Genomic DNA, 54,128 nt, shown 5'->3' on the forward strand with positions numbered 1-54,128 from the left:
CTATGTCTCCGGTCTAAACAGCGCCCAAGAAAGGAGGCAAAGAAACCGCCCCGAATGCCTGGCCCCTGCGGGGTCCGCTGTGGTGCTCGAATTCGCCGGCCCGCGCCGAACTCACTTCGCTACGCTCCGTTCAAACATGCGGCGCGAGCTAGAACTTGAAGGCGCTGCGCGCTGCCCGGCGAATTCTGCGCTCCTCGCCCAGGCAACACGGGGAATGCGAACTCCACTCGGCTCGCTACGCGTCGCCTCGATAGCGCGGCAGCTGCCGCTGCATGCGCTTGTCGCATGCAGCCCCTCAAGCCGATGCGCAGCGAGGCGTGACGGTATTCAGATCCCGTTGAGACTGGGTGAGGAGCGGAAGCTTCGCTGGGCGTCGCGAAGCGACTTCGTGAACTGACTTCGCGCCCCTTGTCTGAACGGAGCGTAGCGTAGTGAGTTGGGCGCGGCCCAGTGAAGCTGAGCACCGCAACGGACCCCGCAGGGGCCAGGCGTCGGGTCGCCTTTTTTGCCTACTTTTTTGGCGAAGCAAAAAAGTAGGTCGCCCGCGGGGGCGAACTCCCCGCTGGGCCTTGGCAAAGGGTGATGCAAGCAAGCTGCGAAGCCATGCTCCACTTCAGTCAAGAACCCAACGCCCTCTCACTCCCCCACACCGCTGCCTGCACCCTCGAACTCACCCCCAGCTTGCGCAGAATGTGCTGCACATGGATCTTCACCGTCGTCTCGGCGATGTTCAGCGTGCGGGCGATCTCTTTGTTGCTGGCCCCGCGAGTCAGCTCGCGCAGAATCTCCAGCTCACGCGGCGACAAGGGCACCGTGTCCCCTCGGTCGACCGAGGCGGGCTCAACACCCGTGGGTGAGCCCTTGCGCAAGGCATTCAAGAGCTTGTGGCTCATCTCGGGGCTGACCACCGATTCCCCTCGCATCGTGCGTATCAAGGCAGCAGCCAGATCCTCGCCGTCCACCGTCTTGAGCAGATAGCCCTGGGCGCCATTGCGCAAGGCATCGCTGAGGTCTTGCTCGTCCTCGCTGACGGTCAACATCAGCACCCGCGTGGCGGGCACGCTTTGGCGCAGCTCGGGTAGCAGGTCCACGCCGCGCATGCCGGGCATATGGTTGTCCAGCAAGATGAGGTCGGGTTGTAGCTTCACGGCGGCACGCAAGGCCTCGCCGGCATCGGCCGCTTCGCCCAAGACCTCGACGCCTTCTTCCTGGCTCAGCAAGGCGATCAGGCCGCGGCGGAACAAGGTGTGGTCATCGACAACCAGGACGGTGATGGGTTTCTTCATATCAAGGGGCGGGGCTGGGCAAGGTGTCGGGGGTGCTAGGGGCGGCGACCGCGCCTTGGCTGCTGGTGAAGGCGCTTTGCGCGGGCAGCAGCAGGCGCACCCGGGTGCCGCCTTCGGGCGGGGCATCGATGCTCAGCTGCGCGCCTATGCGTTGTGCGCGTTCGCGCATGATTTGCAGACCCACATGGGTGTGTTGGTCTTCCGGTGCCAGGGGCTGGAAGCCGCGGCCGTTGTCCTGTACCTCAAAGCTCCAGCGCGGCAGCTGCTCCACCCGCAGCGAGACATGGTCGGCCTGGGCATGCTTGCGCACATTGGACAAGGCTTCCTGCACGATGTGTAGCACCTGGATCTGGTGATCGGGTGGCAGGGGCAGGCCGTCGCCCTGCAGGCTCAGATGGGTGCTCAGGCCGCTTTGCTGCTCGAACTTGCTCAAGGTGCTGCGCAAAGCATGTTCGATGTCTTCATGCCCAGGCCGGGTGCGGAAGTGAAGCAGCAGCTCGCGCACATTGGCATAGCACTCTTTCACCCCGGCATCGATCTCGTCCACCGCGCGCTCGACCTGCTCGGGTCGGCTCTTGGCCATGGCGCTGCGCAGCAGCTGCACCTGGATCTTCAAAAAAGCCAGCACCTGGGCGATGGAGTCGTGCAGCTCTTGCGCAAGCAGATTGCGTTCTTCTGAGACCGCCATCTCGCGGTCGCGCGAGACCAGGCGCAGATTGTCGACCTGTACGCCGAACTGGCCCACCAGGGCGTCCAGCAGCACGCTCTCCGATTCATTCATACGCCGTTCGGAGTAGAAAAACAGCTCCACCTCACCGACCTGGCGCGTGCCGGCCCGCATGGGAATGGAGATCGCGGTTTGAAAGCCCGCCTGTTCGCAATGCCCCAGCTTTGGCGAGGGCAGGGCCTGGATGGCGATTACTCTTGGGCTTGCCGGCGTTGTTGCGGGCAGGGCCGGGGCGCCACAAGCGCATTCGCCTTTGCGCAGGCAACGCTCGGCATCGATCATGGCTTGGGGCAGGCAGGCCTGGCCCAGCAGCAGCAGGCGCTCGCCGTCCTCGGCGGCCAGGCGCACGGCGCTGGCGTCGGCTCGCGCGATGCGTGCCAGCTTGGTGGCAAAGGAGTGGGCCAGGGTTTCCAGGCTCAGGTCCCCCTGACCCGACATCTGCGCCACGTCGTACAAGGCCTCCAGGCGTTCGTTTTGTTCGGCCAAGTGGGCGGTCTTCTCCCTGACCTTGCCCTCCAGGCCCGCATAAGCTTGTTGCAAAGCCGTGGCCATCTGGTTAAAGCCCATGGCCAGGCTGGTGAACTCCTCCACCGAGGCTTGCTCATCCACCCGCACGGCCAGATTGCCGCCCGCCATCTGGCCCAGGCCCTCGCGCAAGCGTTGCAGGGGTTGGATGATCCAGACAAAGGTGCCCGAGACAAACACCACCGAGGCCGCCACCACCAGCACCACCAGGCCAAAGCACAGCCCGCCCAGGATGGCGGTGCGCGCGGCAATCGTGTGTTCGATGGCGCCGACCAAGGCGTCCACCGTGGCCACAAAGGCATCGGCCTGGCCGCGCAACTCGCTGCTGCCGGTGTCGCTCAACAAGCTGGCGCGGAACTTGGGCCATTGGGCTGACACCAGGCTCAGCCCCTCGCGGCAGGCGGCCGTGTCGGGCACGAACAAAGGTCTTTGGGCGTCGCCCTTGCGCAGGCGCTCCACCATTTCGTCGAAGCCGAGCACATCGCGCTGCACGTCCTGCATCTGCCCTTGCGCATGCGAGAGCGTCATGCGGTAGCTGAGCATGCGCATGCGGCCGGCCTCGTTGATCGCGCCCGCGCCGCCCTCCAACTGCCAAGACACCCACAGGGTGAAGGCGATAGAGGCCAGGGCCACCAGCAGAAAGCTGGTTTGAATCAGGGCCAGTTTGCCAACCAGGCTGCGCACACGACGAAACATGGAAGCACCTTAGTGGCCTTGCGGCCTTTGCTGCTTGAGCTGAATCAAGGCCTGGCGGGACGCCGCGCAGGCTTTTGGGGGCTTGTCAGTTCGCGGCTTCGCCCAGGCGCAGGGGCTGGCCGGCCAGATCAAAGGGGATCAACCCCCCGACCTGGCCTTGTTTGATGGCCTCCACCATGCGCTGCAGGGCCGCATTGGTCTGGGCCTCCGTGGGGGCTTGGCCGCCGCTGCCAGAGAGTGCGGCGGCGAACACGATCTGCCAGTCGGCGCCCAGGCTCTGGGCCTCGGCCAGCAGGGCGGCAAAGCTGCTCAATTCATCGGGGGTTTTGTCCACGCAGATCTGCGGCGTCAGCACACCGCCTCGGCCGGCCTGGAACTGCTGGCGCTGCTCGGCTGTGGGCTGGTCCGGCAGCTCGGCCTGGGTGAAGACCAGCAAAAGACGTTGCGGCTGGGGCTGCGCACGCGCGGCCACCAGCAAATCGTTGAAGCTTTCAATTCTCATGCATCCGCTCCCAGTGCCGGCGGTCCTTCGTCTGCCTCTGCTTGCCTGGGGCTGTGGCCGGCTGCAGGGGCTGAATCCGCGGTCTTGCGGCGCATCTTAAGCCGCGCGGGTGTCGGTCCTGCACCGAAAGACCCGCGGCGGCTGGGGCGGGCCTGGCGCCCTCAGGCGCTTATTTGCAACTAAAGCTCTTGGCGTTGACTTCCTTGACCAGGCCGGCGCCGCAGACCAGGATGGCTTGCTCGCCCATCTTGGCGATCTCGGCCGGGTCGGCGACGCGCACGCTACTCGGCGGGGCGATCACGCAGGCGCTGCACAGGGCGGCGGCCAGCAAGGCCAGGGACAAAGAACTAATGCGTTGGATCATGGGTACTCCCGATCAAAAGGGTTGTTGGTTTTTTGCCGTGCTGAACAGCAAGCGCTGCGCAATGTAGCCCGCGCCTCAAGACCCGGCGAGCCGCGGGCGATGGGCGGGTGTTTCAAGGGCTCAGACCGCGCCAACAGCGGATGGAATGGCGCCGGCGCGGCAAGGCGCCAGACGCTTGCCGCCGAGGACTGAGTCGGGGATGCCACAGCCTTGTCCCGGCTTGTGGTGATGTCACCCCAAGTAACCCGACATCTGTCAGCTTCTGCTTTGCCGGCTTCTTTGGTGGGATGCGTCAGACGGGGCCACATCAGCAGCGATGTTTGCTTGACTGCTTTGTTCCGCCGGTGCTGCGTCTGGCATCGAGGGCGGGGATGGGCCAGAGGCTTGGGGGTGGTGTGATGAATTTGCAGAGTACGTACGCGGAGGCCGGATGAATACCGCGCAGGTAACTCTTTGGCACGGCGTCTCCAGGCGCCTGTTCGGTGGCGCGGTCTTTCGCGGCTTGCGCCTGCTTTTGCGGCAACGCCTGCCGGCCTGGTTTTCCTCGGTCCGCGAGGCCTATCTGGCCTTGCTGCCCTTGACGGCCATGGGAGCCCTGGCCCTCAGCCTGGCCGAGATTCCCTATCCCCCCTTGGTGAACTGGATGTTGCAGCATCTGGGCAGTGGCTGGCAGAGCTGGGCCTACGCCCTCAGCGCGGCCACCTTGGGGGTGATGGGCTTTCTGGGCACTTGCGCCATCAGCTACAAGGTCAGTGGCCGCCTGCAAGCGGTGCAAAGAGTGGATCAGTATGGCCAGCTCACCACGGCCGCGGTGGCGGGCGCCGCCTTTCTGGTGGTGGTGTTCAAAGGCCAGCCCGATTTGAAGGCTTTTGGCTATGCCAATGTGTTCCACAGCATCTGGGTGGGCATTGCCTGCTCGGAGCTGATGCACGGCCTGGCCCGGGTCTGGCCCAACCAGATGGATGCCTCGGAGATGGAGGCGGGCCTGCCCTTGCGCAGTGCCATCGAGCTGTCGGTGGCGGCCGCGCTGAGCATGCTGGTGATCAGCCTGGTGTACGGGCTCTTGGGTTCTGGCTTCAATTGGCTGACGCAGTCAGCGCCGGTGGCCGCGGGCGTGGCGGCCTTGCAGCAGCTGCCGGGCTTTGCCTTGAACCTGTTCTTTGTGCTGATCAACCAGTTGTTCTGGATTATGGGCATCAATGCCGGCCAGGTGTTCCTGAGCTGGGCGGGCAATCCCGGGGCCTTGTTGGCGCCGTCCTCGGTGGCCTATGACGCGGTCTTGGCCACGCCCATGTTCATGAACGCGTTTGCGCATTTGGGCGGAGCGGGGGCGACCTGGGGCGTGATTGTGTTCTGCATTTTTCTCAGCAAGGACCGAGGCCTGCGTCGCCTGGCCTGGCTGTCCATCGTGCCGGCCATCTTGAACGTCAACGAGCCGATTCTGTTTGGCCTGCCCATGGTCCTGGGTTTCCGTATGGCCTTGCCCTTTGTGCTGGCGCCCTTGTGCTGCTGCGGCATCGCCATTGTGGCCATGCAACTCGGCCTGATGCAGCTGGGCGGTCAGCTGGTGAGCTGGTCCACGCCTATCCTGGTGTCGGGCTATGTGATGAGTGGTGGCTGGGCCGGGCCTGCCGTGCAAATGCTGGGTGTGCTGGCGGCCACCACGATTTATGCGCCCTTTTTGCGCCGGCTGGAGCAGCGCCGCGAGGAGCAAAGGCGCAGCACCTTTGCGCGCACCATCAACGGCTTCATGCTGCCCATCGAACTGGCCGGGCCCCGCCATCTGGACCGGGACGATGTGTCTGGTGCCCTGGCGCGCAGCCTGGTGCGCGACTGCGAGGCCGATCTGGGCAGCAGCCGCATGAGCCTGTTCTACCAACCACAGCACGACAGCCTGGGCCATGTGGTGGGTCTGGAAGCCTTGCTGCGCTGGACCCACCCCAAGCATGGCCCGGTGCCTGCGCAAGCCATCGTCAATCTGGCCGAGGAGTGCGAGCTGATCCATCGCATCGGCGTCTGGGTCTTGAACCAGGCTTGCCGGGACATCGCCCGCTGGCGCGCCCAAGGCCTGCAGGGCTTCACCGTCTCCATCAATATGTCATCGCTGCAGCTGGAGTCCTCGGAGTGGACCCGCCAAGTGCGCCTAGCCATGCGCGAGCATGGGGTGAGCCCGCATGAGCTGGACATCGAGATCACCGAGGGCCGCAACGTCTCCACCACCGAGCGGGCCAATCAGACCTTGACCGAGCTGCAGGCCCTGGGCGTGTCCTTGTCCATGGACGACTTCGGCATGGGCTGCACCTCCTTGCTCTATATGCACCGCTTCAGCATGAATATCCTCAAGCTGGACGGCGTGCTGACCCGCCATGTGCTCAGCAGCCCGGTGGATCAGGACATCATCCGCTGCGTCTGCGAGCTGGCCCGGGCCCAGGGCATGAAGGTGGTGGCCGAGTATGTGGAAACCGAGGCGCAGAAAGAGCTGTTGATGAAGCTGGGCTGCAATATCTTCCAGGGCTGGTTGTTCAGCCCGGCCCTGCCTTTTGAGGCCATCGCGCCCTACGTCAAAAACTGCGGTGTGCATATGCACGAGGGGGAGCTCTGAGCCGCTGCGTCTGGTCCTTGGTTTAATATATTTGCCTTATACGAACGCAGGGGCTGGGGGCTTTCGATATGTGCACCGTCATTGCCGTCGGCCGGCTGGCCAGCGCGGAGGGCTCGACCCTGATCAGTCATTCCGATACCGGCCTCGATTCCCGTGTCCGCAAGGTGGCCGCGCAAGACCATACGCCCGGCAGCATGGCCGCCGTGCACTGGGGTTTGCAAGAGATCCGCGGCGCTGATCTGAATGATTTCGGCGAAGTCTTGGGTGAGATCCCGCAGGTCGCGCACAGCTACGCCTACTTCCACTCGGCCTACTCCCATGTCAACGAGCATGGCCTGGCGATCGCCGAGAGCACCACCGCCCAGCGCCCCGAACTGCAATGCCAGCGCGGCGAGGGCGAGCAGATCATGAGCATCGAGCAGGCCATGGTTTTTGCCCTGCAGCGCTGCCGCCATCCGCGCGAGGCCATCGCCTTGATTGGCGAGTTGATGGAGCGCTACGGTTTCCTGATTTCCTGCGGCGAGGGCAGCGAGTTGCTGTGTATTGCCGACGCGCGCGAGGTTTGGATCATGGAGGTGCTGGGCGTGGGCAAGGGCTGGACCCGCGCCAGCGGCCAGCCCGGCGCTATCTGGGCCGCGCGCCGCATGCCGGACGACCATGCCCTGGTGGTGGGCAACTGGAGTGTCTTGCGTGAGATCGACCCCAGCGACGAGCAGCAATACCTGGCTTGCGCTCATTTTAAAAGTTATGCCATCGAGCGCGGCTGGTTTGACCCCACCCAAGGCCGACGCTTTGACTGGCAAGAGGCCTATATCCCGCTGCCGCGCGAATGGGCGGTCTCGCGCCTGTGGTTGTTCTATTCGACGGTGGCACCCTCGCTGCGCGCCTGGCCCGACCGCAAGCTGGGCGCCGACCGCCACAAGACCCTGGACGGCTACACCCAGGTCCTCGAACCCATGGCCATCTATCCTTTTTCGGTCAAGCCGGAGCGCCCGCTGGCGCTGCAGGATTTGATGGACTTTCACCGCTCCACCTTTGAGGGCACGGTGTACGACATCACCGAGCAGCCGCAGTGGTGGGTGGCCGATGCCCAGGGCCAGCTGCAAAAAAGCCCTTTGGCCACGCCCTTTCCCACGCCCGATTTGCGCCGCCTGCTCAAGCTGACCCATCGCCGGCCGGTGGCCCGGCATTTCGGCCACTACGCCATGATCTGCCAGCTGCGCGGCGAGCTGCCCGCCGACATCGCCGGCGTCTACTGGCTGGCCCTGGCCAACCCCCTGGTCAGCACCTGGGTGCCCATGCATCTGGGCATCACGGACACCCACCCCAGCTTCCGCGAGTACCTGCCCGAGCAGTACAGCGACAGCTCGGCCCGCTGGTGCATCGAGTTTGTGGATAACTTGATGCAGCTGGGCTTTCAGCAGGCCTTGCCCTTGCTGAAAGAGGCGCATGAGCCCTTCGAGGCCGACTTGCATGCGCGCTGGCGTGAGCTGGACGCCCGCTTGGCCCAAGAGCCCGATGTGGCCCGCCGCCTGGTGCAGGCGACCGAGTTTTCGCAAGCCGCCATGGCCGCGATTGCGCCCTTCTATATCGAGCTGCGGGGGCGCATGCTTGTCGCGCTTACGCACAGACGCAATATTTGATGGCCGCGCCGGGCTGCCGACTTGATGCTGATCAAGTTCGCAGTTTGTTCACCCGTCTACATTGAGCCGCTTCAACCTGGGTCAACACATGCCGATCGAACTGTTCAACAAGGACGGACACCTTTGCCTGATGTTCACCGACCTCTGCCGCGAGGGCGGCGAGGCGGTGCAATCGAACCAGTTCTTGTTGATCGACAACAAGACCGGGGTCATCGTTGACCCCGGTGGCAATCTGGCCTATGGCGAGCTGTATCTGGGCATGACCCAGCACTTCGCGCCGCACCAGCTCTCGGCCATCATCGCCTCCCATGCCGACCCGGACATCATCGCCTCGCTGGATCGCTGGATGACGGCCACCGCCACGGCCAAGGTCTATATCTCGCGCATCTGGGAGCGCTTCGTGCCGCACTTCTGCAAGTCCGGCAAGACGACGGGCCGCATCGTGGGCATCCCCGATCCGGGCATGCGCATCCCCCTGGGGCGCGGTCATCTGCTGGCGCTGCCGGCACACTTTTTGCACTCCGAAGGCAATTTCCAGTTCTACGACCCGGTCAGCCGCATCCTGTTCTCGGGCGATCTTGGCGCCTCACTGGGCCATGGCCTGGATGCGCAAACCCCCGTCACCTCGCTGGCCGAGCACCTGCCCTATATGGAAGGGTTTCACCGCCGCTATATGGTGGCCAACAAGGTCTTGCGGCATTGGGCGCAGATGGTGCGCAAGCTGCCGATAGACATGATCGTGCCCCAGCACGGCGCGCCCATGAAGGGTCCGGCCGTGCAGGAGTTCATCGATTGGGTCGAAACGCTGAGCTGTGGCATCGACCTGATGACGGACCGCGACTACGCCATCCCTGGCTGAGCCTGGGGCGCCTCTATGGATCAACGAAGCTTAAAGACCGAGACGTTCTCCACCAATTGCTGCGCCTGATTGCGCAAGCTCTCGGCGGCGGCCGCGCTTTCCTCGACCAAGGCGGCGTTCTGCTGGGTGGCTTGGTCCATGGAGGTGACGGCCTCGCCGACTTGGGCTACGCCTGAGCTTTGCTCGACGCTGGCGCTGCTGATCTCACCCATGATGTCGGTGACGCGGCGGATGGCGACGACCACCTCCTGCATGGTGGCCCCGGCCTTGTCCACCAAGGCCGTGCCGCTTTCCACCCGCTCCACGCTGGCGGAGATCAGGCCCTTGATTTCCTTGGCCGCATCGGCCGAGCGCTGGGCCAGGCTGCGCACCTCGCTGGCCACGACGGCAAAGCCGCGCCCCTGTTCGCCCGCACGGGCGGCTTCCACCGCTGCATTCAAGGCCAGGATATTGGTCTGAAACGCGATGCCGTCGATCACACTGATGATGTCGACGATGCGCTTGGAGCTGTCGTTGATGCCCTTCATGGTCTCCACCACCTGGCCCACCACCTCGCCGCCCTGCACGGCGATGCCTGAGGCGTTTTGGGCCAGCTGATTGCCCTGGCGCGCGTTGTCGGCGTTTTGCTTCACCGTGGAGCTGAGCTGCTCCATCGAGGCCGCGGTTTCTTCCAGCGCGCTGGCCTGCTGCTCGGTGCGGCCGCTCAGGTCGTGATTGCCCTGGGCGATCTGAGCGCTGGCGGTGGCCACGCTGTCGGCATTGCGGCGCACATTGCCGACGATGTCGGCCAGTTTCAGGCGCATGCTGTCCAGGGCGTTGAGCAGTTCGGCGGTTTCGTCGCGCCCCTCGGTACGCAGGTCATTCGTCATATCGCCGTCGGCGAACTGCCGCGCAGCTTTCACGGCGGTGGCCAGGGGCAGGGTGATCTGGCGGGTGACCCAGAAGGCCAAGCCGGCCGCCAGGGCGACCGAGATGATCAGGCTCACCGTGTCCATCAGCTTGGCATTGCTAAAGGTCTCCTTGGCCTTGCGCGTGGCGGCCTCGGCCCCCTTGTCGTTGACTTCAATCAGCTTGGCGATGGCGTCGTTCATGCGATTGAAGTCAACATAGCCTTGCTCGCGGTAAAAGGCCTGCGCCTTCTCGGTCATGGCTTCGCCACCGCGCGACAACGGTAGCAACTTTTTGTGCGTCTCGAAGAACACCGGGACGGTGGGCTCGAACTCTTTGTAGGCGCTGCGCTCGGCGCCTTCCGAGATCAGGCCGGCATAGGTCTTGAGCAGCTCGTCAAAATGCTGTTTGGTGGTCTCGAACTTTTTGTCCAACTCGTCCATGGCCTTGTCGTCCGCCGCCATCACATGCAGGGCCTGCAGCTTGCGCAGGTCGTTGGCCGTGTCCTGGATCTCGCCCAGGATCTTGATGCTGGGCAACCAGTTGCCGCCGATCTCCTCGACGTTGTCATTGATACGAGACAACTGCGCGACGGAGAAAATCCCCACCAGCAAATTGATGGTGACGACCAGGGCGAAGGCGAAGCCCAGCTTGGCTCCAATCTTGAAATTGCTAAGGTTCATCGACATTCCTTTCCAGGAAAACAAGGCCGTGCGATCTCGACCCGGTGTGGGTTGCTGCAGAACTTGTGCGTTAGCTGCTCAGTCTATGGTCGAACAGCGCCCGTTTGTGCGCGAGAAGCGTGGTGTATTTGGCGCAAATCAAGGGACGGCGCGGGAGCGTCGGCCGGTTCGGGCGTTCGTTGCGATCGACTCGCATCGCCTCATCCTGCGCTCCATCACGCGCTTTTTACGCCTCGTCGCAGCCGGGCTGCGGCCACCGATTGCCAGCGCAATCATGGGCTCAGGCCTTGCTTCGAGGCCGCCACAACAGCGACGGGAGTTCATCATGGCGATTTCTTTTTCCTCCAAGCAAGCAGCGCAATCTCGGGCACTTCGGCCGCGCGGCCTGGCCTGTGCACTGGCCGTGGCCGTGTTGGCCACCCTGGGGGCTGCTTCGGCCCATGCTCAGGCGGCAGGGCCTGCACCGGGTGCCCAGCTGTCCGCCGAACAATTGGCGCGCGTCATCGCCGCGGCCGAACAAGAGGCCGCCGCTCAACGCCTGGTGGCGCAGGCGGCTCAGGGCGACTACAAGCTCAGAGACGGCCGCAGCCTGGCCGTGGCCGGCACGGCCAAACGGCTGCGGGTGGTGGTGGATGCGCGCCGCAGCCTGGTCTTGATGCCGGTAGGCCCGCTGACCTGGGCCACGGCCGATGGGCGGGTGCAGCTGAGTTTCGAGCCCAGCGCCAACGGCCTGGTGACGGATCTGCGCTTCAGCGAGTTGAGTTGAGATGGGCTGAGCCAGCCAGGCGGGCGGCTCGCCGACTATCATGGCGGCCGCTGTTTGCCCAGGCGCGCTGGCGTGCGCTTTGGGCTTGTTCAATCATTCATTCACTCACTTCATTTGAGAGGCGCCCGCCCATGTCTTCCACTTTGCACACCCTGGCCCTGAGCTTTCTTCTGCTGGGTGGGGCTGGCGCGGCGCAGGCGGAGCTGGTCGAGATCCGCTGGAATGAAAACGCCAAGTTTGCGCACAGCAGCGAGATCGCGCCGGGCAAGTTTCTGGAGGTCTGCGGCAAGCTGGGTCCGAGCGCACCCGTGCAATGGAGCTTCAAGGCCCAGCAGGCGCTGAACTTCAACATCCACTTCCACGAGGGCGAGAAGGTGGGCTATCCGGCCAAGGCCGATGGCTTGCTGGCGGCTGCCGGTGTCTTGAAGCCTAGCGCCGAGCAAGACTTTTGCTGGATGTGGTCCAACAAGAGCGACAAGGCGGTGGCTGTGGCGGTCGAGTTGGCGCGCTAAGCCTTGCTTAGGGTTTGCCGTCCTCGCTGGCGGCGCCGGCATCCTTGTCTTGCGGCTTGGGCCCCAAGCCCACCATTTTGCGCGCGCCTTCGGCCGAGGCGCTGAAGGCCCGGCCCAGCTGCTGACCAACCTTGCGGACCTGCCCGCCCGCCGCATTGGCGCCGCTGCTGACCGAGTTCATCACATTCTGCGTGGTGGCCGATGCCGCGCCGCTGAGCGCCCCGCCCGCGCCCTTGAACACGGCCTTGACCACACGTGCGCCGCTATCCCGGCTGACCACGGCCAGCAGGGCGAGGGCCGCCAGGCTGGCGCTCTTGCGCAAGGGCACGGGGTCGGGCCGCACCAGGGCCTGGCAATACTGCTTGGTCAGCATGGCCACGCGCAGGGTCAGAAAGGCATTGGCCGCGCCATTGGCCAGGCTATTGCCCAGCAGCCGTGAGAGCCCACCGAGGCCCGGCATGTTCTCGGCCAGCGACGGTGCGGCCGCGCTCAGCAAGGGCGTGGTGATTTCGGCAAAGTCCACATCCTCGATGCTGCTGGCCACCAGCAGGGCGCCGCCCACATTGGCGTAGATGTAGAGGGCCTGGCGGGGTGAGGGCCGCAGCTGGTAGATGCACATCAGCCGCCACACCAAGCGCAGCTGCAAGGCCAGCACGATCAAGCCGTCCAGCCGCCCGTTCTGCATCAGAGCGGTGCTGACAAAGGTCCCACTGGCCGCCTTCAAGGCGGCCTCATCGGCCAGCTTGCCCAAGTGCTCCAGGGCCGGGGCGATGTCGTGGGCATCGCGCAAGACCTGACCCTGCAGCAGCGGGTTGCGCTGCAGCGAGGCCAGCACCCGCTGCAGATAAAGGCCATAGGCCGGCTCTTGCTGGCTGGCCGGCGGGATCAGCGGCTTGGGCAGGCGAAAGTACAGCAGCAGCGGCGTGGCGGCCAGACCGGCAAACAGGGCCAGCAGGCTCCAGAACACATACTGCCCGGCGCCCATGGCCACCCGGTCCGCCGCATTGGCCAACTGGCTGAGGGTGGCCAGCACCGAGGCGCCGGCATAGAACAAGACCAGCAGGGCCAGGGCGATCAGCAGTCGGCGCAGGGATGTGCTCATGGGGCGGGTTCTTGGGGCAAAGCTGTTTGGGGTGATCTCATCGGATCTTCAGCTTAGCCCCTCAGCAAACAGGTACTCCAACTCTTCGTCCCCGTATTTGTCCTGCTTTCCCGTGGCGCGCCAGCCCAGGCTGCGGTAAAAGCCGTGCGAGCGCACCCGCGGGTCGCTGGCGCAGCCCAGAAAGAGGCGTTGGTGACCCTGGGCTTGCAGCTGGGCCATCATGTCTTGCAACAGGCGGCGGCCCAGGCCCTGGCCTTCAAATGCGGGCAGCAGGGCCAACACGATGATCTCGCCGGTCTTGAGTTCGGCGAAGCAGTAGCCCACGATCTGGCCCTCGTGGGTGCAGACCTCGCCGGGCAGTTCGCCCGAGGCAACTTGGCCGGCCCAGGAGGCTTCGGTGATGCCCAGTTCGGCCAGGCGGGTGGCGGAGATGGCGTTCTCGCGAGTCTTGCCGCGTATGTCTATGCAGGCCGCGATATCGCTGGGCCGGGCAGGGCGGAATTCAAATGGCATGGGCGGCTCGTCTCTTCGGGTTTGGGGCCGCAGCGCGGCGATGCAGAGGGAATTTATCAGGCCGCCAGCACGCGCACCCGGGGCCAGCGCTCGGCATAGCGTTTCTGGCTCACCCGCTGGTGGTAGGTCTCGACGCTGACCCGGATGGGGTTGCGCCGCACGGTGCATGAGAAAAGATCGCTCAAGCCATGTGGGGCTAGCACATGCAGGCGATCGGCCTCGTCCAGCCAGACGGCCACGGCGGTGGCGTACTCCGGCCAGGAGGCGACGGCTTCGTGGAGCGAAGTCAGCGGTGGCACCGCATGGCCGAAGCAAGACTCAAACCACAGATGGACCCTGGCCTGGTTGCTCACCTCCCAGGGCAGCGTGGGCATGCACTGGCTCAGCCGGGCTTGCAGCGCGGCCTCGCGTTCGGGGCTCAGGTCGCTGGCGTCGAAAAAGACCACATCCACATCGCTCATGACGTGGGCGCTGCTGTCGGCCGGGCTCTTGCCGTGCAAGGCGTCCCAGACCAGGTTGCGCAAGACGCCCGCGCCTATGCACCAGGAGGCCAGTCCCAGGCCGCGCACGGCCCGCAGGGCCTCCATCAGCCAAGGGCTTTGCTGCACCAGGGCGATCAGGTGGTCGGCGTGCTCGGGCGCCTCGGCCTGCGGGTCTTCACACAGCGAGATCAGCGAGTCGTCAGGAAGCATCGGGTGTATTCATCATGGCCGCAAAGCGCTGGGCCATCTCTTCGTAGGACAGGTTCTTCATTTTGCTGGCAAAAAGCCTGCGGCTGCGGCGGGGCGCCAAGGAACTGAAAGGGCAAAGCCTTTGGCACAGCGCCCAAACACGGTGCGTGGGCTAGGCTCAGTTGTTGCGATTTGCGCATTCGCCACGGGAATTCGTGCATTCCTGCCTCTGCGGCGTTTGCATGAGTTGCCAGGGGCGCCAAAGCTCGCTAGTCTGAGTTGGTCTACGCGCTGCTGCGTTAGTTACTGGGAGTCAAACTGTGGGTCATTTGCTCTCGCGACTGTCTATCTCCGCCAAGTTTGGTCTTTTGGCGCTGCTGAGTCTCTTGATTCTTCTGGTCCCGACGCTGAGCTTGATCAATAACAAGCTGGAACAGGTCCAGGTGGCAAGGCTTGAGTTTGATGGCGTTGAACCGGCCAGGCAGGCGGTGCAGCTGATCAAGCTGCTGCAGGTGCATCGCGGCATGACGGCGGCCTGGCTGGGCGGCAACAAGGCCATGGAGGCCAAGCGAAAGGAGCAGCAGGCCGCGGTGGATGCCCAGTACGCACGCCTCAAGGCCGCGCTGGCGCAGGCGCCGGAGCCCAAGCTGAACAGCCGTTTGCAAACCCTGGATGAACGCTGGCGGGCGCTGGCGGGCAAGGTTTCCGCCGCGGGCCTGAAGCCGCCGGAGAGCTTTTCATTGCACACCGACTTGATCGTCGAGCAGGTCGATCTGCTCGACGATGTGGCGATTGCCTACGGCATCGTTCTGGACCCCGAGGCCACCACCTACTATTTGCAATCCGCCGCCTTTTCCAAGCTGCCCTTGCTGACCGAGGCTCTGGGTCAGATGCGGGCCCGCGGTGCGGCCTTGTTGGCCCAGGGCGTGCCCAATGCGCAGGAGAAGGCCTTGATCCTGGGCCTGATCAGCCAGGCCCGGCAGCACGGCCATGACACCTTCAAGCTGCTGGAATTAGCCGGTAGCTCCAACCCCCCGCTGACCCAGGCCCTGAGCGGCGAGGTCAAAAAGACCCAGACTGGATTTGATGAGGCGCTTGAGCTGATCCGCCAGCAAATCCTCAGCCCTGAGACGCCGACCGGTGATTCCTCGGCCTACTTCGCGACCATGACCCGGGTGATCGATCAGCACTTTGCCTTGCTGAACCCGGCCATCAAGCAGTTCTCCGACGCGCTGGAAAAAAGGGTGCAGGACAGCCAGCGCGAGTTGCTGTTTGTGCTGGCCATCTCGGGCCTGATGCTGGCGCTGTCGGCCTGGATGATGTGGACGGTGGCCAGCCAGATCCGCTCGGCCGTGGCGGTCGCGCTGGAGACGGCGCAGGCGGTGGCGCGGGGCGAGCTCAACCACCAGGCCAAGCTGGAAGGGCGGGACGAAATCACCACCTTGCTGGAGGCCTTGGGCGAGATGAGCACCAGCCTTTCAGCAATCGTGGCCTCGGTGCGGGGGCGGGCGGAAAACGTCTCCACCGCCTGCACCGAGATCGCACAGGGCAATCTGGACCTGTCCGGCCGCACCGAGCAGCAGGCCAGCGCCCTGCAGCAAACCGCGGCCACCATGGAAGAGCTGGGCGGCACCGTCAAACACAATGCCGAGAACGCCCAGCTGGCCGATCAGCTGGCCCAGAGCGCCAGCCATGTGGCGGCGCGCGGTGGCGAGGTGATGGGCGAGGTGGTCAGCACCATGAGCGAGATCAATAGCAGCTCCAAGCGCATCTCGGACATCATCGGCGTCATCGATGGCATCGCCTTTCAGACCAATATCCTGGCCTTGAACGCGGCCGTCGAGGCCGCGCGGGCGGGTGAGCAAGGGCGCGGTTTCGCGGTGGTGGCGACCGAGGTGCGCACCCTGGCCGGGCGCAGCGCCGAGGCGGCGCGCGAGATCAAGGGCTTGATCGCGGCCAGTGTGGAGCGGGTGGAACGCGGCACCGTGCTGGTGGCACAAGCCGGCTCCACCATGGACGAGTTGGTGGCCAGCATCCGCAAGGTCACCGACATCGTGGGCGAGATCAGCAGCAGCAGCCGCGATCAAAGCGTGGGCATCGAGCAGGTGGGCATGACCGTCCGCACCATGGACCAGGCCACCCAGCAAAACGCCGCCTTGGTGGAAGAAACCGCCTCGGCGGCCGAGAGCCTGAAGAGCCAGGCCGAGCAGCTGGTGGGCTCGGTGGCGGCCTTCAAGCTGCGCTGAGGGCTTGCCGCCGCATCAAGGCGTGCTGCGGCGACGCTTCAACAGGGCCAAGGCGCTCATCCCCAAAAGCATCAGCGCGTAGCTGGCGGGCTCGGGCACGGCTTGGGTGGGAATTAGCTGGACCGCATGGATTTGGCCGTTCAGACTCGCCGTGCCAATGATGATGCCGTTGTCGCTGATGGCAGAGGCCGCGCCGGAGGAGTCGTTAAAAGTCCAGCCCGCCGCTTGCGCTTGTGCCGATAGCAGGGTCTGCAAATCGTAGGTCTGCTTCCCGTCATAGAGGAATGAGTTGCCGAAGATGGTGCCGACCGCCCAGCCCTGGCTATTGACGCCGCGGGCCTGCATAAAGCTGGCATCTGGGCCCAGGGGTGTGATTTGCTTCATGCCCGTGGCCTCGCTCCAGATGAAAGAGCCAATCGAGCCTTGATTGAGGGTCAGGACGCCGGTCACAAAGCCATTGCTGCTGATGGCCATGGGCATCACGCCGTTGGCGCCATCTATGGTGGGGGTCAGCACCTGGGTGAAGGTTTGGCCTTGCCGGAGGTAGGAGACGAGGCCCACGTTGAGACTGGCATTGCTGGGGTCGACCCCCAGGCCGACGATGGTGGCTTCGCCCTTGGGTCCGGCGCCGCTGATGCCAGTGGCTGAGGTCATGAAGCTGCCATTGCTGCTGGCGCTGATACCGATGGACTGGCCGCTGGCATCCCAGAGTTGCGCGCGCCCGAGACCATCGCTGGAACTCGCGTCACCGACCACCATGCCCGCGTTATTGATGGCGTTGGCATGGCCCATGCCGCCAGCCCATGCGGGCACGGACAGCAGCTGGGCCTGACCATTGACCCATTTCACCGCTTGTGGGTCTTGGCCCCAGGCCGTTGTGCCCAGGGTGCCGACCGCAATGCCTGAGTTGTTGACGCCGCGGGCAATGGCGAAGCTATTGCTCGGTAAATTGGGCAAGGCAGTGGCGCCGCCATTGCCCCAGAGCATGGCATTGGAGTCGCCGCAGTACCAGCAGGGGCCCTGGTTGACTGTGGTGCCGACGGCGTAGCTGCCATTGGATGAAACCCCCAGGCCTTGAGCCACTGCTGAGCTGCTGCTCGGCCCCAGATCGACCAGGGTGTAGCTCGGTGCGCCGGCCAAGGCGACTTGCATGGCAGCACCGCTCATGAGTGCTGCCATCAGGACTTTTTTGAATTGCATGAGAACCTCTGCGATTGGGAGTGGTTGGAGATGCCATTCTTTGAAAGTCGGCTGCAAAAATTTGTCAAAGCTTCGACACAAACGGGTTTTCCTCTCCCCCCTAGTTCATGGGCAAGAGCGAAAGGCTTGCTTGAAGACTTGCTGCGGCGCGGCCAGAGGGGCGCGCGAGCTCAGAGCGTGTGCTCGTTGGCGTAACGGAGCAGGCCCTTCATGTCCAAGACGGTGAGGGTCGAGTAGCGCGTGGCGATCAGCCCGGCCTCTTTGAGCTCGCGCAAGGCGAAGTTCACCCGCTGCCGGCTGACGCCGAGGATGCCGGAGAGTTCGTTTTGAGAGAACTTCTCTTTGATGACCACGGTATCGCCGCGCTCCAGCCCAAAGCGCTGCGCCCAAGCCAGCAGGGTGTAGGCCAGACGAACGTTGATGGTTTGCCCGGCCTCGTGGTTCATCCTTTCATAGGTCCTGCGCAGGCGGAAGGCCAACTGCAGCTCAATGGTGCGGCCCAGGCCCGGGTCTAGGGGGCGCAGCTGCCGAATCAGATCGCCGGGCATGATGAGAATCACCGTGCCACTGCTGCGGGCGAAGGTGTCGAAGGGGTAGAGCGAGCCGTCCGCCATGGGCACATAGCCTATGGTGTCGCCTGCACACTGCATGCTTTGCCGCAGGCTTTGTCCATCGGGCCGGCTCTGGCTGAAGCTCAGCGAACCCTCCACCACCAAGGCCAGCATATCGAAGGGTTCGCCTTGACGAACCAGGTGCTCGTCTTTGCTGAGCGTGCGCAGATGCCCCTGCTCGACCAGCGCATCCAAGGTGCTGGGCAGACAGTCGGCAAAGCCCAGCGTTTTTTGCAGAAAGGCTTTGGCAATCGCGCGCGCAGACTGGCGAGACTTGGCGGTGCTGACTCCGGCAGGAGTCTCGGGACAAGGCTGAGGCATGAGGGACCCGGGTAAGAGCGGTGTAGTTCCAGCAGGTTCGCATCTTGCGGGCAGCCCGCTTGGGAGGGGCTCACAAGGCGCGACGGGCTGCGACAAGTCCAAGCTCGCAACTATTTTTGCACGCGAGGGCCGGCGATAGCCCCCCAAATTCAGCGCAACAGGCCTGGCTTGTACCGCCTTGCGGGCACGGCACGGCGCTCAAGTCCTGGGCGTGCTGGACTTGATGACTTGGCCCTCGCTGTCCAGCACCGTCAGGCGGATGTCTATGCCCTGGCCCACGCTCTGGGTCACGGTGCAATAGGCCTCGAATGTGTCCAGCACTCTTTGCAGATGCTCCAGCCGGGCCGCGGGCACGCCCAGATGCAGGGTGGCATGCATCTGCACTACGCGCATACGCCCCTGCTCGTTGCGGCCCAGCTCGGCCTGCACCGTGCAGTGCAGCGGTTCGGGCGCTTGCTTGAATTTGCGCAGCGCAAACAGCAGCGAGTCGCTCAGGCAGTTGCCCACCGCCGCGCACAGCAGTTGCACCGGCGTGGGACCCAAGCCGGTGCCCAGGGGCGCGGGCTCATCGCTGAGGACGCCGACCTTGCCGGGGCCGAAGTCGATGTCAAAGCGGTAGTCTTGCTGCTGGCGCAGCGTCACGCTGACGAGGGGCTCACTCATGCGGGTTCTCCTTCTTCGGGGTGCCGCTCACAGGCGGCGGATGGGGCGTTGCAGCTGCAGGGCCAGGGCGCCAGCAGCGCCGCCGTTGACTGCGGCTTGATAGCCCATGGCCTGCAGGGCGCGCAAGGCCATGCCCGAGCGCATGCCCGATGCGCAGCACAGCAGGATGGCCTGGCCTTTGTCGGGCGCCAGGGCCGGCAGATCGGCTTCTATGCGGTCCAGCGGCACGTTGAGCGCGCCGTCCACATGGCCGGACGCATACTCGCCCGGTGAGCGCACATCGATCACCAAGGTGTTGGCGTCGGCGCAGTCCGCATTCCCTGTCGGGCCGGCCGCAGCCTGGCCCATCAAGCTCTTCAACATCAGCATCACTCCTTGCGGCGCCAGCCTTGGCGCCTTGCCATGATTGATTATTTCATAATTTGCGTACGTATGCAAATATGCATGTTTTGGGTGGGCTGAGTTGAAGCAGCGGAAGGCTTGAACCCGGCGCATGGCCAGCCAATCCACCGAAGATGTGCCGCCGGAAAAATGCCTGTGCGAGTCGCGGTTTCGATCATGCCGCGCATCGGTTCCAATTCCGGTGACGCAACACCTTTTTCCATTTCTTGCCCCGCTTCCTTTCCGCCATGTCAAAGCCAGCCAGCCCTTCCATCATCCGTTTGTCGCCAGCCTCCAAGCGCCGGCTGTTGCGACCCTTGCTGGCGGCCGGGCTGATGCTTTTGTTGGCCCTGGGCTTCGCGCATCTGGGGCATGAGGTGGGCGGTGGTGAGGCCTATGGATTCGATCAGCGCCTGCTCTTGGCGGCGCAAAGCCTGCGCGCGGCCCACCCCGGTCTGACCGAGATGATGCGCGACATCACCGCCCTGGGCAGCACGGCGGTGTTGGTGCTGATCAGCAGCTTGACGGTGGTCTATCTGGTGCTCAGCGGCCACCGGGGCCGGGCCGGCTTGCTGGCGCTCTCGGCCATCAGCGGCACGGGTCTGCTGTACTTTTTCAAGAGCTTGTTCGCGCGCGCCCGGCCGGATGCAGCCTTCGCCGATGCGGTGGTCAGCGGTTGGAGCTTCCCCAGCGGCCACACCAGCATGTCGGCCATCGTCTTCCTGACCCTGGGCAGTTTGTTGGCCGCCATGCGGGTGCGTCAGCGCGAGCGCATCTTCATCTTGAGCACCGCCGTCTTGCTGACGGTGCTGGTGGGCATCAGCCGCGTCATGCTGGGTGCGCACTGGGCCAGCGATGTGCTGGGTGGCTGGTCTTTCGGCGCGGCCTGGGCCTTGCTGTGCTTGATGCTCGCCAGGCTCTTGCAGCGCTGGCGTCTTGCCGAGTAGGCCTCAGGCCGCTTCGCTCAAGCCCAGCCGGGCCTCATCCACCGCCGCACGGCTCAGCGGCGCGGCAAAGGTGGAGATAAAGGCGTAGATGTAGTCGCGCAGATAGGCGTCGCGGCGTACCGCCAAGCGGGTCATATTGTCGGCAAACAGATGGCGAGCATCGATGGCGCTGAGGTGGCGGTCGCGCTCATCGTCGTAGGCGATGGCCGCGACGATGCCAACGCCCAGGCCTAGGTCCACATAGGTCTTGATCACGTCGGCGTCCATGGCGGCCAGCACCACATTCAAGTCCAGGCCGGCGGCGCGGAAAGCTTCGTCGATATGGGAGCGACCGGTGTAGCCGCTCTCGTAAGTGATGATGGGGAACTGGGCCAGTCGCTCCAGTGGCAAGACCTGACCCTGTGCGGCCAGATCGGCTGCTTCCTGGGCCAGCGGGTGATCCAGCGGGGTGATGATGGTATGGGTCCAGCGGTAGCAGGGCAGGGCGACCAGATCCTCGTACTGGGCCAGGGCCTCGGTGGCGATGCCCACATCGGCCTCGCCGTCCAGTAAGAGCTTGGCCACCTGCTGGGGCGAGCCCTGCTGCAGATGCAGGATCACATCGGGATGCGCGGCGCGGAAGTCGCGCACCACCGGGGGCAAGGCATAGCGGGCCTGGCTGTGGGTGGCGGCGATGCGCAGGGTGCCGCTGTCGGCGCGGGCAAAGTCGTCGCCGGCGCGTTTGAGGTTATCGGCCTCATGCAGCAGGCGTTCGACGATGGGCATCACATTGCGGCCGGGTTCGGTCAGGCCGGTCAGGCGCTTGCCGGCGCGCACAAAGATTTCAATGCCGAGTTCGTCTTCCAACTCACGGATCTGCCGGCTCACGCCAGGCTGCGAGGTGTGCAAGGCCAGGGCCACTTCGGTCAGGTTGAAGCCGCGGCGCTGAGCTTCTCGGACGGAACGCAATTGTTGGAAATTCACGGCAAACCCTTTTCGTTATTTGCTTTCCATTGTTAGGTTTGCCGTCTGCCTTGTCGTCCAACAAATTCTGCTAACGATATTCGCATAGCGCTTGCTTAGCTTTGCCGGAAAAAGAAAAAGGGCGGGGATGAACCCGCCCTCATGAAGTTTTTGGGCTTGTTGACGATGTGAATCAACGCGCCCCTGCTGCTTGCCGGAATCAGTCCAGGCCGTGTTCGAGTGGTTTCCCCTTGCTTTCCCCACGGAGCCCCCCCCCGTTTAGCAATACCGCTCGAGCACGGCCTGGCTTCTCCCCCGTGCTGCAGAGGGTGACGGCGTCTTGGGCCGTTCCCCTTCAAAGTGGCACGGGACACTTTCTCTTGCTCTTCTCTTCGGCTTTCCTGCTTCCTCATTTCCCTGAAGCACTTGCAGGATATTCGGCGGCGCAAGCGCTTTCCAATAAGCAATTCACTCTTGCTTGCGCGCCGCTTGCATAAGGCCTTGTTTGAACGGGGCCGAGCTCCGAGGGCCCTCGAAATCTAGCGGGAGCTTGCGGCGAGATTGAGCCTGGCCTGTGCCTCCAATTGCGCATGGAAGTGCGGCGAGCTGTAGATGGCATCGCGTGCCAAGAAGCTACGCAAGACCTGCTTGCGTTTGCTGCGGTAAATCCAGCCGGGCACCCATCTGTACTCGGCCCGCACCTGGGCGTCGTACTCGGCGAAACGTGGGGGCTCCGCGCCCAGTATGGCCAGGTCGATATCAACCAAGAGCTGCGCATCGGCTTCGCTGGGCGCTGCCTGGTGGCAGGTCGCCATGATCAAGTCTTGCACCCGCTGGATTTGCTCGGCGCTTGCTCCGCTCTGCTGCAAGGCTTGGCTGGCCCACCGCGCGCTTTGTGCTTCGTTGTCCTTGGCCTTGACCTCGTAGACGGCGTCGTGAAACCAAAGCGCCAGCTCCAGTTCAGCGGGAAACTGCGCCAGCTGGATCACCCGCTCCCAATGCGTCAGGCATTCCTGCAGATGTTGCAGGGTGTGATAGTGCCGCTGAGGCTCGCGGTAAGCGCTCAGAAGCTGCGCCTGTAGGCCGGGCGCGGGCTGAATGCCCAGGCTGTGCCAGCTGCGTTGCCAGGAGTTTTGGAACATGGTCTCGTCAACCGAGGGGGTGTTTTGTGTGTCGAGTTTCATTGCTTGTTCAGCCTGCATTTGCTTCGATCTCGTGAATGAAGCAGGTGACGGCACGAGCAGTTTCGTTTGGCAAGACCTGAAGCAGGGCGTGTGGCCCATCCAACTCAAGGAAGCGAGCCTCCACAAGAGACGCGCGGAGACGGGCTTGGGCTGGCACCAGGCGGTCTCTCTTTGCCGCCAATAGAAGGCAAGGACTCTTGATGGCAGCGACATGGTCTTGCACATCAATAGCCAGCACGGCCTTGAGTCTGCTTCGCAGCACGCGCGGGTCTACCGAGGAAACCGCGTGCGCGATAGCCTGCCGCAGGCCTGGCGTTCCCTGCGGGTAGAGCAAGGCCTGATCGAGCGCGAAGGTCCAAGTCCAGCGAAACGGAATGAAGGGGAGCATAGAGCGGGTCCAGGCCAGTGCTGGACGAGGGTTGCTGGCGAAGGTGCAGCAAAGGATGAGCCCCCTCAGGCCCTGTGGATTTTGGGCAGCCAAGGCAATTGCGATGGGTCCTGAGAATGATTCGCCAAGGATGTAGAAGGGTTCACCGCTGGGGAGTTGTTGCGCGACCCATTGAGTCAACTCTGGGTAGCCAAGCACCCGGTCAAGAGGGTAGCGAATGGTCTGTGCTTGGACTTCATCACCCAAAGCATTCAGAAACGGGGCGAACAAGTCTCCGGTGCCATCCAGTCCGGGGAGCAGGACCAGCTTCGTCATCGTGCTTTAGATTCTGCGGGGGATATCAACACTAGCTCCGCAGGGCGTAGCCCCGCGCCTCCAGCGAATTGCGAATCCATTCATTGCCGTGCTTGCCGCGGATATAGGCATAAGCCAAGGTGCATACAAGGCCCAGGCTCATCAAACCCAGAGATTCCTGTGCCGCGGCATAGCCGGTGAGGAACCAGAGCGCGAAGTCGAATACCGACAGAAGCAGAAACAAGGCATAGGCTCGCCGCGCCAGCGCCCAGAAGGAGCCAAAGAAAAAAGCTGGCAAGCAAAAGCCCTTCTTGACTTGGGCGATGCCGTGGCGAGGGTGGAAGTAGAGGTCTGGCGATGAATCGGCCATGGGCTTGGGCCTTGCAAAAGCAGAGGCCGACAGCTTAGCCCATGCCCTGCTTGGCGGCGGCCAAGGCCAGATCCAAATAGCCTTTCAGCCGCTTGTCTTGAATATCGTCCAGACTGCGCAGCTTGAGGTGGCGTCTGAGCTTGCCCGCGCCTTCCAGCAGACCCCAGGCATCGTCAATATCGGCCCCATGGCCGAACTCGACGGAGACATGCTCTTTGTAGGCGAAGACGCCGCAGAACTGCACACCGGCGCTGAACAAGATCCCGCCGTACTTGAGCTCTTCGCTGCAGGGTTTGAAGTCTTTGTGACTCAGCAAAAGCTCACGCACGGCCTGCACGATTTGATAGCGCTCTTCGCTCAACAGCCGGATGTCTTGCAGCAGGGCGTCGACGGATTTATTGGGCATGGCAATCGCTCCTCAAAAGGGTTGGCTGCGATGCTATTCGCAAGCGTGCTCAATCCTGTCAGCAGACCCTCATCAAGCCTTGCTCCGAGCTTGTCGGCTCGCACAAAAAGCAATGCCTCGCTGGAGAACGAGGCATTGCGAGAGAGGAGTTTTCAGCCCCCCTCGGAAGCATTGGTTTTATTGGGCGCATTCATGAAGTTTGTTCGATAGTCTTGCCTCCCGGGGAAACGGCTCGGCTCGGCGAGCCCATGTGATGGAGCGGCGCTTGGTGCCCAAGCGTTCGACGAAGAATTCCGCCGCAAACAGCCGGGGTCGTCTGGCCTACGCTTTGAACGCATCGCTGCCCTGAAAATCCTCGCAATGCCTTCGGGTGTGGTTTGGATTTGCGCCAGACCCTGAGGGTCTGGCCTTCGTCGGATTCAGCCTTGCTCTGCATCCAAAATCCTCTCGCCATCCTCCCCCTCACTTTCTTCAGACAAATTCTTAGGTTCTGCGTAGACCGGCAGGGTCGGTGTGGGGTGAATTGACGGTCGTGATGCCAAAGGCTGCGGCACTTAGCCCGATCAGCCTGCGGATGATTTGCGGACGGATGTGCTCACTCGTGGTCTTGTCGTTCATGGCTTTCGATTCCCTTGGCCGATGGCATGTACGCAAGATTAGGGCGCGAGCGTCACGCCGGGAACAAAGCCTTGTTCATATCCATAGCCGGTATTTGCACTAGGGTTTGCCTCGGCTGGGCGCGACCTATGATGGCGCGCGCAGACTTCTGGTTCCTATCCTTTTTTCCAAATGAGGTGTTGTTCATGACTCAGCCCAAGACTTCGCTCGCCCTCGCAGCTGCGCTGCTATTCAGTGCCTGGGGTGCCGCCTCGGCCGCGTCGCCCAAGCCTGTCTTGGCGGACACGATTTATCTGGGCGGCGACATCGTCACCATCAATGAGTTGCAGCCCGAAGCCCAGGCGGTGGCGGTGCGCCAGGGCCGCATCCTCAAGGTCGGTGATCGCGATGAGCTGCTCAAGCTCAAAGGCCCCAAGACCCGGCTGGTGGACCTCAAGGGTCAGGTCTTGCTGCCTGGCTTTATTGATGGCCACGGGCATATCGCCAATGTGGGCTTCCAGGCGGCCTCGGCCAATTTGCTGCCCGCACCCGATGGCGCGGTGAACAACATCCCCAGCTTGCTGAAGACCTTGCGCGATGCCAAGCCCAATGCCATCACGCAGAAAATGGGCTTCATCATCGGATTCGGTTATGACGACTCGCAGCTGGCCGAGCAGCGCCATCCTACGCGGGACGAGTTGGATCAGGTTTCCAAGGACGTGCCGGTGCTGGTCATTCACCAGAGCGGCCATCTGGGCGCGGTCAATAGCAAGGCCCTGGAATTGCTCAAGATCGACGCGAACAGCAAGAACCCGCCCGGCGGCACCATACGCCGCCGCGAGGGCTCGCAAGAGCCCAACGGTGTGTTGGAAGAAAACGCCTTGTTCACCCTGCTCTTTCCCTTGCAGAGCAAGCTCGGCGAGACCGAGAACGAGGCCATGATCAAGGCCGGACAAGATCTGTATCTGCGCTTTGGCTACACCACCGCACAAGAAGGCCGTGCCTCCGCGCCCACCATCAAGACATTCACCCAGCTGGCGAAAAAAGGCGGCCTGCTGGTCGATGTGGTGGCCTATGCCGATATGGCCACGGCCGAGTCTTCTATGGACAGCCCCTGGACCTCGCGCGCCTACCAAGGCCACTTCCGCGTGGGCGGGGTCAAGCTCAATCTGGACGGCTCACCGCAGGGCAAGACGGCCTGGCTCAGCAAGCCCTATTACAAAGTGCCCGAAGGCCAGTCGGCCGACTATGCCGGCTACCCCAGTTACAAGAACGATAGCGATGTGGACGCCCTGGTGGAGCGTGCCTTCAGCAAGGGCTGGCAGGTGCTGGCCCATGTGAACGGCGATGCGGCCATTGATCAATACATCGCTGCCGTGCGCAAGGCCGAGGCCAAGCTGGGCCGGGCCGATCGCCGCGCGGTGGCGATTCATGCGCAGACGGCGCGTTTTGATCAGGTGCAGGCCTTTCACGACCTGGCCATCATGCCCAGCTTCTTCCCCATGCACACTTTTTACTGGGGCGATTGGCACCGCGACTCGGTGCTGGGCAATGAGCGGGCACAGAACATCTCGCCCACCGGCTGGGCGCTGGAGCGCGGCATGATCTTCAGCTCGCATCACGACGCGCCGGTGGCCTTGCCCAGCTCCATCCGCGTGCTCTCGGCCACGGTCAACCGCAGCACCCGCACGGGCCAGGTCTTGGGTGCCGATCAACGGGTTACGCCCCTGGTGGGGCTGAAGGCCCTGACCCTGTGGGCGGCGTATCAATACTTCGAGGAGAAGGACAAAGGCTCCATCGAGGTTGGCAAGCTGGCGGACTTCACCCTGCTGGACAAAAATCCCTTGAAGATTCCGCGTGAGCAACTCGCCAACCTAACGGTGACCGGCGCGATCAAACAGGATCGCCAGGTCTACACCCTGGGCAGCCAGACCCAGGCGAGCGGCAGCTGCCTGGCCTCGGACGCCTGCCTGGCCGCCGCGGCGCGCAGCCTGACGCTGGCGGGGCTGGTGCATGGGCATGCAGAAGACAGCCATGTCGCCAGTGCGATAGAACCATAGGCTCTGCTCCTGGCATGCTGGTCTGCTGGCCCCGTTTCCCTGTGCTAACAAATTTGGAAGCCTTTATGAGCCTACTCACTTCCCAGGACTTCTCCCCGCAAATCCTCGCCTTGTTCGACAAGTTTGTGCATGGCGATGTCAGCCGCCGCGCGTTTCTGGATCAAGCCAAAACCCATCTGGGCAGCGCGGCCGCAGCGGCGGCTACCTTGTCGGCCTTGAGCCCGCGCTTTGCCGTGGCCCAACAGGTCAGGCCTGATGACAAGCGGATTGAGACGCGCTGGCAAGAGTTTGATTCGCCGGCCGGCAACGGCAAGGTGAGGGGTTTGCTGGCCAAGCCTGCCAATGCAAAAGGCAAGCTGCCCGTCGTCCTGGTCGTGCATGAGAACCGGGGCCTGAACCCGCATATCGAGGACATCACGCGCCGCCTGGCCCTCGATGGTTTCCTGGCCTTCGCGCCGGACGCCTTGTTCACCCTGGGTGGCTACCCGGGTGACGAGGACAAGGCTCGCGAGCTCTTCCCCAAGCTGGATGCCGCCAAGACCCGCGCCGATTTTGTCGCCTCGGCCAAGGCCTTGCAAAGCCTGCCCGAGGGCAATGGGCGTGTCGGCGTGGTGGGCTTTTGTTTCGGAGGTGGTGTTGCTAACTACTTGGCCACGCAGATCCCCGATCTGGCCGCCGCCGTGCCTTTTTACGGCGGCCAGCCGCCGGTGGAAGAAGTGGCCAAGATCAAAGCGCCCCTGCTGATCCACTATGCGGGCCAGGACGAGCGCATCAACGCTGCTTGGCCCAAGTACGAGCAGGCCTTGAAAGCGGCCGGCGTCAGCTACGAGGCATTCGTCTACGAGGGCACTCAGCACGGCTTCAACAACGACACGACGCCGCGCTTTGATGCCAAGGCGGCCGCATTGGCTTGGCAGCGGACAGTGGAATTTTTGAGGGCGAAGCTGGGCTAAAGCGCGGGTCGGCGAGAGCCAGTCGCGCGCCATGCCTGGGCCTCTTGCGGAAAGACAGCATGCTTGGGCTCGAAAGTGCCAGGTCTTGCCAGTGCAAACATGAGTGTGAATATTGCGTGATTGAGCCGGAATCGGCCCGCAGTTTCCTACTCGCAATGCGACACTGCCGCCCATGCAACGAGTGCTTTTTACCCTTTTACTTTTCCTCGGTTCGGGCCTGGCGGGCTGCAATCATCGGGGCGCTGATTCAACCGGTTCCGGCGGCCCCATCGAAACCAAGGTGATTGAGGAGCGCGCGGCGCCGCCTGAGGCTCGGCTGGCCTACGCGCATATCGCCGAGCTGGTCGCCCCAGAGGTGGAGCGGGAGCCGCTGCTGAGGGCCGGTCAACAGACCTGCCAGTCCATCGCTCAAAGCCAGCAATGCGTGCTGTTGGAGATGAGCGTGGCCACGGGCAAGGAGGCCACGGCCTCGCTCAAGATTCGCGCCACGGCCCAAGGCGTTCAGACCGTGCTGGAGCGCTTCAAGTCCCAGGGCAAGCTGACTTCTTTTTCGACTCATGCCGAAGATCTGGCCGCGCCTTTGTCGGATGGCGCCCGCAAGCTGGCCATGCTCAAGGACTACCGCGCCAAGCTCGAAGCCTTGAGCAATCGCGCCGCTGGCAATGTGGACGCCTTGATCAAGGTCAGCCACGAGCTGGCTCAGGTGCAGAGCGAGCTGGACGACGCCGCCACGGCGCAAGCGCGTTTGCAGCAAAGAGTGGATACACAAACCTTGCAGGTCTATATCCGCGATCCTGAGCTGCGCAGAGCGACAAGCCCGCTGCAACGCGCCTTCAGCGATTTTGGTGAAGACCTGTCACGCGGGCTCGCGGGTTTTGTGACGGCGCTAGCCTATCTGCTGCCTTGGCTCTTGGTCTTGGCGGGCTTGGTATGGGCGGTCTTGCGTTGGCGCAGGCGCAAGCAGTAAGAGCGATGGTTGCCCGCCTTGACTCATGGCTTGGCTTGCAGGCCGGAAGGACCTCCTTGCTCGTTGCGCCCAGGTGCTTGACGAGATCGGGGCCGCCTTCTGTGAGCAGTTGCGGGCCCACTTTGTAGGCGCAGGCTTCAGGGCCGAGTTGAAGGCATTCAAGCCGATGGCAAACTGCCAGGCGGTAAGCAATGTCATCTGACCTCCTACCGTTCCATGATCCTCTTGGCCGCTTGCACGAACAGCGCCCAGACCGATCTTTGCGCTCGGCAGGCATAGGCGAGGCCAATAAACTGAGCTCCAAGCGCGGATGTTTCACGAGGTCTTTCCTCACTGACTTGACTCATCGATGCCTACTGAGTTCTTGGCGTTCAAGAACAGTTCCAATTTGGGTCCAGGGCTTGCGCGGATTTGCGGGGCACCTGATTTGCTGCTTGGCTCTCAACTCCGCATTTGTGCAAAACCTCGCAAGCTTGAACTCGCAGCTATCCTTGGCATGAATTCGTGCGGCGCTCTTGCGGCGCGTGCTTGCTGCAGGAAAAGGACTTTTGATGAAACGCCTGACCATGTCGCTGGATGATGAGTTGGCCCATGCGTTTGAGCATTGGGTGCAAGAGCGCGGCTACGAGAACCGCTCCGAAGCCTTCCGCGACCTCTTACGCCAAGACCTGGGTGAGCGCCATATTGCCAAGCAGCCGCAAGGGCCTTGCGTCGCGGTCTTGAGTTACCTCTACGACCACCACCAACGCCAGCTGGCCCTGCGTTTGACCGAGATGCAGCATGCGCATCACGAGCTGACCGTGGCCACCACCCATGCCCATCTGGATCATCACCATTGCGTGGAGACCGTGATCCTGCGTGGCCGCAGCGATCAGGTGCAGGCCTTTGCGCAATCCGTCATGGCCCAGCCCGGCGTCAGTCATGGGAATTTGCATCTGGTGCCAGTGGCTGCTGGGCACGCCCATGGCCATGACCATCCGGCGCCCGCCAAGCTCAAGAAACTCGGTAAGACGCCTGACAAGGTGGTTTCTCCGGCGAAAGGGAAGTAAGGCCTGATTTCTAGGCCGCACTGGGAGTTTGTATGCCAATGTGAGGGTGTGCCGCAAACTTCTGGGCTCAGCAGCAACCCTGGGTTGGCGGCCTGTGGGCGGCCAGCCTGGCTGGTTTCGGGCTCCTTGTTGATCGGGCATGATTCTTGTATGAGGAAATTTGTTTTCGTCATACGGTCATGAACCTCAGTTACAAAGACTGTCTCGGTCAAGGCGCTTCATGAACTTCAATCACTCCACCAAACTTCCCAAGCCAGCGCTTTCGCGCTTTGCGATTGCCTCCGCTTTGCTGTTTGGCGCCACGACGCTGCAGGCTCAACAAAAAAGCGGGCAGGAGCTGAGCAAAGCGCAACTGCTGGCCGCAGCAAGCGTGCTGGACAAGGTCGAGGTCAGCGGCCGCCACTACGACAACGCGGTCGGCAGCTCGGACGCCGCCTCGCAAGGCGTGGTGCGGGCCGAGCTGTTGAAGAGCCGGCCCTTGCTGCGGCCGGGTGAGGTGCTGGAGACGGTGCCAGGTCTTGTCGTGACCCAGCACTCGGGCGATGGCAAGGCCAATCAGTACTTTTTGCGCGGCTTCAATCTGGACCATGGCACCGACTTCGCCACCACCGTCGATGGCCTGCCGGTCAATATGCCCAGCCACGGCCATGGCCAGGGCTATTCGGACCTGAACTTTCTGATCCCCGAGTTGGTCGAGCGCATCGACTATCGCAAAGGGCCTTACTTTGCCGCCAATGGCGACTTTGCCGCCGCCGGTTCGGCCGATATGCGCTTGCTGCGTCGTCTCAGCGATCCCTTTGTGCAGCTGACGCTGGGTGGCCATGGCTATGGGCGTGGCCTGGCGGCGGGCTCGGCCGAGGTGGGTGCGGGTCTGCATTTGCTTGGCGCTGCGGAGCTGATGCGCAATGACGGCCCCTGGACGCTGAAAGAAGGCCTGCGCCGCAACAATGGCTTGCTCACCCTGAGCAGTGGCGACGCCCGCTCCGGCTGGGCGGCCACCCTGATGGCTTATGACGCGAAGTGGAATTCCACCGACCAAGTGCCCCTGCGTTTGATCGAGGCCGGCAGTTACGAGGGCAAGCCCTTTGGCCGCTTCGATGCCATCGACCCCACGGACGGCGGCGAGAGCCAGCGCAGCAGTGTTTCCCTGCAATGGCATGACAGTGACGCGCAAGGCGGCAGCACCCAGCTGGCGGCCTATGCCATGAACTACCGGCTCAAGCTCTTCTCCAACTTCACCTATGCCATGGAAAGGCCCGAGACCGGCGACCAGTTCTCACAGCAGGACAGACGCAATGTCTACGGCCTCTCGGCCAGCCGCGCCCTGCAACACAAGCTCGGGGGCCTGGATGCGCGCAGCGAGTTGGGCCTGCAGCTGCGGGTGGACGATGCCCGCGTGGGCCTGTATGACAGCCAAGCCCGCGCCCTGATCGCCACCACCCGCGAGGACGAGCTGCGCCAAAGCCTGGCCAGCCTCTATGCCCAGACGGGTGTCGAGTGGTCGCCCAAATTCCGTTCGGTGCTGGGCCTGCGCCTGGACCGCATGGACGCGCGGGTGAACAGCCTCACCGAACCGCTCAACTCCGGCCGGGCCGGCCAGACCTTGCTTTCACCCAAGCTCTCGCTGGTGTTTGGCCCTTGGTCCAAGACCGAGTTCTTCGTCAATGCCGGTCAAGGCTTTCATAGCAATGACGCACGCGGCATGACGGCCGCCGTCGACCCCAAAACCGGCGAGGCGCAAGAGCGGGTGCAGCCCTTGGTCAAGGCCATGGGTAGCGAGATCGGCATGCGCAGCGAATGGCTGCCGGGCCTGCAGAGTTCGCTGTCTCTGTGGCAGCTGAACTTCGATTCCGAGCTCACCTACACCGGCGATGCCGGCACCACCAGCGCCCAAGGCCCCAGCCGCCGCTGGGGTGTGGAGTGGAACAACCACTGGCTGCCCGCGCCCTGGCTGCAGCTGGACCTGGACCTGGCCTGGACGCACGCGCGCTTCAAGAACGATGAGAGCGACGACATCACGGTCGGCCGCTACATTCCCAACTCGGTCGATCAAGTCATCACCGGCACGGTGACGCTGAAGGACATCGGCCCCTGGTCCGCCAGCCTCACCGGCCGCTACATCGGTAGCGGGCCTTTGAGTGCCGACAACAGCATGCGCTCCGAAGCCTCTCTGATCGCCAATCTGCGCCTCACCCGCAAGCTGGGCGCCAAGATGGAGCTGAGCCTGGACGCGCTCAATCTCTTTGACCGCCGCTACAACGATATCGAGTACTTCTACGCCACCCAGCTCAAGAGTGAGACGGCGCCGGTGAACGACAAGGTCGTCCACCCGGGTGAGCCGCGCAGCCTGCGGCTGACGCTGAAGGCGCAGTTCTGATCAGAGCAACTCGTGCACAGCGCGTTTGCGCACACCCAACAGGGCTGCCGCATTGCTGGAGCTCATGCTGGGCGTGGGCCGGAAGCCATGCAGGGCCTGGCGATTGACGCGCACGCTGGTGGGGCGGCGGTCTTGCAGCAGGTCTAACCTCAACATGCTGCTGATCACCCGCGAGATGGTCTCGTGCGCCGAGTCGATCAGCGCTGCCATCTCGCGCAAGGCGGGCAGGGTACAGGCCTCGGGCGTGGTTTCGCCGCGGGTCAGCATCAGCAGCAAGGCCTTGATGCGCTCGCCCACCGGGCCGGTGCGCAGCTGCGCAAAATCGCGCTGCTGGCGCTGGCTTTGCGACAAGGCTTGCAGCAAGAGGGCGCTGCTTGCTGCGTCATCGGCCAGCGCCACCGGCTGCAAGCGGCAGGCGGTCAGGGCCCGCAATTGGGCGGGCAGGCCGTTTGGGCAAAGCGCCTCGATGCCCAGCAAGTCGCCGGGCAGGGCCAGGCCCTTGACCAAGTTCTCGCCTTCTTGCTGGGGGCAGTCCAGGCGCATGGCACCGCTGCGCAAACGCCACAGCCCGCCACCTGGCGGCAATGGGTAGGCCACCCCTGCTGGCACATAGACGGCTTGGCCGTCGCTCGAATCAAGATCGGTTGCAAAACTCATGAGGCCTCCGTCGGCCTGCAGCGCAGGCCCGTTTCTCAGTCAGTCAAACGTCGTTGCTACGGCATTCAGCAGACTGCGGGCGGCGCCCGAACGGCGGGTGAGGCCCAACTGCGGCTCAGGCCCGGCGCCGGGCCCGGCTCGGCCAGGGTAAGCCGCGTCGCGGCATCGAAGCGGGCGGGTGGCCCCGCGCCTGCGGGCGGCGGCAGGGCAAAGGAGGCGGCATGCGTCAGGCAGTAGTCGCAAGCCGCTTGATGCTTGACGACCCCGGGCGGCTCGGGAACCGAATCTGTATCGCCGGGTTCAAGCTGCACCCAGCGAGTCCCCTGGCTGGAGCAAACCTCGGCCCAGCTGCCATTGCTTGGGCTCGCTTGGGCCGCCAGCGCCTGCGATATCGAAGGCGCGAACGCGTTCATCAGCAGCGCCAGGATGGCCAGACTGATCAACCAGCGACGAAGCAGGAGCTTGGGCATACCGGGGCGAGAACGATCCACAGGAAATGAGGGCAGGCGGCTGAGTGTAGGCAGGCAAGCTTGCTTTGGCTTGATCTAGAGCAAAGCAAACATCGCTTTTTCGCGCCCAGGCCAAGGCGAGAAAACAGGTGCGTTGTGTAGCAATGTATATTTCGGTCCCGGTGCTGACTTCCGGCGACTTTCAGCAAGACCGTCCCACTCTTTTTAGGCCTGCCGCCGCCTCACAGGAAAGCACTCGTATGACTCTCGCCTCTCGGTTCAAGGCATTGCGCCACGGCGCTGTACTCATCTTGGCCACCATGGTGGCCGCGACCATGGGTTCCGCCCAGGCGGCGGAGCTGACGGTCTCGGCCGCCGCCAGCCTCAGCAACGCTTTCAAGGAGATGGCGCCTGCTTTTGAGGCCCAGCACCCGGGCACCAAACTCCTTTTCAACTTCGCCGCCTCCGACGCCTTGCTGGCGCAAATCGCGCGCGGGGCACCGGTCGATGTGTTGGCCACGGCCGATCAAGAGACCATGGACAAGGCCGAGCAGCAAAAGCTCCTCCAGTCCGGCAGCCGTCACAACTTCGTGGCCAACAGCCTGGTGCTGGTGAGCCCCCTGCAAGGCGGGCCGCAGGCCAAGAGCCTGGCAGACCTGGCCAGCCCCGAGTTCAAGCGCATCGCCCTGGGCAAGCCCGAGGGCGTGCCCGCCGGCCGCTATGCCAAGGCGGCGCTGGAGGCAGCCAAGCTCTGGGCCGCCGTCGAGCCCAAGGCCGTCTACGCCCAGAACGTGCGTCAGGCCCTGGACTATGTGGCGCGCGGCGAGGTGGAGGCGGGCTTTGTCTACGCGACCGATGCCGCGGTGCAGAAAGACAAGGTCAAGCTCCTGTTCAGCGTGCCAACGCAGACGCCCATCAGCTACCCGATTGCGGCCATGGCAGGCGGTGCCAACGCGGTGGATGCGCGCAAGTTCATCGCCTATGTCCTGTCACCTGCCGGTCAAGCCGTGCTGGCTCGCTACGGCTTCCAGCAACCCTGAGGTGGATTTGAGCCCCTCGCCCAGTCTCGCCTTGCTGAACGCAGGCGAGCCCAGTCGGTCCCCCGGGGGGACGGCGATGTTTGGCGGCTTGGCCGCCAAGCATCACCAGCGCGGGCCGGCTTGGGAGCGGCCCGGCGCTCGGCCCGCAATCCACGTTCTCGAAGTGGATCGCTGAACCGATGGACGCTGCCTGGGTTCCCCTGCTCCTGTCCCTGAAGGTGGCCGGCTGCGCCACCTTGCTCAATCTCTTTTTGGGCGTGGGCGCTGGTTTCGCCCTGGCCCGCTGGCGCTTCCCTGGCCGCGATTTGCTGGACGCCGTGCTGACCCTGCCCATGGTCTTGCCGCCCACCGTGCTGGGCTACTACCTGCTGGTGCTGATAGGCAAGCAGGGGCCGCTGGGGGCCTGGCTGTTCGATCACTTTGGCATACAGCTGATCTTCACCTGGCAGGGCGCGGTCATCGCCGCCACCCTGGTCGCCTTTCCCCTGGTGCTGAAGTCGGCGCGCGCCGCCTTTGAGGGTGTGGACCCGCAGCTGGAGCGGGCCGCCCGTGTGCTGGGCCTGGGCGAGTGGGCTGTTTTCTTCCGCGTCAGCCTGCCCATGGCTTGGCGCGGCATTCTGGCGGGGGTCTTGCTGGCCTTTGCCCGCGCCCTGGGCGAGTTTGGCGCCACGCTGATGGTGGCGGGCAGCATCCCGGGCCGTACGCAAACCCTGTCGGTGGCGGTCTACGAGGCGGTGCAGGCGGGGCAGGACGACACGGCCAACTTCCTGGTGCTGATCACCTCGCTGACCTGCATCCTGGTGCTGCTCTCGGCCGGGCGGCTGGCCCCTGCGAGGCCGCTGGCATGAGCGCAGTTTTTGATGTGCAAATTCAAAAGACGGTGCGCAGCGGCGCTCGTCGCTTTGAACTGGACGTGCGCTTCAAGACCGAGGCGCAGCGCACCGTCATCTACGGCCCCTCGGGCGCGGGCAAGAGCCTGACGCTGCAGGCGATTGCGGGTTTGCTCAAGCCAGATGCCGGCCAGATATTGGCGCAAGGCCAGACCTTGTTCGATGCCAAGCAGGGCCTGGAGGTGCCCAGCCGCAAGCGAGGCTTTGGCTATCTGTTTCAGGACTACGCCTTGTTCCCGCATCTGAATGTGCGGCAGAACATTGCCTTTGGCCTGCGGCGTGGCTGGCTCAATCCGCCTGCGGCCGTGGCCGAGCCCGAGGTGCAGCGTTGGTTGCAAGCCTTTGAGCTGGAGGCGGTGGCGGGGCAGCGGCCGCATGAGTTGTCCGGCGGCCAGCGGCAACGCACGGCCCTGGCCAGGGCCCTGGTCAACCAGCCGCGCGCCCTGCTGCTGGACGAACCCTTTGCCGCCCTCGACCCCGAGTTGCGCGGCCGCATGCGCGAGGAACTGCTGGCCCTGCTGGATCGCCTGCAAATCCCCATGCTGATGATCACGCATGACCCCGAGGACTTGGCCTGCTTCGGCCAGGCCAAGCTCTTGATCGCCGAGGGGCGCATCCAGTCATGAGCAGCGTGAGCAGCAGCAAGAAGAAAAGCAAACCCATGCAGCTGGGCGTCGCCGCCGAGCTGCGCCTGAGCCTGCAAGGCCAGGATCTGGCTGGTGCCAGGCAACTCGCCCTGCTGGCCGAGATCGCTCGCCTGGGCTCGTTGACGCACGCGGCCAAGGCCGTGGGCTATAGCTATAAAGGTGCCTGGAACGCGATCGAGCAGATGAGCAATCTGGCCGGTGAGCCCCTGCTGGACCGGGTGGCGGGCGGCAAGGGCGGGGGCTTCACCCGCCTCACCGAGCGCGGCGCCCAACTGCTGCGCAACTACGAGCTGATCCAGCAAGAGCACACGCGCTTTGTCGCGCGCCTCAATCAACAGTCCCAAGGCCTCAGCGCCGACTACGCCTTGATGGGGAGCATCGCCATGAAGACCAGCGCCCGCAACCAATTCGCCGGCACCATCACGGCCTTGCGCACCGGCGCCGTGAACGACGAAATTGAGCTGAGCATCATCGGCGGCCAAACCCTGGTGGCCACCGTTACGCGGGAAAGCTCGCAAGAGCTGGGGTTGGTTGTGGGGGCCAAGGCCTTTGCACTGGTCAAGGCCTCGTCGATTGTGTTGGTGGTGGACGGAGCCGAAGCTGAGGCGGGTGGCCTGCGCCTCTCGGCCCGCAATCAGCTGCGCGGCGTCGTGAGCCGATTGGTCGAGGGCGCGGTCAACAACGAGGTGGTACTGACCCTGCCCGGTGGCGGCACGGTGGCCGCCATCGTCAGCCAAGCAGGCGCTGAGGACTTGGGGCTGGCGGTGGGGGCCGAGGCGGTGGCGGTCTTCAATGCGGCCAGTGTCATTCTGGGTGTGTCGACCTAGGGCGGGTCGAGACCTGCGTGCTTCTTTGTTTCGCTGATCCAATCCAAAGCCTGAAGATGCACTGCGGGGTTTGCAAGTTCATGAAGCAAGGCATATTTTTTGGCTTCGAATGGTCCACATACGATGTGCAGCAGTGAAGTCGCCGGCTATCGACCTTGGGGTGCGTATGCAGTGTGATTTTGAAATTTCACAGGGGATTTACCTTGTGCAGTCACTGCACAAACTGGACCTCCACAATGATTTCATTTTTGTAGGTTTTGACTACTCGCTTGAGTACCGAACGCTTGTTTTGCGTTGGCGGCGTTCGCCGGGCGAGTGGGTTTGTATTGGCACGCCTGCGAGCGTGAGCATAGAGTTTCAAGTGGTCAGTGAGTTTCGATTTCAACCACGTGATTCCGCAAACCCGTTCACCGAGGATGACTGCGTGAATTCAATCGGCTATTGGACGGATGAAGATTGGGCGGATGGCGTCTTTGAGGTCGAGTCGAATCAGCAGTCAGACCCGAATTGGCTCACCGCCATCGAATTCGTGTCCGGCGCCGTCATCGCGGTTCAGGCGGCATCTGCTCAAGCTCAGATCGAGCTCTAACCCTATGCTGATCTGAACGACGGCGAGCCAAGCCCAAGCTAGGGGCTAGGTCTCAGATCTACCTGGTTAGGCCGCTACGTCCGCTGGCTCATCTGCGTGTCAGGGATCAAGTTTCTAATCTATAGGCAAGACCTGATCCACTTCCAAAGCCCAGCCGGGAGTGCGCCCACGCGCCTGCATGCGCTTGGGCCTTCGATAGGCGTCGCAAGCGATGCTTGCGCGGTGCAGCCTCAGTGCTCAGGTTTGCTGGGCCTCGCCTAACTCAATGCGCTTCGCTCCGTTCAAACAAGGGGCGCTAAGTCAGTTCACGAAGTCGCTTCGCGACGCCCAGCCAACCTCCCGCTCCTCATCCAGTCTCAACGGGATTGAAAACTGTCACGCCTCGCTGCGCATCGGCTTGAAGGGATGAAATCCCAAGCGAGAGCATGCTCGGCAGCTTCGTAGGTCGGGTCGAGACCGGACATCTCCATTGGTCGCCAAGGCCCATGCCGGATCTCGAGCCGCCCTACGGGTATGCCAACACCAATCGCACCGCCGCGAACGACACCGCCGCGCCCCCCGACCCCGCCCGCTCTTGCCCTGCCTCCACTCGCAAGCCCAAGGCCCGGTTGTACTGATAGCCCAGCATCCAAGCATTGCGCTGCAGCGGTGCATAACGATCAAAACCAGCGTTGAGTGCCAGCAGATTGGCGCCCGGCCCGGTCAGGGTTTGCGTGCTGCTCAGGCGTTCAAGCCGAAGGCCGGTTTCCCAGGCGGGATTGATGCGCCACAAGGCTTGCAGCCAGCCTCCACGGTTGTGGCCCTGGTATGCACCCGCGCCATTGCTGGACAGCAAGTCACCCGACTCCTCACGCCACAGCAGGGCGGCGCTGAGGCTCAAAGGGATTTGGCGGCCGGCCCAGCTGGCGCTCAGGCCCCACAGGCGCGAGTCGCCATCAAAGCAAACGACCTGGCTCAAGGCCGCGTCGCAGACCGGCGCTTTGTGGCTGTGCGCGCCCGTGCTGCTGATGAAGCGGGCGCCGCGTGCGCGCACGCGCTGCGGCGAGGCGAAGCCGTCCAGCGTCCAGTTGCCGTGGCTGGCCTCGCCTTGCAGGCCTAGATGCAAGCTGGGCGCGGGTGGGCTGTCTTGGCCGGCCGGGAACATGCCGCCGCTGACGTAACGGCCGGTCCACAGACCCAGGTCGGCGCGCCAGGCCAGGCCTGCGCTTAGGCGTTTGAGGAGAGTGAGTTGTGCGCCATCGGCCAGCCAGTCGCCCTCGGTCTGGGCTTGCTTGGCCAGGGGCATCAGGCCAAAGCGGTCCAGATGGCCGGCCGGGCCGATCACGCTGCCTTGGGCGGGGGATTGGCGGCCCAGGTTCAGGGCCCAGTCCCAGCCCTGCGCTTGGCCCTGCCAGCGCAGGGCCGCAGCCTCCAGATGAAGCGGGTCGCGGCCATGGGCGCCGACGGCGAGGTCGGCGCTCCAGGCCTCATTGAAGCGATAGCCCAGGCCCACCGTGGCATGCTCCAACTGGCCGCCGCGCAGGTCGACGCCGGGGTCGCCGCGCATCAGATAACCGGGCAGGCCTTGCGAGGGCAAGGGGTCTGAGGCGCGCAGGCTGCTGAGCACGGCGGCGGCGCTGAGGCGCAGGCCGGGGCTGGCGGGGGCTTGTTCGTCGTGGTCACCGTCATGGGCTTGGGCCATATGGCTGCAGGCCAAGGCCAGCAGCAGGGCGGCAGCGAGGGGGCGTAAGCGCTGCTTATTTGAAGGGGTCGGCATGTTTGGGCGAGGTGATGAATTCCTCGTCGGTCAGGGTGCGTAAAAAGGCGACGAGATCGGCCTTGTCTTGGGCGCTGAGGTTGATCTGCGCCACCAGGCTGCTCTTGTTGGGGTGCTGGCGGCCGTCGCCTGCGTAGGGGCCGCTGCTGATGTTGCGGCCGCCGGCGGCGTAGAAGTCCAATACTTCTTCCAAGCTTGCGATGGAGCCGTCGTGCATATAGGGCGCGGTGAGCGCCACATTGCGCAGGCTGGGCGCCCGGAAGCGCCCCATATCACTGGCCTCGCCGGTGGCCTCGAACAGGCCGCGGTTGGGGATGGGGAAGGCACCTGTGCCGCCGATGTTGTAGAGCCCGGTGTTGTGGAAGGGCGTCTCCAGCACGCGGGTGTTGGCATGCATCACCTGGTCGTTGAAGTTGAAGCTGCCGTGGCAGTGGAAGCACTCGGCCTTCTCACCAAAGAACAGGCGCTGGCCGCGTTGCTCCTGCTCGCTCAGCGTGGTCTTGCCTTGCAGAGCCTGGTCGTAGCGGCTATTGGCCGAGATCAGCGAGCGCTGAAAGCTGGCCACGGCTTTGGTGATATTGGGCCAGCTGATGGCTGCCTCGCCCGTGCCGGGGAAGGCGGCGGCGAACTTGGCTTGGTAGAGCGGCTGGTCCTTGATGCGTTGCAGCACCTCCCCCTTGTTGGCGTCGGTGATGCCCATCTCGACCGGGTTGATGCCAAATACCGGCACCGAGAACTGTTGCTCCAAGCTGGTCAGCGATTTGTTCGCCCAGGTCAGCGTGGGGTGGTAGGCCGCATTGGCCAGGCCTTGCGCGCTGCGCGGCGTGAACTCGCCGGTCGAACCCTTGGACACCGCCTTGCCATCGGTAAAGGCGAGGGCTTGCAGATGGCAGCTGGCGCAGGCCTGTGTGCCGTTGCCGGAGAGGCGGCGGTCGTAAAAGAGATGGCGGCCCAGGTCGACCTTCTCTGTCGACATGGGGTTGTCGTCGGGCACCTTGGGGGTTGGAAAGTAACTGGGCAGTTGCCACTGCCAGTTGCTGCCCACCGGGGCGGGCGTGGTGTCCACCACGGTCACGCCGCCGCTGCCGCCGCCTCCGCAGGCGCTGAGCAAGAGCGCCAGGGAGAGGGGCAGCCAGGCTCGCGTCGCTGCTTGCTTGGCTGGATTCATGATGTCTAGCGCCGACTTACTTGGCGATGGCGCGGAACACGCTTTGCGCCGTCGTCGCGTTACCGCCTGTGGCCAAGTCCAGACCGAACTTGCCGAAGATGGCCGGGCAGTCCAGATCGCTGGTGGCCGACATGCAGCCCACCGCCTCGTTCTGGTTCTTGCGGATGTCTGAACCGCTGAACATGCTGCCCAGGTCAATGGCCACTTGCTGGGTGCTCAGATTGAAAGGAATGGCGAACTGGGCCAGATTCTTCTTGGCGCAGGTGTCGCTGCCGTCACCGGGGCCGGTGCAGTTGGTGGAGGCCAGGTGCAGGAAATAGGTGGACACGATGCTGGTGCTGCCGCCCGAAGGGGTGCTGACGCCGCCCACCGGGTTCAATTCGATCTTGGCGAATTTGCGGCCGGCCTGCCAGGACCAACCCATGGCCATCAGGTCCAGCGGCGCCTTGGCGGCCATCACATCGGAGTGGCTGAGCTTTTCGGGCACGCCCACCGTGGCCTTGAGCTGGGTGTAGCTGCCGGCCGGCACGGTGCCCTTGATCAGGGCGTTGGTGGTGGCCGTGCCTTCGGCTGCGCAGCCACCCTTGCCGTTTTCCAGGTCGATCAGCACCACCTTATCGCTGCCGCTCGTGAGCTGCCATTCATTGGCGTCCAGGGTCACGGGCACGGTCTCGCCCTTGTCATTGACCAGGGCGATGTCGGTCAGATAGAAGCGCAAATCGGCCAGCTGCGCATCGGTCGGCGTGCTGCCCTGGGCCTTGAGGCCCGACTCGCAAGTCACCGGGGTGTTGGCGTTATTGGCCACGGCGATGAAGGGGATGCTGATGGCGATGGGTGCGGCCGGTGTGGGGGCAGGGGCCGGCGCGGGTGCTGGGGCGTCGCTGCTGCTCCCGCCGCCGCCGCAGGCGGCCAGGGCCATGGCCAGGGGGGCAATCAAATAAAAGGGTTTGGGGGCTTTGAGTTGTTTCATGATTTGCATTCGAGGGTTTGAAAAGGGGGGAGGGGAGAGGGGCGTCCCTCTCCCGGGGCCAGGTCTTGCTAGCGGGTTTAAGTGGCTGGGGCCAGGTCTTCGTCGGCCAGGGCGGCGGCCGCATCGGGCGGCAGATCGGCCGCCGTCAGGCCGGCGGCGATGGCAATCGCGTCGTCCGGTGGCAGCAGATCGGCGCCCAACAGGGTTTGCGCCGCCGGTGGCGGCGGGGCGGGTGCGGGGACGGGCGTGGCCGTGGGCGCCTCGTAGCCGTCGTCACAAGCGCTGAGCAGGCTGGCGCTGATCAGCAGAATGGCGGCCAGGGCGGGGCTGTGGGTGCGGCGTCGTGCGTCCATCAGTACTTCACCCAGATGGTGTCGGTGGCGGTGATCACGCCGCCGGCCTTAGCGCCCAAATCGCTGTAAGCCGTGTCCTTGGCGGCCAAGGCTGTGATCTTGGCGGCCGTGTTGGGATTGGCGCTGTAGCCGGCCTTGCTGACCCAGACGATGGCGGCGTCGCCGAAGTAGCTCTTCAGCTTGGAGGCCAAGGTGTTGGTGCCGGTGGTGGTGAAGTCGCCCACGGTGGAGGCGTCTAGCGTGAACTTGTTGAAGCCCTTGCGCCGATCAGGGAAGACGATGACGCTGGGCGAGTTGGCCGTGCCCCAGTCCATCACATAGTCCACACCATTGCTCTTGCAGGTTTGCACCGTCAGGAACTGGTACTTCTTGATGGAGAAGTCGGTGGCCGAGGCCACGGCCGGGAACTTCAGGCGCAGGCTGATCTTGTAGAGCTGGTTGTCGCTGGTCGTGGCATTGGCTTCACCGATAGCGCTGAGCTTGCGTGTCCAGCTCAGCTTGACGTTGCCATTGGCGTCGGGGCTGCCGACTTGCACGGTGCCGAACAAGCCGTCCATGGTGGGGCGCAGCGAGGCCACGGTGGTGGCGGCGACGATGGCGGCGGGCACCGTGACTTCGATCTTGGTGGTGTCCAGATTGGGGCCGCTATAGCTGGGCTGGCTCTCGGCCGACGTGCAGCCGTGCGGCACATTGAGCAAGATCTCGCTGCTGGTGTTGGCAATGCCATAAGTTGCTTGACCGGCCGCGCTGATGGGCAGGGTGACATTGCTGATGGCGATGTGGGCGCTGGCTTGGCCACACAGGACGAGTGTGGCGGCGAGTGCCAGGGCGGACGGGATGAAAGTTTTGTTGGTCATGGTGAAAGTTCGGTGAATGAATCAGTGAATGGACGAGTCAATCAGTGAGGGAAGGCGTGAACGAGGGCCACGCCGCAGCCAAGCCTGCGAGCGAGCTTGAGTGCGTGCGTGGGCCGTGCGTGCCTGCGCGCAGGGGCGCGCCGTTCGACCGCAGAGTTGCGGTCAGCGCAGGCTTGTGGGCTGTGAGGCGACGGGCTTGAGGACCAGCGGCGCAGGTCGGCTGAGGCTCAGGGTCATGGCCGCAGCGCAGATCGCCGCCGCCACGATGAGCCAACCCAGTGCGGGCCGCCAGGCCAGGTCAAATTCGCGCCAGTAAAGCGCGTCAACAGTGGACATGATGGAATCCCCATCGCGCAGGCAGTTAGGGAAGCTCTGCATAAATCAGGGTGAGGCCGGGTAGTGCGGATCGGGATGGGATGCAAGGCGCAGTTTGAAGCCAATAGCCGTAGCTATTGGCGAGAACTGCAACGCTGCAGACCGCCCGATTCCGCGCTGTCCCGGACCAGCCTGATTTGTGCAGAGCTTCCCTCGGGCCTAGGCGCGAGTACATGAACCCGTGCACGCGTCAACGCCTGCGCGTCAAACGGTGCAGCTCTTGTCGGTTCAGACGTTCAGGGGTGGGGCGCGGGCCTGGCTGGGTGCCCAGGCAAAGAGGGGGCGCGGCGCGAGCAGGAATAGCTCGGGCACGGCAAAGCCCAGGTGCAGCAGCGGGGTGCTGCTTGAGGAGGTGGGTGGCAGGCCCAGGCTAGGCGCCGGGTTGGCGCAACAGGGGCAGTGCTTCATGCTGGTGCTACCGGGCTGCTCTTGCTCAGAGGAGCCGGTGCTGCTGCCGTCCAGCTTGACCCATTTGGTGCCTGCCAAGGTGCAGACCTCGACCCAGCCTGCCGGTGCCTTGGTTTGCAAGGCATGTGAAAGTGCCGGGGCGAGCGCCATCAGCAGGATCGCGCAAGAGGCAATCCACGAGATCAGAGTCTTGATCTTTTGGCTGAAGGGCATGAAATCATTCTAGGGCAAGGCCAAGCCAGCCTCAGCGAGAGAAAGACTCTTGGCCTTGAAGAAAATCAAGCGATAGGCGTTTGTTTTTCCGTGCCCTTTTTACGCCGCCTGCTTGGGCAAGGAGGTGTAGCGCAGATAAGGCCGCACCGCGTCCCAGCCCTGCGGGAACTTCTGCTTCAAAACCTCGGGGTCTTGCAGCGATGGGATGATGACCACGTCGTCGCCGTCCTTCCAGTTGGCCGGTGTGGCCACGCTCTGGTATTCGGTCAGCTGCAGGGAGTCGATGACGCGCAGGATCTCATCGAAGTTGCGGCCGGTGGAGGCCGGGTAGGTGATGATCAGGCGCACCTTCTTGGCCGGGTCGATGATGAAGAGTGAGCGCACGGTGGCGGTGGCGTTGGCGTTCGGGTGGATCAGGTCGTACAGCTCTGAGACCTTGCGGTCGGCGTCGGCAATGATGGGGAAGTTGACCTCGGTGCCCTGGGTGTCGTTGATGTCGGCGATCCAGGCATGGTGTTTGTCAACAGGGTCGACCGAGAGGGCAATCGCCTTCACATTGCGGCGTGCGAAATCGTCCTTCAGCTTGGCGGTGCGGCCCAGCTCGGTTGTGCAGACGGGGGTGAAGTCCGCGGGGTGCGAGAACAGCACGCCCCAGCTATCGCCCAGCCATTGGTGGAAATGAATGGTGCCTTGGCTGGAGTCTTGGTCAAAGTCGGGGGCGAGGTCGCCCAGGCGCAGGCTTGGCATGTGGTGGTTTCCCTGTTGGTTGGTGTCAGTTGAAATTGAAAGTTAGATTGCGAACGACCATTCTTGAAAACTAGCGTGTGCCGGGCGGTGTTCACGGGCGGCGCGTTCGCGCGCCGCGTCCACCCAGCGTTTGGCCAGCGGGAAGGGGCCGAAGCCCGCTTCGCTGTTGATGTGACCGACGGGGCCTAAATTGGAGAAATTGCTGCCCCAGCGATGGGCCCAGCGCAGGGCACTGGAGGCGCTCATCCAGGGGTCGTTCTGGCTCGCGATCAAGGTGCTGGGCCGACCCAGCCCGTGGTGAGGCAGCAGCTCGGCCAGACCGAATTTGTCGGGCTCGGCCGGCGCCACGAAGAGCACCTGGCGTATGGGTGAATCGGGGTGGTCGGCCAGATGCCGAGCCAGGGCCAGGCAGCCAAAGCTGTGGGCCACGGCGATCCATTCGCCCTCGCCGGCATGGTCCAGGGTGGAATGGATGCGCTCGGCCCAGCGCAGCAGATCGGGGTTGCTGAAATCGCGTTGCACCACGCGGCGGGCGTCGCGGTACTGCTGCTGCAACCAGGTCTGCCAATGCGTGGGACCGCTGTCGCGCAGACCGGGCACGATCAGCAGGCGTGGGGCGCGGTAAGGGCTGCTGGCCATGGGAGGGGCTCGGCCGGCCTCAGAGCGTGGCGATGGAGACTTCGGTGGACTTCACCAAGGCCACCACCTCCTTACCCACCACCAGGCCCAGCTCCTTGACCGAGCGGGTGGTGATGACCGATGTGACGATCAAGCCCGAGGGGGTGATCACATCGACCTCGGAGACCACGGGCCCTTCGATGACTTCTTTGATCGTGCCGCGAAACTGGTTGCGGACATTGATGGCGCTGATGCTCATGCGACCTCTCCTTGCTGTTGTGCTTGCAGCTTAGGTGGCCGGCTTCGGGTGGCCAAGGAATAGGAATGCAGCTAGACATACGGCCCGCGCATAAGCGGGGCCGGCTTGTCCTGTTTGAGCGCGGATTCACGTCTGCTTGAGATGCCGACATGCCGCATCGGTCGGTTCATTCACTCACCCATCACCCGAGGGCCAGACCATGAAGACCAGCACATCCCCCCGCCGCCTCTTGCGCCACTTGCGCCCCTTGCTATTGGCGCTGGCCAGCCTCGCCGCCGGCCAGGCTCAGGCCGATAGTTACTTCGTCAAGTTTGTTGACAGTACGGGGGCGCAGATCAAGGGCAGCTCCACCGACGTCAATCACAAGGATTTCAGCATCGCCAGCGCTTGGTCTCTGGACCTGACGGCGGCCGCGCCCAGCAGCGGTGGTGGCAGCGGTAAGCCGCAGCACGGCCCCTTCGAGTGGAGCCAGACGGTGGATGGCAGCTTCGTGCCGCTTTTCTTGTCCATGGTGCAGGGCAAGGGCTTGCAGTCCACCGAGCTGGATGTGGCTCGCAGCAGCAATACGGGGAGCAATCAGGACTACTTCAAGCTCTTGTTCGAGCCGGCCTATCTCACCGAACTCAAGACCTCGGCCTCGGCCGGCAGCTCGCCGCTGCTGAACGGCGGACTGAGTTTCAGCAAGCTGAGCCTGTCCTACCGCCAGCAAGACAGCAAGGGCGCCTGGGGTGCCTGGGTGAACGGCAGCTTCAACTTCATGACCGGCCAATCGACGCCGGTGTTCAGCGGCGACCCGCTGGTGCTGGAGGGCCTGGCCCTGGCCATGCCAGCGGCTGCTGTGCCTGAGCCTTCCGGCGCCGGCTTGCTGCTGCTGGGGCTGGGCGGCCTGGCTTGGCGGCAGCGCCGCAGCGCAGGCTGATCGACGGATGGATAGATGGATGGCGTGATTGGCGGGCAACAGGCTGCCAGCGTTCTCAGCGCGGCCGGCTGCCCGCCAGGCGGAACACCCGCACCGAGGCATTCACCTCGTCCACCTGCCCCAACAAGTCCTGCGCCGAGCTGGCCAGCTCTTGCACCATGCTGGCGTTCTGCAAGGTGATGGCTTCCATTTGACCGATGGCTTGGTTGACCTGGGTGATGCCTAGCAGTTGCTCGCGCGCGCTGTGATGAATCTGGCCGATCAAGCCGTTGAACTGTTTGACCGAGTCCAGGGTTTTGTCGATGCTGAGCCTTGCGGTGCTGGTTTGGCGCTCGCCCTCACTGACCTTGTCGGCCGAGTCGCTGATCAGGCGGGCGATCTCACGCGCCGCCTCCGAGCTGCGCTGGGCCAGGGCCCGCACCTCGCTGGCTACGACGGCAAAGCCGCGCCCATGCTCGCCCGCGCGGGCCGATTCCACGGCGGCATTGAGGGCCAGGATATTGGTCTGAAAGGCGATGCTGTCGATCACCTGGATGATCTCGCCGATGCGCTTGGACGAGCCCGAGATCGCCCCCATGCTGTGGGTGGCGTGGTGCACCACCTCGGCGCTGTGTTCGCTCATCTCGGTCAGCGCGGCGGCGACGCCGCTGGCTTGGTCCGCGGTGTCGGTGCTGCTGCGCACGGTGCCGGTGATCTGCTCCATGGCCGCGGCCGTTTGCTCCAGGCTGGCGGCCTGGGCCTCGGTGCGGCGGGCCATGTCTTGATTGCCCTGGGCGATGGCTTGCATGGTCTGGCTCATGCTCTCCAGCTCGCTGCGGGTGTCGGAGACGATGGCGCGGATATTGACGGAGAGCTGGTTCAGCGCGGTCTCCAGCTCCGCCGTCAAGGCATGGCCGCTGCGCGGCAGGCTGGTGCTCAGGTCACCGGCCGCTACCTGGTGGGCATAGTCCAGCACCGGCTGGATGGCCTTCTGGGTCTGGCGATGGGCGAGGGCGGCGGTCAGCACGCTCAGGCCCAGCAAGAGCAGCAGCTCTAGCGCGAGGGGGCCGTTCCAGAGGCCGGCGAGCATGGCGGCGCCCGTCATCAAGGCGTGCGGCATCCACTGGCCCAGCCTGGGGCCGAGGCGGGTCCAGGTGGCCAGGCGGCCAGCCAAGTCCCGTCGCAAGACCTGACCCTGGCGCAGCACATGGACGCGCTCACCGCTCTCGCGCTCGCCGCGCATGCGGGCGTACAGCGCTTCGGCGGCGGCGATCTGGGCCCGGCTGGGTTCGGTGCGCACCGACATAAAGGCCACCGGCCGGCCCTGTTCCATCAGCGGGGTGACGTTGGCCATCACCCAGTAGTGGTCGCCGTCCTTGCGGCGGTTTTTCACCATGCCTGACCAGGGCTGGCCTTGCTGGATGGTGGCCCAGAGGTCGCGGAAGGCTTCCTCCGGCATATCGGGGTGGCGGATCAGATTGTGGTGTTGGCCGTGCAACTCCTCGCGGCTGAAGCCGCTGACTTCGACGAAGGCGGCATTGCAGTGCTGGATGCGGCCTTGTAGATCGGTGGTGGAGACCAGTGTCTTGCCCTTGGGGAAGGGGTACTCACGTTGGCTGACGGGCTGGTTGTTTTTCATGCGGGGATATCTACTGCGGGAAGTGGCGGACTTTAGGCATGGGCTTGGCTATGCAAGTCTGGAACTGGCGGGGGAATCAAGCGCATTTGGCGTGCCTGCATCACTTCGGGCGCAGCCCGCACCGATGGGCGAAAGCGCGCTGATTTTCGAAATGCGCACAAGCCGCCGCTACACTCGTTTGGCGATTTGCGAGGCCGCTGGCTCGAAGTTGACCCGGACTCTGGTGCCGCAGGCAAAGACCATTCGGCACCGCCGGGCTCACCCACAAAAACGTCTTTCGGAGGAATTCCTATGTTTGAACGTCTGTCCCGCAGCTGGGCCCTGGTCAAGGCCAGTGCCGCAGTCCTGAAGCAAGACCGTCAGCTGCTGGTTTTTCCCTTGATTTCGGCCCTGGCCACCGTGGTCCTGGTGGCCGCTTTTGCCTTGCCTGTTTTTGGCCTGGGCTGGTTGGACGGCCTCACGCATGGCCAAGGCAATGGCGCACCGGCGGCGGCCTACGGCCTGGGTTTTCTGTTCTATGTGAGCCTGTACTTCATCATCTTTTTCTTCAATGCCGCCCTGATCGGCGCGGCCCTGATTCGCTTCGATGGCGGCTCGCCCACGGTGGGTGACGGCTTGCGCATTGCCAATAGCAAGTTCGGCCAGATCCTGGGCTACGCGGTGATCGCCGCCACCGTGGGCATGGTCTTGCGCATGATTCAGGAGCGGGTGGGCTTTATCGGCCGCCTGATCGTCGGCCTGCTCGGCGTGGGCTGGACCCTGGCCACCTTTCTGGTCGTGCCCGTGCTGGTCAGCCGCGATGTGGGGCCGGTGGATGCGGTGAAGGAGAGCGCCGGCATTCTGAAGAAGACCTGGGGCGAGAACGTGGTGGGGCAGTCCGGTATCGGCGTGGTCTTCACCGTGCTGCACTTTGTGGTGGTGATCGCGGGCGTGGCCCTGGTCATGGCGGCCTTGTCCAGCGGCAGCGGCCTGGCTTTTGCCTTGGCCTTGCTGCTGACTTTGGCCGCCGTGGCTTTGACGGCCCTGGTGCAGACGGCGCTGACCGGCATTTATGCCGCTGCGCTTTACCGTTATGCCGCCACCGGCCAAATCGGCCAGGGCTTTGACGGCCAGGCCTTGCAGCAGGCCTTCGCGCCCAAGCGCTGAGCGGTTTGCGGCGCCAGCCAACGCCCATGCCCGGCCGCACGCCACCCTCGCCACGACCCGCTGCCACGCTGGGCCGCATGTTGCGCTCGCATCCTCGCCTGTTCATCGCGGCTGCTCTGGCCCTGGCCGTGGGGATTTTCCTGTCGCAGCTGCTGACGCTGCGCGGCGTTACCTGCAGCCTGATCGCCTGGAATGTGGGCACGACGCTGTACCTGGCCCTGGCGGTCTGGATGATGATGCGCTCCGATCACGGGCGCATGCGCAGCCGCGCCAAGCTGCAGGACGAGGGGCAGCTCTTCATCTTGGCGATGGTGGTGGTCTCGGCCCTGGCCAGCCTGGCGGCCATTGCCTTTGAGCTGGCGGTGGTGAAGGAGATGCAAGGCCTGCTCAAAAGCCTGCACATTGCCCTGGCCGGCTACACGGTGCTGAGTTCTTGGGCCTTTATCCAGGTCATGTTTGCCCTGCACTATGCCCATGAGTACTACGCCGAACTGGATCGCGGCCACCCGCCCGGCTTGCAGTTCCCCGGCGAGGCGGCACCGGACTATGGCGACTTCTTCTACTTCTCCGCCGTCATCGGCACCTCGGGCCAGACGGCCGATGTGGCCTTTGTCTCCAAGCCCCTGCGCCGCATCGGCAGCCTGCACTGCATCCTGGCCTATCTGTTTAACACGACGGTGCTGGCGCTGCTGATCAATATCGGGGCGAGTTTGTTCTGAGGGATTGCAAGAACGCCAGGCAGAGCTTGGCAATGGCTTGCTTGAGAGCCTCGGGGCCGTCGTCCACCATTTCGTTGTGCTTGGCGTCTGGAATTTCGACGATGCTCAGACCGTAGCGGGCCTGCTCTTCCGCGGTGGGCAGGACGCCAGGATCGGCCGGATAGTCTGAGCCGCGGATGGACAGAATGCGGGGACGTTGCGCCCGCAAGAGCGGTGCGCGGCGGTGGTCCAGGGTGATTAAGGCCGCTGGAATGTTCGGGTGCCGATGGCTCAGCCAGACCGCCGTGTCGCCGCCATTGGAATGCCCCACCAGCAGAGGCTGAGCCCAGTTGTAGGTAGGAAAGCGATGCTGCAATTGGGCGCGCACGAACAAGAGGTTGTCGACGCCTCTTTGCCAAAAGGGGGCACGCAGAGTCAGCAGATCGCCTTCTCTGGGCAGGGGCGCGTCGCTCGGCAGGTCTTGCTGCAGACTGACGACTAGAACTCCAGCATTGTTCAAGGCCTTGGCCAGAAAAGAGTAGGCCAGATGGCTCTCGCCATAGCCGGGGCTGAGCAATGCCACGGGGCATTCGCCCGGCGCTTGGCAAGCCACCTCGGTCGGTGGGTGATAGAGCTGCACCGGGACATCGCGTTGGCGGCTGACATCGTGCAGCAGGAGGGACTCTTCGCGCTCGCCCGCAAAGGTCGAGGAAAAGGCTAAGCAGGCAACCAGGGCCGCAGTCAGCCGCGCGAGCCCAAGCGTCGGCCCCATTCAGCTGCTCCGCCCCAACACCGCCCCCATCTTCTTCAGCATCGGCGTCACCACCGGCACCGTCAGCATGGTGCTGCCCACGGCCATCAGGAGCAGGGCGGTGAAGGTGGAGTGGGTGATGATTTGTTTGTCCAGCAAGATGTTGGCGAAGATGATCATGATCAAGGCTTTCGTCTGCAGCAGCCAGCCGATCAGCGAGGCCTCGCCACGCTGCCAGCCCAGGATGCGACCGGCCAGGTGCACGCCCAGCAGCTTGCCCGCCACCGAAGCCACCAGCAGCAAGCCGGCGGCCAGGAAGACGGCGCTGCCGCCCACGCCCCATTGGGTGCGCAGGCCGGTGCTGAGGAAGAACACCGGCATCACCACCAGCAAGACGTGGTGGCGCAGGCTGTCCAGCTGCTTTTGGTCGAACCAGTCGGCGTCGATGATGGCGCCGGCCAGGAAGGCGCCCACCATGAAGTGCAGGCCCGACCAGTCGGCACCGAAGGCACACAGCACCAGCCAGATCAGGCCCACATACCAGCGGTCGCTGGGGCTCAGGCGCTTCATCAGCCAGCGAAATCCCGCGCCCAGCAAGACAAAGGCCAGGATGAAGACGGCTTGCTTGCCGATGCGCTGCCAGTCCATCAGGATCAGGGCCAGCACGCCCCAGATGGCGATATCGTCCACGCTGGCATAGCGCAGGATGCGTTGGCCCAGGGGGCGGCGCAGGATGTCCAGCTTTTCCAGAAACAAGATCAAGATGGGCAGGGCGGTGACGGCGCAAGACATGCCCACGCCCATCACAAACTGCCAGCTCAGGGCCTTGGGCCCCATCCAGCCCGGCGTGGTCAGCAGCAGGCCGGCGGCCGCGCAACCCAGGGCCAGGGGCGCGCCCAAGGCCAGGCCGGCGGTGATGCCGCTCTCGCGCCTATGCGTCCAGGCGGCGCGCAGGTCGAGTTCAATGCCGGCGATCCAGACAAACAGCATCACCGCCCACCAGGCAATGCCGGTGAGCGCCTGGGTGACGGTCGGGTTGAAGACGAAGTCGTAATAGGCCGGGAAGGCCGCCCCCAACACGCCTGGGCCGAGCAGGATGCCGGTGATGATCTGCACGACCACCAAGGGCGCGAAATAGTCGGTGTTGAACAGGCGCCACACCAAATAGGGGACAGTCAGGATGATCAACATCGCGATCAAGAAGATTTCGGCGCTGCTCATGTGTCCAATTCAGCAAGGGGTGGGCATACTGGGGCGTGATTGTGATGCACACAATTGCCGGGCGATGGGTCTTGGCCTCGGGTTGAACCCGCGCTCGACCGGTGCAATTCGGCGCCACGGAGGGCTGGATTCGAGTTGACGATTTCAAACACTGATCGAGGACGAACTATGCTGAAGAAACTTCTTGTTTTGATGCTGGCCCTGTTTGCGGCGGCGGCCTTTGCCGCGGTGGATGTCAACAAGGCCACGCAGGCCGAGTTGGAATCGGTCAAGGGCATTGGGCCCGCGATCTCGGGCAAGATCCTGGCGGAGCGTCAGAAGGGTGCCTTCAAGGACTGGTCGGATCTGGTTGAGCGGGTCAAGGGCGTGGGCGAAGCCAATGCAGCGCGCTTTTCCACCGAGGGTTTGACGGTCAACGGCAGCGCCTTTGCCGGTGCTCCGGCCAAACCGGCAGCTGCAGCGAAAACCGCCACGACTGCGGCTGCTGCCACCACTGCCGCTGCACCGGCGGCCAAGGCCGCTTCCAAGGCTGCCGCCGCCAGCCCCGCAGCCAGCCCCGCGCCTGCAGCCTCGGCCGCCCTGAGCGCCGAGGACAAGAAGGCGGCTGCCAAAAAAGCCAAGGAAGAGAAAAAGGCCGCCAAGGCCGCTGCGGCTGAGGAAGCCAAGAAGGCCAAGGCCGAGAAGAAGGCAGCCAAGGAAGCCAAGGCGGCCGAAAAAGCGGCCAGCGCTGCCGCCGCCAAGAAGTAAAGACCCCGCTCTGAGTCAGCTTGGCTGGGAACAGCCGCTGACGGTTCAAAAAAAGGAAGGCGCCCCTCGGGGCGCCTTCCTTTTTGCGGACTCGGCTTGCCGGGCTTAGGCGCGGCGGCTTGCCTTGCGCTTGGCGGAGGCAAAGCCCAGAGCCAGCAAGGCCAGGCCGGCCAGGCTCAGGCTCTCGGGCTCGGGCACGGCGGTCACCGAGACGGCGTCCAGCGAGCTGCCCACGGCATCACTGATGCCCTGGCCGGTGAAGGACAGCAAGGTGCTGCTGCCGGTGGCCTGCCAACGCACGCTCAACTGGCTCCAGACGTTGTCGCCAGTGTTGTTGAAGGCCAGCACGGGCGCGGAATCGCTCAAATTGCCGATGGACCAGCCCAGACCATTGCTGTTCACCGCCACGCCGCTGCGGTTGGAATAGGCAAAAGTCAGCTGGTACCACTGGCCCTGCACCGTGTTCAGCACCTGGGCGATGCTGCCGTTGGAGTTGGCGTCCAGCTCCAAATAGTTGACGCCGTCAAAGGCCTTGCCAGCGACATTGTTGCGAATTTCGACGCCGCTGTTGCCGACTTGCCACTGGCTCAGCTGACCATTGCTGAGAATTTGCCAAGCGCCATTGGCCAGGGTGTTGGATTCGAAGCTGCCGTTTTGAACCAGATTGACCGGGCCGGCCTGGACGAGCAAGGGGGCGCTGATGAGCGCCGCGAGTAGGAGTTTTTTCATAGATTTATTTGCCTAGTGGTTGTTGACTTGGGGGAAAGGTCTGTCGCCTTTTGTCCATTTTTGTTAAATATGCGCGGATCATCCATCCCCGAAATCGGTGTATTTATCAAATAAATCATTTTTAAGCGACAGCAAGGGCTGGGCCTGAGTGGTGCTGATCCAGCCTCTGGCGGGCTCAAGCCACCGGAGGGGCCCACAATCCCTGCTTCTCCACCCAAAAGCGAGGGCTGCGCCCATGGATTCGATCCAGCAATTGCAAGCCATGGGTCTGGAGCTGCCCAGCCCGGCCTATCTTTTTGGCGCCCTGATGTTTGGCTTGATCGGCCTGCTCGCCTTCAGGCATGGGCGGCGTCAGCAGCAGCCGCGGCGCCTGTACTTGGGCCTGGCGCTGATGCTCTACCCCTATTTGGTCTCCAGCACCGTGCTGCTCTACCTGCTGGGTGCCCTCATGTGCGGCGGCCTGTACTGGGCGGGCGAACAGACTTGATGCAGCCCCGCGGCTCATGCGGCCATGAAAAAAGGCGCCCGAGGGCGCCTTTCACAAAGGGGGTGTTTCTTCGATGCCGGCTGAGCGCCGGCCAAGGCTTCAGGCCGATTTGCGACGGCGGCTGACCAGACCCACGAAGAACAGACCCAGGGCTGCCAGGGCCAGGCTTTCGGGTTCAGGCACGGCCGAGGTGACGGCGATATTGTCCAGCGAGGTCCCCAGGCCGTCGCTCTTGCCCAGGCCGTAGAAGCTCAGCGTGGTGCTGCTGCCGGTGGCTTGCCAGCTCCAGTCGATGTGCGACCAGACATTGCCCTTGCTGCGGTTGTAAGCCAGCTCGGGGGCGATTTCCATGGCGCCACCCACCGACCAGCCCAGACCATTGCTGTTCACGGCGGTGCCAGCGCGGTTGGAGTAGTCAAAGCTCAGGGTGTACCACTGGCCGGCCACGGTGTTCAGGATTTGGCTGACGCTGCTGTTCTTGCTGACGTCGAGTTCCAGGAAGTACTTGCCGTCCGAAGCCTGACCGACGGTGTTGTGGCGCAGTTCGGCGCCTTGGGCACCGACTTGCCAGCCGCTCAGGCGGCTGCTGTTGGCGATCAGGGTGATCACGCCGGACTGTCCGCCAGCAATGGTCTCAAAGCTGCCGTTCTGAACCAGATTGACCGGAGCGGCTTGCGCCAGCATGGGGGCGCCG

At 63.9% G+C, this 54,128-nt stretch carries 57 protein-coding genes (1 of these 57 running past the window's edge); 22 read left to right on the forward strand and 35 right to left on the reverse strand.

All coding sequences use genetic code 11. The features are described from left to right. Positions 1-617: 617 nt before the first annotated feature. The 4 genes from DBR47_RS23760 to DBR47_RS23775 form a co-directional block, all read right to left on the reverse strand. Entirely contained in the window at positions 618-1,286 is a 669-nt protein-coding gene (locus DBR47_RS23760; RefSeq protein ID WP_124454852.1) for a response regulator, read from the reverse strand. Between the two features lies 1 nt (position 1,287). Continuing rightward, the gene (locus tag DBR47_RS23765; protein ID WP_124454854.1) at positions 1,288-3,234 is read right to left on the reverse strand and encodes a type IV pili methyl-accepting chemotaxis transducer N-terminal domain-containing protein; all 1,947 of its coding nucleotides are present in this window, start codon (positions 3,232-3,234) and stop codon (positions 1,288-1,290) included. A gap of 85 nt (positions 3,235-3,319) precedes the next feature. Continuing rightward, a complete protein-coding gene (locus DBR47_RS23770) occupies positions 3,320-3,736 on the reverse strand; it encodes a ribonucleotide reductase subunit alpha (protein WP_124454856.1) in 417 nt (138 codons plus the stop codon). A 169-nt stretch (positions 3,737-3,905) separates the two neighbouring features. Continuing rightward, positions 3,906-4,100: a hypothetical protein gene (locus DBR47_RS23775; RefSeq protein ID WP_124454858.1), complete on the reverse strand. Its 195-nt coding sequence runs from the start codon at positions 4,098-4,100 to the stop codon at positions 3,906-3,908. 430 nt (positions 4,101-4,530) lie between these two features. Here DBR47_RS23775 and DBR47_RS23780 point away from each other — a divergent pair, with 430 nt between their 5' ends. The 3 genes from DBR47_RS23780 (at position 4,531) to DBR47_RS23790 (ending at position 9,204) form a co-directional block, all read left to right on the forward strand. Beyond that, positions 4,531-6,702: an EAL domain-containing protein gene (locus DBR47_RS23780; RefSeq protein WP_124454860.1), complete on the forward strand. Its 2,172-nt coding sequence runs from the start codon at positions 4,531-4,533 to the stop codon at positions 6,700-6,702. A 68-nt stretch (positions 6,703-6,770) separates the two neighbouring features. Then, positions 6,771-8,345: a dipeptidase gene (locus DBR47_RS23785; protein WP_124454862.1), complete on the forward strand. Its 1,575-nt coding sequence runs from the start codon at positions 6,771-6,773 to the stop codon at positions 8,343-8,345. Positions 8,346-8,433: 88 nt separating this feature from the next. Beyond that, positions 8,434-9,204 (forward strand): MBL fold metallo-hydrolase, encoded by a 771-nt coding sequence (locus DBR47_RS23790; protein WP_124454864.1) that lies wholly within the window; start codon positions 8,434-8,436, stop codon positions 9,202-9,204. A 20-nt stretch (positions 9,205-9,224) separates the two neighbouring features. Here DBR47_RS23790 and DBR47_RS25410 read toward each other — a convergent pair whose 3' ends face one another. Beyond that, positions 9,225-10,775 carry a methyl-accepting chemotaxis protein gene (locus DBR47_RS25410; RefSeq protein WP_305037025.1) on the reverse strand — a complete coding sequence of 517 codons (1,551 nt, stop codon included), beginning with the start codon at positions 10,773-10,775 and terminating at the stop codon, positions 9,225-9,227. Positions 10,776-11,100: 325 nt separating this feature from the next. On the opposite strand from DBR47_RS25410, the gene DBR47_RS23800 reads away from it, so the two are divergent. Further along, on the forward strand, positions 11,101-11,541 hold the full coding sequence (locus DBR47_RS23800; protein WP_124454866.1) for a hypothetical protein: 441 nt from the start codon (positions 11,101-11,103) through the stop codon (positions 11,539-11,541). Between the two features lie 131 nt (positions 11,542-11,672). Next, the gene (locus tag DBR47_RS23805) at positions 11,673-12,053 is read left to right on the forward strand and encodes a hypothetical protein (RefSeq protein ID WP_124454876.1); all 381 of its coding nucleotides are present in this window, start codon (positions 11,673-11,675) and stop codon (positions 12,051-12,053) included. A gap of 7 nt (positions 12,054-12,060) precedes the next feature. Here DBR47_RS23805 and DBR47_RS23810 read toward each other — a convergent pair whose 3' ends face one another. Genes DBR47_RS23810 through DBR47_RS23820 form a run of 3 tightly spaced genes read right to left on the reverse strand, consistent with a single transcriptional unit; the run spans position 12,061 to position 14,360 of the window. Beyond that, on the reverse strand, positions 12,061-13,155 hold the full coding sequence (locus tag DBR47_RS23810; protein ID WP_124454878.1) for a DUF697 domain-containing protein: 1,095 nt from the start codon (positions 13,153-13,155) through the stop codon (positions 12,061-12,063). A 48-nt stretch (positions 13,156-13,203) separates the two neighbouring features. Then, positions 13,204-13,668, reverse strand: a complete 465-nt coding sequence (locus DBR47_RS23815; RefSeq protein WP_124454881.1) for a GNAT family N-acetyltransferase — start codon at positions 13,666-13,668, stop codon at positions 13,204-13,206. A gap of 56 nt (positions 13,669-13,724) precedes the next feature. After that, positions 13,725-14,360 carry a nucleotidyltransferase family protein gene (locus DBR47_RS23820; protein ID WP_370454955.1) on the reverse strand — a complete coding sequence of 212 codons (636 nt, stop codon included), beginning with the start codon at positions 14,358-14,360 and terminating at the stop codon, positions 13,725-13,727. A gap of 365 nt (positions 14,361-14,725) precedes the next feature. Between DBR47_RS23820 and DBR47_RS23825 the strand changes: the two genes are divergently transcribed. Then, positions 14,726-16,585, forward strand: coding sequence for a methyl-accepting chemotaxis protein (locus DBR47_RS23825; protein ID WP_124454883.1), 1,860 nt, complete (start codon positions 14,726-14,728; stop codon positions 16,583-16,585). A 15-nt stretch (positions 16,586-16,600) separates the two neighbouring features. Here the strand turns inward: DBR47_RS23825 and DBR47_RS23830 are convergent, their stop codons facing one another. From DBR47_RS23830 to DBR47_RS23845, 4 genes are all read right to left on the reverse strand, one after another. Continuing rightward, positions 16,601-17,785, reverse strand: a complete 1,185-nt coding sequence (locus DBR47_RS23830) for a PEP-CTERM sorting domain-containing protein (RefSeq protein WP_124454885.1) — start codon at positions 17,783-17,785, stop codon at positions 16,601-16,603. Positions 17,786-17,955: 170 nt separating this feature from the next. Further along, positions 17,956-18,717, reverse strand: coding sequence for a Crp/Fnr family transcriptional regulator (locus DBR47_RS23835; protein ID WP_124454887.1), 762 nt, complete (start codon positions 18,715-18,717; stop codon positions 17,956-17,958). A 198-nt stretch (positions 18,718-18,915) separates the two neighbouring features. Then, the gene (locus DBR47_RS23840; RefSeq protein WP_124454889.1) at positions 18,916-19,380 is read right to left on the reverse strand and encodes an OsmC family protein; all 465 of its coding nucleotides are present in this window, start codon (positions 19,378-19,380) and stop codon (positions 18,916-18,918) included. A gap of 27 nt (positions 19,381-19,407) precedes the next feature. After that, positions 19,408-19,743, reverse strand: a complete 336-nt coding sequence (locus DBR47_RS23845; protein WP_231512478.1) for a rhodanese-like domain-containing protein — start codon at positions 19,741-19,743, stop codon at positions 19,408-19,410. 266 nt (positions 19,744-20,009) lie between these two features. Here DBR47_RS23845 and DBR47_RS23850 point away from each other — a divergent pair, with 266 nt between their 5' ends. Then, a complete protein-coding gene (locus tag DBR47_RS23850; protein WP_124454891.1) occupies positions 20,010-20,708 on the forward strand; it encodes a phosphatase PAP2 family protein in 699 nt (232 codons plus the stop codon). Positions 20,709-20,711: 3 nt separating this feature from the next. Here DBR47_RS23850 and DBR47_RS23855 read toward each other — a convergent pair whose 3' ends face one another. The 6 genes from DBR47_RS23855 to DBR47_RS25305 all read right to left on the reverse strand — a co-directional run bounded on the left by DBR47_RS23855 (position 20,712) and on the right by DBR47_RS25305 (position 24,910). Then, on the reverse strand, positions 20,712-21,671 hold the full coding sequence (locus DBR47_RS23855) for a CysB family HTH-type transcriptional regulator (RefSeq protein WP_124454893.1): 960 nt from the start codon (positions 21,669-21,671) through the stop codon (positions 20,712-20,714). A 518-nt stretch (positions 21,672-22,189) separates the two neighbouring features. Beyond that, the gene (locus DBR47_RS23860) at positions 22,190-22,834 is read right to left on the reverse strand and encodes an N-methyl-D-aspartate receptor NMDAR2C subunit (RefSeq protein ID WP_124454895.1); all 645 of its coding nucleotides are present in this window, start codon (positions 22,832-22,834) and stop codon (positions 22,190-22,192) included. Positions 22,835-22,841: 7 nt separating this feature from the next. Then, entirely contained in the window at positions 22,842-23,537 is a 696-nt protein-coding gene (locus tag DBR47_RS23865; protein ID WP_124454897.1) for an alpha/beta fold hydrolase, read from the reverse strand. 31 nt (positions 23,538-23,568) lie between these two features. Beyond that, entirely contained in the window at positions 23,569-23,886 is a 318-nt protein-coding gene (locus DBR47_RS23870) for a DUF2628 domain-containing protein (RefSeq protein ID WP_124454899.1), read from the reverse strand. A gap of 34 nt (positions 23,887-23,920) precedes the next feature. Next, positions 23,921-24,292, reverse strand: a complete 372-nt coding sequence (locus tag DBR47_RS23875) for a DUF1801 domain-containing protein (RefSeq protein WP_124454901.1) — start codon at positions 24,290-24,292, stop codon at positions 23,921-23,923. A gap of 483 nt (positions 24,293-24,775) precedes the next feature. Then, positions 24,776-24,910 carry a hypothetical protein gene (locus tag DBR47_RS25305; RefSeq protein ID WP_255420807.1) on the reverse strand — a complete coding sequence of 45 codons (135 nt, stop codon included), beginning with the start codon at positions 24,908-24,910 and terminating at the stop codon, positions 24,776-24,778. Positions 24,911-25,095: 185 nt separating this feature from the next. Between DBR47_RS25305 and DBR47_RS23880 the strand changes: the two genes are divergently transcribed. The 5 genes from DBR47_RS23880 to DBR47_RS23900 all read left to right on the forward strand — a co-directional run bounded on the left by DBR47_RS23880 (position 25,096) and on the right by DBR47_RS23900 (position 32,295). Beyond that, entirely contained in the window at positions 25,096-26,949 is a 1,854-nt protein-coding gene (locus tag DBR47_RS23880) for an amidohydrolase (RefSeq protein WP_124454903.1), read from the forward strand. Between the two features lie 65 nt (positions 26,950-27,014). Continuing rightward, positions 27,015-27,902: a dienelactone hydrolase family protein gene (locus DBR47_RS23885; RefSeq protein WP_124454905.1), complete on the forward strand. Its 888-nt coding sequence runs from the start codon at positions 27,015-27,017 to the stop codon at positions 27,900-27,902. 172 nt (positions 27,903-28,074) lie between these two features. Further along, the gene (locus DBR47_RS23890) at positions 28,075-28,869 is read left to right on the forward strand and encodes a DUF4349 domain-containing protein (protein WP_124454907.1); all 795 of its coding nucleotides are present in this window, start codon (positions 28,075-28,077) and stop codon (positions 28,867-28,869) included. A 551-nt stretch (positions 28,870-29,420) separates the two neighbouring features. Beyond that, positions 29,421-29,918, forward strand: a complete 498-nt coding sequence (gene nikR / locus DBR47_RS23895; RefSeq protein WP_124454908.1) for a nickel-responsive transcriptional regulator NikR — start codon at positions 29,421-29,423, stop codon at positions 29,916-29,918. 220 nt (positions 29,919-30,138) lie between these two features. After that, positions 30,139-32,295, forward strand: a complete 2,157-nt coding sequence (locus DBR47_RS23900) for a TonB-dependent receptor (RefSeq protein ID WP_124454910.1) — start codon at positions 30,139-30,141, stop codon at positions 32,293-32,295. Here the strand turns inward: DBR47_RS23900 and DBR47_RS23905 are convergent, their stop codons facing one another. Next, positions 32,296-32,952, reverse strand: a complete 657-nt coding sequence (locus tag DBR47_RS23905; protein WP_124454912.1) for a hypothetical protein — start codon at positions 32,950-32,952, stop codon at positions 32,296-32,298. Between the two features lie 65 nt (positions 32,953-33,017). Beyond that, the gene (locus DBR47_RS23910; RefSeq protein ID WP_124454914.1) at positions 33,018-33,422 is read right to left on the reverse strand and encodes a DUF2946 domain-containing protein; all 405 of its coding nucleotides are present in this window, start codon (positions 33,420-33,422) and stop codon (positions 33,018-33,020) included. Between the two features lie 239 nt (positions 33,423-33,661). On the opposite strand from DBR47_RS23910, the gene modA reads away from it, so the two are divergent. From modA to DBR47_RS23935, 5 genes are all read left to right on the forward strand, one after another. After that, positions 33,662-34,441, forward strand: coding sequence for a molybdate ABC transporter substrate-binding protein (gene modA / locus DBR47_RS23915; RefSeq protein ID WP_124454916.1), 780 nt, complete (start codon positions 33,662-33,664; stop codon positions 34,439-34,441). Positions 34,442-34,620: 179 nt separating this feature from the next. Then, positions 34,621-35,289: a molybdate ABC transporter permease subunit gene (gene modB / locus DBR47_RS23920; protein WP_124454918.1), complete on the forward strand. Its 669-nt coding sequence runs from the start codon at positions 34,621-34,623 to the stop codon at positions 35,287-35,289. After that, positions 35,286-35,957: an ABC transporter ATP-binding protein gene (locus DBR47_RS23925; protein WP_124454920.1), complete on the forward strand. Its 672-nt coding sequence runs from the start codon at positions 35,286-35,288 to the stop codon at positions 35,955-35,957. The genes modB and DBR47_RS23925 overlap by 4 nt, the downstream gene beginning before the upstream one ends. Then, positions 35,954-36,805 carry a TOBE domain-containing protein gene (locus DBR47_RS23930; RefSeq protein ID WP_124454922.1) on the forward strand — a complete coding sequence of 284 codons (852 nt, stop codon included), beginning with the start codon at positions 35,954-35,956 and terminating at the stop codon, positions 36,803-36,805. The genes DBR47_RS23925 and DBR47_RS23930 overlap by 4 nt, the downstream gene beginning before the upstream one ends. 133 nt (positions 36,806-36,938) lie before the next feature. Continuing rightward, positions 36,939-37,394, forward strand: coding sequence for a hypothetical protein (locus DBR47_RS23935; RefSeq protein WP_124454924.1), 456 nt, complete (start codon positions 36,939-36,941; stop codon positions 37,392-37,394). Between the two features lie 505 nt (positions 37,395-37,899). On the opposite strand, the gene DBR47_RS23940 is transcribed toward DBR47_RS23935, so the two are convergent. The 10 genes from DBR47_RS23940 to DBR47_RS23980 all read right to left on the reverse strand — a co-directional run bounded on the left by DBR47_RS23940 (position 37,900) and on the right by DBR47_RS23980 (position 45,118). Then, entirely contained in the window at positions 37,900-39,150 is a 1,251-nt protein-coding gene (locus DBR47_RS23940; RefSeq protein ID WP_124454926.1) for a hypothetical protein, read from the reverse strand. Further along, entirely contained in the window at positions 39,131-40,318 is a 1,188-nt protein-coding gene (locus DBR47_RS23945) for a methanobactin export MATE transporter MbnM (protein WP_124454928.1), read from the reverse strand. The genes DBR47_RS23940 and DBR47_RS23945 overlap by 20 nt, the downstream gene beginning before the upstream one ends. Positions 40,319-40,334: 16 nt before the next feature. Beyond that, positions 40,335-41,288: an MbnP family copper-binding protein gene (locus tag DBR47_RS23950; RefSeq protein ID WP_124454930.1), complete on the reverse strand. Its 954-nt coding sequence runs from the start codon at positions 41,286-41,288 to the stop codon at positions 40,335-40,337. A 77-nt stretch (positions 41,289-41,365) separates the two neighbouring features. Beyond that, positions 41,366-41,641, reverse strand: coding sequence for a hypothetical protein (locus DBR47_RS23955; protein WP_124454932.1), 276 nt, complete (start codon positions 41,639-41,641; stop codon positions 41,366-41,368). Beyond that, the gene (locus tag DBR47_RS23960; protein ID WP_124454934.1) at positions 41,641-42,498 is read right to left on the reverse strand and encodes a hypothetical protein; all 858 of its coding nucleotides are present in this window, start codon (positions 42,496-42,498) and stop codon (positions 41,641-41,643) included. The genes DBR47_RS23955 and DBR47_RS23960 overlap by 1 nt, the downstream gene beginning before the upstream one ends. A 162-nt stretch (positions 42,499-42,660) precedes the next feature. Beyond that, positions 42,661-42,834, reverse strand: coding sequence for a hypothetical protein (locus tag DBR47_RS24635; protein WP_156089059.1), 174 nt, complete (start codon positions 42,832-42,834; stop codon positions 42,661-42,663). Positions 42,835-43,101: 267 nt separating this feature from the next. Further along, complete coding sequence (locus DBR47_RS23965; protein ID WP_124454936.1) at positions 43,102-43,494, reverse strand: DUF2946 domain-containing protein; 393 nt, start codon at positions 43,492-43,494, stop codon at positions 43,102-43,104. Positions 43,495-43,593: 99 nt separating this feature from the next. Further along, complete coding sequence (locus DBR47_RS23970; RefSeq protein ID WP_124454938.1) at positions 43,594-44,241, reverse strand: peroxiredoxin; 648 nt, start codon at positions 44,239-44,241, stop codon at positions 43,594-43,596. Between the two features lie 42 nt (positions 44,242-44,283). Beyond that, positions 44,284-44,880 carry an alpha/beta hydrolase gene (locus tag DBR47_RS23975; protein WP_124454940.1) on the reverse strand — a complete coding sequence of 199 codons (597 nt, stop codon included), beginning with the start codon at positions 44,878-44,880 and terminating at the stop codon, positions 44,284-44,286. Positions 44,881-44,899: 19 nt separating this feature from the next. Then, positions 44,900-45,118: a molybdopterin-binding protein gene (locus DBR47_RS23980; RefSeq protein ID WP_124454942.1), complete on the reverse strand. Its 219-nt coding sequence runs from the start codon at positions 45,116-45,118 to the stop codon at positions 44,900-44,902. 199 nt (positions 45,119-45,317) lie between these two features. On the opposite strand from DBR47_RS23980, the gene DBR47_RS23985 reads away from it, so the two are divergent. After that, entirely contained in the window at positions 45,318-46,037 is a 720-nt protein-coding gene (locus tag DBR47_RS23985; protein ID WP_124454944.1) for a type VI secretion system tube protein Hcp, read from the forward strand. Positions 46,038-46,092: 55 nt separating this feature from the next. On the opposite strand, the gene DBR47_RS23990 is transcribed toward DBR47_RS23985, so the two are convergent. Continuing rightward, complete coding sequence (locus DBR47_RS23990) at positions 46,093-47,655, reverse strand: methyl-accepting chemotaxis protein (protein WP_124454947.1); 1,563 nt, start codon at positions 47,653-47,655, stop codon at positions 46,093-46,095. A 291-nt stretch (positions 47,656-47,946) separates the two neighbouring features. On the opposite strand from DBR47_RS23990, the gene DBR47_RS23995 reads away from it, so the two are divergent. After that, positions 47,947-48,801: a DUF6159 family protein gene (locus tag DBR47_RS23995; protein ID WP_124454949.1), complete on the forward strand. Its 855-nt coding sequence runs from the start codon at positions 47,947-47,949 to the stop codon at positions 48,799-48,801. 26 nt (positions 48,802-48,827) lie between these two features. Continuing rightward, complete coding sequence (locus tag DBR47_RS24000; protein ID WP_231512479.1) at positions 48,828-49,520, forward strand: DUF1345 domain-containing protein; 693 nt, start codon at positions 48,828-48,830, stop codon at positions 49,518-49,520. Here the strand turns inward: DBR47_RS24000 and DBR47_RS24005 are convergent. Together DBR47_RS24005 and DBR47_RS24010 are read right to left on the reverse strand one after the other, a co-directional pair. After that, on the reverse strand, positions 49,495-50,271 hold the full coding sequence (locus tag DBR47_RS24005) for an alpha/beta hydrolase (protein WP_124454951.1): 777 nt from the start codon (positions 50,269-50,271) through the stop codon (positions 49,495-49,497). The genes DBR47_RS24000 and DBR47_RS24005 overlap by 26 nt on opposite strands. Next, positions 50,272-51,471, reverse strand: a complete 1,200-nt coding sequence (locus tag DBR47_RS24010) for a cation:proton antiporter (RefSeq protein WP_124454953.1) — start codon at positions 51,469-51,471, stop codon at positions 50,272-50,274. 168 nt (positions 51,472-51,639) lie between these two features. Here DBR47_RS24010 and DBR47_RS24015 point away from each other — a divergent pair, with 168 nt between their 5' ends. Then, the gene (locus DBR47_RS24015; RefSeq protein WP_124454955.1) at positions 51,640-52,218 is read left to right on the forward strand and encodes a helix-hairpin-helix domain-containing protein; all 579 of its coding nucleotides are present in this window, start codon (positions 51,640-51,642) and stop codon (positions 52,216-52,218) included. A 105-nt stretch (positions 52,219-52,323) separates the two neighbouring features. Here DBR47_RS24015 and DBR47_RS24020 read toward each other — a convergent pair whose 3' ends face one another. Next, the gene (locus DBR47_RS24020; RefSeq protein WP_124455004.1) at positions 52,324-52,947 is read right to left on the reverse strand and encodes a DUF642 domain-containing protein; all 624 of its coding nucleotides are present in this window, start codon (positions 52,945-52,947) and stop codon (positions 52,324-52,326) included. A 235-nt stretch (positions 52,948-53,182) separates the two neighbouring features. On the opposite strand from DBR47_RS24020, the gene DBR47_RS24025 reads away from it, so the two are divergent. Beyond that, on the forward strand, positions 53,183-53,434 hold the full coding sequence (locus DBR47_RS24025) for a hypothetical protein (RefSeq protein WP_124454957.1): 252 nt from the start codon (positions 53,183-53,185) through the stop codon (positions 53,432-53,434). A 99-nt stretch (positions 53,435-53,533) separates the two neighbouring features. Here DBR47_RS24025 and DBR47_RS24030 read toward each other — a convergent pair whose 3' ends face one another. After that, positions 53,534-54,128, reverse strand: partial view of a DUF642 domain-containing protein gene (locus DBR47_RS24030; protein ID WP_124455006.1) — the 3' portion only. The gene runs 29 nt beyond the window's last position; only the last 595 of its 624 coding nucleotides appear in the window; its start codon lies beyond the right edge, outside the window — the gene reads right to left on this strand; its stop codon occupies positions 53,534-53,536.

Source organism: Paucibacter sp. KBW04 (assembly GCF_003852425.1).
Lineage (GTDB): Bacteria > Pseudomonadota > Gammaproteobacteria > Burkholderiales > Burkholderiaceae_C > Paucibacter_A.

Coding starts and splice junctions, on each gene's coding strand:
- DBR47_RS23760 (WP_124454852.1), bottom strand. CDS start 1,286: ATGAAGAAACCCATCACCGTCCTGGTTGTCGATGACCACACCTTGTTC.
- DBR47_RS23765 (WP_124454854.1), bottom strand. CDS start 3,234: ATGTTTCGTCGTGTGCGCAGCCTGGTTGGCAAACTGGCCCTGATTCAA.
- DBR47_RS23770 (WP_124454856.1), bottom strand. CDS start 3,736: ATGAGAATTGAAAGCTTCAACGATTTGCTGGTGGCCGCGCGTGCGCAG.
- DBR47_RS23775 (WP_124454858.1), bottom strand. CDS start 4,100: ATGATCCAACGCATTAGTTCTTTGTCCCTGGCCTTGCTGGCCGCCGCC.
- DBR47_RS23780 (WP_124454860.1), top strand. CDS start 4,531: ATGAATACCGCGCAGGTAACTCTTTGGCACGGCGTCTCCAGGCGCCTG.
- DBR47_RS23785 (WP_124454862.1), top strand. CDS start 6,771: ATGTGCACCGTCATTGCCGTCGGCCGGCTGGCCAGCGCGGAGGGCTCG.
- DBR47_RS23790 (WP_124454864.1), top strand. CDS start 8,434: ATGCCGATCGAACTGTTCAACAAGGACGGACACCTTTGCCTGATGTTC.
- DBR47_RS25410 (WP_305037025.1), bottom strand. CDS start 10,775: ATGAACCTTAGCAATTTCAAGATTGGAGCCAAGCTGGGCTTCGCCTTC.
- DBR47_RS23800 (WP_124454866.1), top strand. CDS start 11,101: ATGGCGATTTCTTTTTCCTCCAAGCAAGCAGCGCAATCTCGGGCACTT.
- DBR47_RS23805 (WP_124454876.1), top strand. CDS start 11,673: ATGTCTTCCACTTTGCACACCCTGGCCCTGAGCTTTCTTCTGCTGGGT.
- DBR47_RS23810 (WP_124454878.1), bottom strand. CDS start 13,155: ATGAGCACATCCCTGCGCCGACTGCTGATCGCCCTGGCCCTGCTGGTC.
- DBR47_RS23815 (WP_124454881.1), bottom strand. CDS start 13,668: ATGCCATTTGAATTCCGCCCTGCCCGGCCCAGCGATATCGCGGCCTGC.
- DBR47_RS23820 (WP_370454955.1), bottom strand. CDS start 14,360: ATGCTTCCTGACGACTCGCTGATCTCGCTGTGTGAAGACCCGCAGGCC.
- DBR47_RS23830 (WP_124454885.1), bottom strand. CDS start 17,785: ATGCAATTCAAAAAAGTCCTGATGGCAGCACTCATGAGCGGTGCTGCC.
- DBR47_RS23835 (WP_124454887.1), bottom strand. CDS start 18,717: ATGCCTCAGCCTTGTCCCGAGACTCCTGCCGGAGTCAGCACCGCCAAG.
- DBR47_RS23840 (WP_124454889.1), bottom strand. CDS start 19,380: ATGAGTGAGCCCCTCGTCAGCGTGACGCTGCGCCAGCAGCAAGACTAC.
- DBR47_RS23845 (WP_231512478.1), bottom strand. CDS start 19,743: ATGTTGAAGAGCTTGATGGGCCAGGCTGCGGCCGGCCCGACAGGGAAT.
- DBR47_RS23850 (WP_124454891.1), top strand. CDS start 20,010: ATGTCAAAGCCAGCCAGCCCTTCCATCATCCGTTTGTCGCCAGCCTCC.
- DBR47_RS23860 (WP_124454895.1), bottom strand. CDS start 22,834: ATGAAACTCGACACACAAAACACCCCCTCGGTTGACGAGACCATGTTC.
- DBR47_RS23865 (WP_124454897.1), bottom strand. CDS start 23,537: ATGACGAAGCTGGTCCTGCTCCCCGGACTGGATGGCACCGGAGACTTG.
- DBR47_RS23870 (WP_124454899.1), bottom strand. CDS start 23,886: ATGGCCGATTCATCGCCAGACCTCTACTTCCACCCTCGCCACGGCATC.
- DBR47_RS23875 (WP_124454901.1), bottom strand. CDS start 24,292: ATGCCCAATAAATCCGTCGACGCCCTGCTGCAAGACATCCGGCTGTTG.
- DBR47_RS25305 (WP_255420807.1), bottom strand. CDS start 24,910: ATGAACGACAAGACCACGAGTGAGCACATCCGTCCGCAAATCATCCGC.
- DBR47_RS23880 (WP_124454903.1), top strand. CDS start 25,096: ATGACTCAGCCCAAGACTTCGCTCGCCCTCGCAGCTGCGCTGCTATTC.
- DBR47_RS23885 (WP_124454905.1), top strand. CDS start 27,015: ATGAGCCTACTCACTTCCCAGGACTTCTCCCCGCAAATCCTCGCCTTG.
- DBR47_RS23890 (WP_124454907.1), top strand. CDS start 28,075: ATGCAACGAGTGCTTTTTACCCTTTTACTTTTCCTCGGTTCGGGCCTG.
- nikR (WP_124454908.1), top strand. CDS start 29,421: ATGAAACGCCTGACCATGTCGCTGGATGATGAGTTGGCCCATGCGTTT.
- DBR47_RS23900 (WP_124454910.1), top strand. CDS start 30,139: ATGAACTTCAATCACTCCACCAAACTTCCCAAGCCAGCGCTTTCGCGC.
- DBR47_RS23905 (WP_124454912.1), bottom strand. CDS start 32,952: ATGAGTTTTGCAACCGATCTTGATTCGAGCGACGGCCAAGCCGTCTAT.
- DBR47_RS23910 (WP_124454914.1), bottom strand. CDS start 33,422: ATGCCCAAGCTCCTGCTTCGTCGCTGGTTGATCAGTCTGGCCATCCTG.
- modA (WP_124454916.1), top strand. CDS start 33,662: ATGACTCTCGCCTCTCGGTTCAAGGCATTGCGCCACGGCGCTGTACTC.
- modB (WP_124454918.1), top strand. CDS start 34,621: ATGGACGCTGCCTGGGTTCCCCTGCTCCTGTCCCTGAAGGTGGCCGGC.
- DBR47_RS23925 (WP_124454920.1), top strand. CDS start 35,286: ATGAGCGCAGTTTTTGATGTGCAAATTCAAAAGACGGTGCGCAGCGGC.
- DBR47_RS23930 (WP_124454922.1), top strand. CDS start 35,954: ATGAGCAGCGTGAGCAGCAGCAAGAAGAAAAGCAAACCCATGCAGCTG.
- DBR47_RS23940 (WP_124454926.1), bottom strand. CDS start 39,150: ATGCCGACCCCTTCAAATAAGCAGCGCTTACGCCCCCTCGCTGCCGCC.
- DBR47_RS23945 (WP_124454928.1), bottom strand. CDS start 40,318: ATGAATCCAGCCAAGCAAGCAGCGACGCGAGCCTGGCTGCCCCTCTCC.
- DBR47_RS23950 (WP_124454930.1), bottom strand. CDS start 41,288: ATGAAACAACTCAAAGCCCCCAAACCCTTTTATTTGATTGCCCCCCTG.
- DBR47_RS23955 (WP_124454932.1), bottom strand. CDS start 41,641: ATGGACGCACGACGCCGCACCCACAGCCCCGCCCTGGCCGCCATTCTG.
- DBR47_RS23960 (WP_124454934.1), bottom strand. CDS start 42,498: ATGACCAACAAAACTTTCATCCCGTCCGCCCTGGCACTCGCCGCCACA.
- DBR47_RS24635 (WP_156089059.1), bottom strand. CDS start 42,834: ATGTCCACTGTTGACGCGCTTTACTGGCGCGAATTTGACCTGGCCTGG.
- DBR47_RS23965 (WP_124454936.1), bottom strand. CDS start 43,494: ATGCCCTTCAGCCAAAAGATCAAGACTCTGATCTCGTGGATTGCCTCT.
- DBR47_RS23970 (WP_124454938.1), bottom strand. CDS start 44,241: ATGCCAAGCCTGCGCCTGGGCGACCTCGCCCCCGACTTTGACCAAGAC.
- DBR47_RS23975 (WP_124454940.1), bottom strand. CDS start 44,880: ATGGCCAGCAGCCCTTACCGCGCCCCACGCCTGCTGATCGTGCCCGGT.
- DBR47_RS23980 (WP_124454942.1), bottom strand. CDS start 45,118: ATGAGCATCAGCGCCATCAATGTCCGCAACCAGTTTCGCGGCACGATC.
- DBR47_RS23985 (WP_124454944.1), top strand. CDS start 45,318: ATGAAGACCAGCACATCCCCCCGCCGCCTCTTGCGCCACTTGCGCCCC.
- DBR47_RS23990 (WP_124454947.1), bottom strand. CDS start 47,655: ATGAAAAACAACCAGCCCGTCAGCCAACGTGAGTACCCCTTCCCCAAG.
- DBR47_RS23995 (WP_124454949.1), top strand. CDS start 47,947: ATGTTTGAACGTCTGTCCCGCAGCTGGGCCCTGGTCAAGGCCAGTGCC.
- DBR47_RS24000 (WP_231512479.1), top strand. CDS start 48,828: ATGCCCGGCCGCACGCCACCCTCGCCACGACCCGCTGCCACGCTGGGC.
- DBR47_RS24005 (WP_124454951.1), bottom strand. CDS start 50,271: ATGGGGCCGACGCTTGGGCTCGCGCGGCTGACTGCGGCCCTGGTTGCC.
- DBR47_RS24010 (WP_124454953.1), bottom strand. CDS start 51,471: ATGAGCAGCGCCGAAATCTTCTTGATCGCGATGTTGATCATCCTGACT.
- DBR47_RS24015 (WP_124454955.1), top strand. CDS start 51,640: ATGCTGAAGAAACTTCTTGTTTTGATGCTGGCCCTGTTTGCGGCGGCG.
- DBR47_RS24020 (WP_124455004.1), bottom strand. CDS start 52,947: ATGAAAAAACTCCTACTCGCGGCGCTCATCAGCGCCCCCTTGCTCGTC.
- DBR47_RS24025 (WP_124454957.1), top strand. CDS start 53,183: ATGGATTCGATCCAGCAATTGCAAGCCATGGGTCTGGAGCTGCCCAGC.